Consider the following 56787-nt stretch of genomic DNA (forward strand, 5'->3'; position numbering starts at 1 on the left):
GATCTCCAGCGCCCGCGCCCGGGTGAACCAGCGGAAACCCACACCCTGGACCTGCCCGCGCACCCAGGCAACCAGCCTCGCATCCTCACTCATGGGTGCAACCTAACCGGACGCATGGGGGCAACCCAACCGGCCAATGTCGCTCGCGACCCACCCGCCCCCCGCGCCATGCGGTACCGTCCCGACCCAATGAATCTCATATGAAACTCACTCGATCGAGTGAGCCGGGTTGGCCAGGGGGTGGCATCGGGCCCGTTCCGGCGCCCGGCCGACCGCGAGCACGAGGAAGAGGGCAGGGGATGGGACGCCACCGACGCGCCGGGGCGGGGAGCGACACGCCGCACTCGTATGCGGGTGGGCGCGAGTCCAGGGGGACCGCGCCGTATCTGAACCCCGAGGCCTACTCGGTCGGCCCGCGCGGGCCCGTCTATCTGACCGGTGACGAGCCGATGGACGGCCGGGGCTCCCAGAAGGGGCGCCGCCGGGCCAAGAAGGCCGCGACGCCGGTGCGCACGGGTCTGCTCGGTGTCTCCGCCGCGGTCGCCTTCGGCACCGCCGCGGTGGGCGCGGGCGTGGTGCCCGGACTCCAGAACTACCGCCTCGGCAGCGGCGCGAGCGCCGGTGAGGGCGAGCAGGTGCAGGCAGCCGACCTGCCCGGCAACGCGGCCAGCGAGCAGGGCGGCGCGGCGGGCAGCGCGGACACGCAGGCCGGGGACGGCGCCGCCACGGGCGGCCAGTCCACGCGGCCCGCGGCACCGGCGCCCACCCCGTCCGACTCGGACACCTCCCCCGCGCCCGCCCCGGCCAAGCCCAAGCCTTCGGCGCCGTCGCAGTCGGCCGACAAGCCTGCTCCGGCCAAGCCCAAGCCCTCGGCGCCGTCGGACAGTTCCTCCAAGCCCGCGGCGAAGGACCCCTCGTCCTCCGCCTCCGCGGCCGTCTCGGCCCAGGCCGACGCCGAGGCGCAGGTGCTCGCGCTCGTCAACCAGGAGCGCGCGAAGGTCGGCTGCACCCCGGTGACGGCGAACACCGACCTCACCAAGCTCGCCGAGGCGTTCAGCGGCGACATGGCCGCGCGCGACTTCTTCGACCACACCGACCCTGACGGCGCCACCCCCTGGGACCGCGCCTCCAAGGCGGGCATCACCGGTCTCGGCGGCGAGAACATAGCCCGCGGCCAGACCGACCCGGCCGCCGTCATGGAAGCCTGGATGAACAGCCCCGGCCACCGCGCCAACATCCTCAACTGCGACTTCAAGACCCTCGGCGTGGGCGTCCACTTCGGCGAGGGCGGCCCTTGGTGGACGCAGGACTTCGGCTACTGAGGGAGTCGCGGGTCGGAAACCCGGGCACCGTTCCGCGCGGGGACATGGCCGAGCGGCCCGCGGCGCTGACCGATGCACAGCGCCGCCTGGTCAAGGACGTGCGGGGGACGCGGGCTGCCGACGCAGCCCCCATGCCCTGAACCGGGCGCTCGCGAGGACGCCGACGCCGGTGGACAGTGCGATCAGCGTGATGGAGGCCCCGCCGTCCACGGTGGCGTGGCGACCTGGGGGTGCCGACGACGCCAGGAACACGATGATCCCGGCGAAGGTCGCGGCGGCTACGGCAAGGAAGACCGCCGTTTCGGCCCACCACATCGCCCGCGTCGGTCGAGTTGTCATGGCGTAGTTGTACCCCCACGCCTTCCCGCCGTACCGCAGCGCGAAGCGTTGCCGATCATGGGGGAGTTCGATGCGACGCTCGCTGGTGGCCGCGCCGGCCGTCACCGCCTTCGCCGTCACGGGGTGCGGCGGTTCCGACGATGAGGGGCTGCCCGTGCGGGTGGTCAATCAGTCGGCGTGGGATGCCCGGGTGGTCGATTGTCCGCCCTGTGGAAAGCACGGTGCCATGGTCAAGGGCGGTACGTACGTCGGGTGGAACGAAACACGTCCGTGGCCCGTGACGTACAAGGTCGTCGTCCGAGGGGTGGAGTCGGTCTGCCCCGTCATCGACCCCGAGCCGGGCAAGGCAAAGGGTGAGGTGGGCAGCCGTGCCGTCATCTACCTGGTGGACGAGAAGGGGAAATGCGTCGCGGGCCCCGCGAGCATGGACGACCTCTGATCGCAGCGCTAACCGATACACAGCGCTACCTGGTGGTCAGTGCTCCGCTCGCCTACGCTGGGCCCATGAGTGGGATCACCCGGGAGTCGGCGGAGCCGGACGCGTTCGACGTGTTCGCCAAGGCGTGTCCGTCGCGTGGGACGTTGGAGCATGTGACCGGGCGCTGGGGGTCGCTGGTGCTCGGGGCGCTGTACGAGGGGTCGCTGCGGTTCAACGAGCTGCGGCGGCGCGTCGACGGGGTGAGCGAGAAGATGCTCTCCCAGACGCTGCACGCGCTGGAGCGCGACGGGCTCGTACTGCGGGAGGCGCAGCCGGTGAACCCGCCCCGCGTGGACTACGAACTCACCCCGCTCGGCCGTCAGGTGGCCGAGCGACTGCTCGCGCTCATCCACTGCGTGGAGGGCGCCATGGGTGACGTCCTCGCCGCGCGCGAGCGTTACGACATGGCGCGCGGCGCCCGCTGACACTTCGGGCAGAAGTAGCTGGAGCGGTTCATCCAGGGGCGGCGCAGCATCGGCGTACCGCACCGGCGGCAGGGCAGTCCCTCGCGGCCGTAGGCGTCCAGGGAGCGGTCGAAGTAGCCGGACTCGCCGTTGACGTTGACGTAGAGGCTGTCGAAGCTGGTGCCGCCGACGGCGAGCGCCGCGTTCATCACGTCCCGGACGTGGCCGAGGAGTTCCGTCGTCACGGGGCGGGTGAAGCCGCCCGTGGGGCGCTCGTAGTGCAGGCGGGAGCGCCAGAGCGCCTCGTCGGCGTAGATGTTGCCGACGCCGCTGATCAGCGACTGGTCGAGCAGGGCTCGCTTGATCGTGGTGCGCTTGCGGCGCAGCGCCTGGTGGAACGCCTCGTCGTCGAAGAGCGGGTCCAGCGGGTCGCGGGCGATGTGTCCGATGACGTCGGGCAGACCGTCGGGGGTGTTGTCGTGCAGCGAGAGCCCGCCGAAGGTGCGCTGGTCGACGAAGCGCAGCTCGGTGCCGAGCCCGTCGGCGAAGCGCACGCGGACCCGCAGGTGCTTCTCGTCCGGCGTGGTCCGGGGCTGGACCAGCAACTGTCCGCTCATGCCGAGGTGCGCCAGGACCGACTGCCCGGTGTCCGCGAGCGGCAGCCACAGGTACTTGCCCCGCCTGCTCGGCACCCCGAAGGTGTGCCCCTTGAGCCGGTGCGCGAAGTCGTCGGCGCCCGCGAGATGCCGCCGCACCGCACGCGGATGCAGCACCTCCGCCTCGGCGACGGTCCGCGCGGCCACCCACCGCTCCAGACCCCGCCGGACGACCTCGACCTCGGGCAACTCGGGCATCGACAACCCCCTGTGGGAAAACCTGGTGACCTGTGGGACCTGTGGGACCTGGTGAAAAGGACCGAGCGCCCGCCCCCGTGGTACGGGTGCGGGCGCTCGGGGAAACGCTCGGTCAGGCGGTGGCGGACGACGTGGCGTCGTCCTCCGCCGTCTCGGCGGGCGGCGGGGTGCCGTCCACGGCGGCCGGGGCCGCCTTCGCCGCGGCGGCTGCCTTGGCGCGCTCGTCCGCGGCGGCCTTGATGGCCCGCCAGGCGGACTCGGCGGCCTGCTGCTCCGCCTCCTTCTTGCTGCGGCCGGTGCCGGTGCCGTACGAGACGCCCCCGACGCGGGCAGCAGCAGTGAAGGTCTTCTCGTGGTCGGGGCCGGTCTCCGTGACCAGGTACTCGGGCACGCCGAGTCCTTCGGTCGCGGTCAGCTCCTGGAGACTGGTCTTCCAGTCCAGGCCGGCGCCGAGGTTCGAGGACTTCTCGATGAGCGGGTCGAACAGGCGGTGCACCAGTTCGGAGGCCGCGTCGAGGCCCCGATCGAGATAGACCGCGCCGATCACCGCTTCAAGGGTGTCGGCGAGAATGGATGCCTTGTCCCGGCCGCCCGTTCCCTCTTCACCACGGCCGAGCCGGATGAAGGAGCCCAGGTCGAGACCGCGGCCCACCTCCGCAAGCGCACGCGAGTTGACCACCGCGGCCCGCAGCTTGGCCAGTTGGCCTTCAGGCAGGTCGGGGTGGATGCGGTACAGCGTGTCGGTGACGACGAGTCCGAGCACGGAGTCCCCGAGGAACTCCAGCCGCTCGTTCGTCGGCAGACCGCCGTTCTCGTAGGCGTAGGAGCGGTGGGTCAGCGCACGCACCAGAAGGGCGGACTCGACGTGGTAGCCGAGCCGCCCTTCCAGAAGCGTGTGGGACGAGGCCTTGTTGTCCGCCGAGCCGTTCCCGCGTCGGCGGGACGTACCTGCTTCGGCGTCTTCCACCTTCTTGGCAGTGGACACAGTGCCTCTCACCAGCCGCTCAGACCTCGAGGACCTGGCGCTTGTTGTAGGTGCCGCAAGACGGGCACGCGATGTGCTGCTGCTTGGGCTCGTGGCAGCGCTCGCACGCAACCAGGGTGGGGACCGCAGCCTTCCACTGCGACCGGCGGTGGCGCGTGTTGCTGCGCGACATCTTCCGCTTCGGAACAGCCACGGCTACTTCTCCTGCTTCTCGTCGACGCCCGCTTCGGCGCCGCTCATCTCGTCCTTCTCGCCGTCTTCGAGTGAACCGGCGAGTCCCTGCAAAGCCGCCCAACGGATGTCGACGGCGTCATGGTGGTGGTCCGGGTCGTCCGTGAGGCGCGCTCCGCACTCGGAGCACAGACCCGCACAGTCGTCCTGGCACACCGGCTGCATCGGCAGTGCGAGCACCACCGCGTCCCGCAGCACGGGTTCGAGGTCGATCAGACCGTCCTCGATGTAGAGCCTGTCCTCGTCGTCCTCGGCGTCGTCGCCCGGTTCCGCGATCACGCGGCCACGGTCGTCGGCGTCAGGGTACGAGAACATCTCCTGGAAGTCCGCTTCGAGCTCCAGCCCGACCGGCTCCAGACACCTTACGCACTCCCCCTTGGCCGATGCACGGGCGGTGCCTGTGACAAGCACCCCTTCCATGACCGACTCCAGGCGGAGGTCGAGCTCCAGCGGGGCGCCTTCCGGCACTCCGATGACCCCCTCGATACCGAGGTCCCGGGGGGCGTCGACCTCACGGGTCAGGCGCTGCATCGCACCAGGACGCCGGCCCAGCTCGTGCGTGTCGATCACGAGAGGGTTTCGGTGGTCGAGGCGTGCGTTGGAGGCCATGGCCGCTTTCGGTCTTCGAGCTCGGAGGACGCCGCCCGCAGGTGTTCCGGGCAGCGGTGATCGCGGACATACACGCGACCGAAGAGCCAGGATACTGGACCTTTCGCTCAGGGCCCAATCCGGTCCCCCGGCACCGGTCCGGACCCCGTTACATGCCCCTGCCCTGCTCATACGCCCGCAACTGCTCGGCGCTGATCATGCTGGTGTCGAAGAGGCTGGCCTCGTCGAGCGCGTAGTCCTGCTGCTGCCCCTGGTGCTGCGGGGGCTGCCCCTGGTTCGGGTCGTACGCCCCCTGCTGCGGGTCGTAGCCGTGGAAGGCGCCGTCAGTCTGCGGCGCGTAGCCGCTGGGCGCGTACGGGTCCTGCTGGTAGGCGTACGCCTCCTGCGGGGCGTAGCCGGGCTGCTGCGGGTAGCCGGGGTAGGCGTCGGGCTGCTGCTGGTAGCCGTACGCCTCCTGCGGCTCGTACGCCGTCTCCTGTGCGCCCGGGTCGTACGCCGTCTCCTGGGCGGACGGGTCGTACGCCGGTTCCTGGGCGACGGGGGGCGCCGGGGTGCGCTGGGCCGGGGTGTCGGACAGGGCGGCGAGGTCGGCGAGGTAATCGGCGTCGCTGGAGTGCTGGAAGGTCGTGGTGTCGTCGGCGAGGGCGCCGAGGTCGTCCGTGGCGATCCGGCCGTGCAGCTTCTGGCGACCGCGGTGGACGGCGTCCAGGGTCTTGGCGAGGACCGCCTCGAAGGCGCCGAGCTTGGCGTCGACGTAGGAGTCGGCGGTGTGGCGCAGGGTCTCGGGGTCCTGGCTGCGCTCGGGGGCGTCCTCGTCCTCGTAGCCGTTCTCGTCCAGACCGGGTCCGGTGCCGAGCAGCTTCTCGCGACCGCGGCCGACCGAGCCGAGGGTCTTGGTGAGGACGACCTCGAAGTTCGCGAGCTTGGAGTCCACGTAGTCGTCAGCGTCCGCGCGGACCTGCTCTGCCTCGGCGCGGGCCTCGGACAGGATGCGGTCCGCCTCCGCCTGCGACTGGCGGGCGACCTCGGTGCCCGCGATCAGCGAACCGCGCTCGGCGTGCGCGCTCTCGATGATCCGGTCTGCCTCCAGGCGGGCCTGCTCGACCATCTGCTCACGGTCCCCGATCACCTCCTGCGCGTGCGCGAGGGAGCCGGGCAGCGCCTGGCGGACCTCTTCGAGCAGCGCGAGCAGCTCGGCGCGGTTGACCACGCAGGAGGCCGACATCGGCATGGACCGGGCGCTGGAGACCGTGGAGACGATCTCGTCGAGCTTGTTCTGGATGTCCACCTGTGCTCGCCACTCTCTAAAGCTGTGTTGGAGACGGACGGCACGACTGTACGGCCCTGGGGCTGCCGTCCGACACGGGGTGACGTCTTGTCACCTTCCAAGGGGGCGCGGGCGCGTGCCGGTGGGGCGCGGGCGCGGGCGCACCGGAGCGGTCAGTCTCTTTTCAGGCGGTCGCGGAGCGCGGTGAGCACCGCCGGGGGCACCAGGTGGGAGACGTCGCCGCCCCAGGCGGCGACCTCCTTCACCAGGGAGGAGGAGAGGAAGCTGTAGGTGGGGTTGGTGGGCACGAACAGCGTTTCGACGCCGGTGAGTCCGTTGTTCATCTGGGCCATCTGGAGTTCGTAGTCGAAGTCGCTGACGGCGCGCAGACCCTTGACGATGGCGGGGATGTCACGCTCTTTGCAGAAGTCGACGAGGAGACCGTGGTGGGCCTCGACGCGGACGTTGGCGTACTCGGCGGTGACCTCGCGGATCAGTGCCATCCGCTCGTCGACGTCGAACAGGCCCTGCTTGGACTTGTTGATCATCACCGCGACGTAGACCTCGTCGTAGAGGCGGGACGCCCGGGCGATGATGTCGAGATGTCCGTTGGTGATCGGGTCGAACGACCCGGGACAGACGGCGCGGCGCACTTGAGATCCCTCGCTCTCCAGTCCGGTCATCGTGCGTCTTCGCACGTAGAGGCGGCGCGACCGTACCAAAACGTTCCCTCGCCGTAACGCCGGGACCGGATCGCCTCGAAGCCCTCCGGCCACCCGAATTCGCCGCCTCTGGTGCTGCGCTCCACGGTGACCAGGGCGTCTTCGGTCAGCCAGCCCCCGGACCGGAGTGTGAGGAGGATCTCGCGGAGATCGTCGTCGGAGACCGCGTACGGGGGGTCCAGGAAGACCAGGTCGTACGGTTCGGCGGGGGGCGCGGTGCGGATGACTTGCTCCGCTTTGCCCGTTCTGACCTCGGCGCCGGGGAGACCGATGTTCTTCACGTTCTCCCGCACGGTTTTCGCTGCGCGGGCGTCGGCTTCGACCAGGAGGGTGTGGCTCGCGCCTCGGGAGAGGGCTTCCAGACCTACGGCTCCTGAGCCTGCGTAGAGGTCCAGGACCCGGGTGCCGTCCAGGGGGGTGGTGAGGAGGGACTGCCAGGTGGAGAAGAGGGCTTCGCGTGCGCGGTCCGATGTGGGGCGGGTTCCAGTGCCGGGCGGCACCGAGAGGCGCCGTCCGCCTGCCGTACCGGCGATCACGCGGGTCATGTGAGGGGTCCTTCTTTTTGCGGGTTCGTTTTATTTTCGCAGGTGGTGGGGGGTGGGGCGCTTCGTCGGCGGGTGCGGGTCCGTTGTGATTGCTCGCGCCCACGCGGCGGAGCCGCAAATCGATACAGTCCCGCGCCCCTGGAGATAGGGACACTTCAGCCCTTTTCCAAGTACTGCTCTCTTTCGTCGTCCAGGAGGGCGTCCAGGGCTGTGCGGAGGGCTGGGTAGTGCTCCAGGTCGGGGTCGGACTCGACCACTGCCGTTGCCTCCTCTCGCGCCTCCGTGATGATCTCCTCGTCCTCGATGACCTCCAGGACGCGCAGGCTGGTGCGGGCGCCGGACTGGGCCTGGCCGAGGACGTCGCCCTCGCGGCGTTCTTCCAGGTCGAGGCGGGAGAGTTCGAAGCCGTCGAGGGTGGAGGCGACGGCGGTGAGGCGGCGGCGGGCGGGGCTGGCCTCGGGCATCTCGGAGACCAGGAGGCAGAGCCCGGGCGCGGAGCCCCGGCCCACGCGCCCGCGGAGCTGGTGGAGCTGGGAGACGCCGAAGCGGTCGGCGTCCATGATGACCATGGCGGTGGCGTTGGGGACGTTGACGCCGACCTCGATGACCGTGGTGGCGACCAGGACGTCCGTCTCCCCTGCCGCGAAGCGGCGCATCACCGCGTCCTTGTCGTCGGGGTGCATCCTGCCGTGCAGGACCTCGACGCTCAGTCCCTGGAGGGGACCCTTGGCGAGCTGGTCGGCGATGTCGAGGACGGCGAGCGGGGGGCGTTTGTCGCCCTCGGTCGCCTTCTTCTCGGCGGCGGTGTCCTGCTCGTCCCCGATGCGGGGGCAGACGACGTACGCCTGATGACCGCCCGCCACCTCCTCGCGGACGCGTTCCCAGGCGCGGGCGAGGAAGTGGGGCTTGTCGGCGGCGGGGACGACATGGGTGGCGATCGGAGAGCGGCCGGCCGGGAGCTGGTCCAGGACGGAGGTCTCCAGGTCCCCGAAGACGGTCATCGCGACGGTGCGCGGGATCGGGGTGGCCGTCATGACCAGCAGGTGCGGGGGCTGTTTGCCCTTGCCGCGCAGGGCGTCGCGCTGTTCGACGCCGAACCGGTGCTGCTCGTCCACGACCACCAGACCGAGGTCGTGGAACTGGACCACGTCCTCGATCAGGGCGTGGGTGCCGATGACGATGCCCGCCTCCCCGGTGGCGATGTCGAGCAGCGCCTTGCGGCGGGCGGCGGCGCCCATCGAGCCGGTCAGCAGCACCACCTTGGTGGCGTGCTCGACCCCGCCCAGCATCCCTCCCTCGGCCAGTTCCCCCATCATCTCGGTGACCGACCGGTGGTGCTGCTGCGCGAGCACTTCGGTGGGCGCGAGCATGGCCGCCTGCCCGCCCGCGTCGACGGTGGTGAGCATGGCGCGCAGGGCGACCAGGGTCTTGCCCGATCCGACCTCCCCCTGGAGCAGCCGGTGCATCGGGTGGGCTGTCGCGAGGTCGGTGAAGATCTCGGCGGAGACGCGTTGCTGGCCTTCGGTGAGGGTGAAGGGGAGGCGGTCGTCGAAGGCGGTGAGCAGGCCGTCGGGCTGGGGTTCGCGGGGGACGGCGGGGAGTTGGGTGTCGGCGTGACGGCGGCGGGCGAGGGCGACCTGGAGGACGAAGGCTTCGTCCCATTTCAGGCGGGCGCGGGCGTCGGCGACGTCGGCTTTGGTGGCGGGGCGGTGGATCTTGAGGAGTGCCTCGGGGAGGGTGACGAGACCGCGTCCCTCGCGCAGGGCGGGCGGGAGGGGGTCGAGGGCTTCGGCGGCGCTGGGGAGGACCGTCTGGACCGCCTTGCCGATCTTCCAGGACTCCAGTTTGGCGGTGGCCGGGTAGAGCGGGATCAGGGCGCCGGCCCAGTTCTCCGCCGCGTCCTCGCTGTCGTCGTCCTTGTCCAGCAGTTCGTAGGCGGGGTGGGCGAGTTGGAGGCGGCGGTTGAAGACGGAGACCTTGCCGGAGAACATCGCGCGGGTGCCGGGCAGGAGTTCCTTGTGCGGCTTGTGCACGCCGTTGCCGAAGAAGACCAGTTGGAGGCGTCCCATGCCGTCCGTGATGGTGACTTCGAGGCGCTGGCCCTTGCCGCGCGGGGCGCGGGCGGAGGCGAAGGTGTGCAGCCGGGCGTCCGCGACCTGGGCGACCACCGTGACGTGTTCGTCCATGGGGAGGTCGGCGAGGTGGGTGAGCTGGCCGCGCTCCTCGTATCTGCGCGGGTAGTGGTGCAGCAGATCGCCGACGGAGTGCAGGCCGAGGTGCTCGGCCATCACCTTCGCGGTGGCGGGGCCGAGCACTTTCTTCAGTGGTTCTCGCAGCGCGGGCACGAGATCCATTGCACACCACGCCACCGACAATGCCCCAGCCGCCGCCCCGCCCCGGCTCCGGCCGCGAACGGCACCCGGCCACCCCCGGCCGTATACGGCGGGCGGCGCGCTGGTCAGGGACATCGGGGAAACCCCTGGTCAGGTCATCGGCTCGGGCCTAGGATGGCCCGCCCCAGCCATCCCTTCGCGGTCACCGCCCCACCCGGACCGCCCGACCCCGCGCCGGACACGTTTCCCCCCACCGGCGCCGTGACGATGGACTCCCAGACCTCACAGTCATCCCAGGCTTTCCCGTCGCCCCATACGTTCCAGGTCGACCTGCGTGGTCTGGTGGACCTGCTCTCCCATCACCTCTACTCCAGTCCCAGGGTCTATCTGCGCGAGCTGCTGCAGAACGCCGTGGACGCCGTCACCGCCCGGCGGGAGCGGGACCCCGGTGCCCCGGCGACCGTGCGGTTGTACGCCGACGGCGCGGGCGGTCTGCGGGTCGAGGACAGCGGCGTCGGGCTCACCGAGCCGGACGTGCACAGTCTGCTCGCGACGATCGGGCGCAGTTCCAAGCGTGCCGAGGGGCTGCAGGAGGCGCGGTCCGGGTTCCTCGGGCAGTTCGGCATCGGGCTGCTGGCCTGTTTCGTGGTGGCCGAGCGGGTCCGCGTGGTCAGCCGCAGCGCCCTCGATCCCGAGGCGGCGCCGGTGGAGTGGACGGCGCGCGACGACGGGTCGTACACCGTGCGCACGCTGCCCGCCTCGGCGCGGACCGAGCCGGGCACCACCGTGCACCTGGTGGCGCGGGCGGGCGCGGCGGAGTGGCTGTCGCCGGAGCGGGTGCGGGCGCTGGCCCGGGACTTCGGCTCGCTGCTGCCGTACGACGTGCGGGTCGGCGAGGAGGCGGTGACCGACCTCCCGGCGCCCTGGGACCGCGCCTGGCCGAGTCCGGCCGAGCGGCGGGCGGGGCTGGCCCGGCACTGCCACGAGCTGTTCGGGTTCACCCCGCTGGACTCGATCTCGCTGGACGTGCCGCTGGCCGGGGTGCGCGGGGTGGCGTACGTGCTGCCCTCGGCGGTGAGCCCCGCGCAGCGGGCGACGCACCGGGTGCACCTGAAGGGGATGCTGCTGACCGAGCGGGCCGAACAGCTCCTGCCCGACTGGGCGTTCTTCGTGCGCTGTGTGCTGGACACGGACAGTCTGCGCCCGACGGCCTCGCGCGAGGCGCTGTACGAGGACGAGACCCTCGCGGCGGTGCGGGAGGCGCTGGGCGAGCGCATCCGGGGCTGGCTGACCGGGCTCGCGGCGGGCGATCCGGAGCGGCTGAGCGCGTTCCTCGCGGTGCACCACCTGGGCGTGAAGTCGCTGGCGCGGCACGACGCCGAGATGCTGCGGATCATGCTGCCCTGGCTGCCGTTCGAGACGACGGACGGACGCCTTTCCCTGGAGGAGTTCGCGCAGCGGCACCCGGTGGTGCACTTCACGCGGACGGTGGAGGAGTACCGGCAGGTCGCCGCGATCGCCTCGGCGCAGGGGATCGGGGTGATCAACGGCGGTTACACCTACGACAGCGAGCTGGTGGAGGCGCTGCCGTCGGTGCGGCCAGGGACGGTGGTCGCGGAGCTGGACCCGGACACCGTGACCGCGCATCTGGATGCCGTGGACCCGGCGGAGGAGCTGGCGCTGTCGGGGTTCCTGGCGGCGGCGCGGGCGAAGCTGGACCCGCTGGGCTGTGACGTCGTGCTGCGCGCCTTCCATCCGCTGTCGGTGCCCGCGCTGCATCTGGACGACCGGGCGGCGCGGCACGAGCAGGCGCGCGCGGAGGCGGAGGAGCAGGCGGACGAGCTGTGGGCGGGCATCCTGGGTTCGCTGCGCGGCAGCGCCCCGCGTGCCCGGCTGGTGCTGAACCATCTCAACCCGCTGATCCGGCGCATCGGTTCGCTGGGGGACGCGGAGCTGATCGGCACGGCGACGGAGTCGTTGTACGGGCAGGCGCTGCTGATGGCGCGGCGACCGCTCAGGCCCGCCGACACGGCGCTGCTGAACCGGGCGTTCATCGGGCTGCTGGAGTGGGCGACCCATGGGGAGGACGGCAAGTGACGGACGTGATCGGGGACTTCGACGCGCTGCGCCGGGCCATGGCGGAGAACGCCGAGCGGCCCGAGGGTCCGGCGCGCAACGCGCGTGCGGAGGAACTGCTCACCGAGGCGGAGAAGCTGGGCGTTCCGCTCGCGGTGATCGAGGCGCTGGGCCACCAGTTGAACGTCTACAACTACAGCTCCGAGAAGGACCGCATGTTCGTGCCCTTCGCGCGGCTGCTGCGGATGTGGGACGAACGCCCCGAGGACTTCGACGAGTACGAGGCACACTCGCTGCACTGGGTGTTCAAGTGGATGTCGGCGGGGATGCTGGGCCAGCCGCACATCCCGCTGGCGTCGGTCGAGACGTGGCTGCGCGAGATGGAGGAGCGGTACCGGATCGCCGGTCACTCCGAACGGGCGGTGCGCAGCGCGGAGTTCAGCGTGGCCGCGCATGTCGGTGACCGGGCGCGGGCGGAGCGGGCGTATGCCGCGTGGCTGGCGGCGGACCGGGACTCGATGGCGGACTGCCACGCCTGCGAGCTGCACGGGCAGGGGGTGTGGCAGGCCGAACTCGGGCGGGACGCGGAGGCGTTGGAGCTGTGGCGTCCGGTCCTGGAGGGCGAGTTCAGTTGTGCGCACGAGCCGCACCAGGTGCTGGGCTCCTCGCTGCTCCCGCTGCTGCGGCTGGGGCGAATGGATGAGGCGCGCGCCCATCATCTGCGGGGTTTCCGGCTGGTGCGGCCGATGGAGAGCATGCGGAACGCCTACGCGGACCATGTGGAGTTCTGCGCGCTGACCGGCAACGAGGCGCGCGGTCTGGAGCTGCTCGCGCAGCGCCCCGCGTACTTCACGGACACCGGGCATCCGCGCAGCCGTCTGGACTTCCTGGCGGTGGTGACGCTGCTGATGGACCGGCTGACCGGGCTCGGGCTCGGCGAGCGCCAGGTGCCGGGACCCGCCGGGCGGGGCTGGACCGCGCGGGAGCTGGCGGGGTGGGCGCGGGCGGAGGTGCTGGAGCTGGCGGGGCGCTTCGACGCCCGCAACGGCACCGCGTACGTGGGCGACCAGGCGCGGGCGCGGATGGCGCAGGAGCCGCTGGTGGAGCGGCTGCCGCTGGGCGTGCGGACGGTACGGACCGCCGCGGCGCCGGTGGCCGCGCCGCCCGAGGTGTCCGCCGTACCGGACCGGGCGGGGCTGCCCGCGCTGCTCGCCCAGGCGCGGCGCCTGTCGGACGGGCTGCGCCCGCACGCGACCGAGGCGTGGGCGGCGGTGGCGCGAGCCGCCGAGGGTGTGGAGCTGGACGCCCGCGACCGGGCGGAGATCGCGGACCACGAGGCGATGGACCGGGGTCCGGAGGGCATCGCGCTCTTCGAGCGGGCAGCCGAGCTGTACCTGGAGGCGGGCGACCCCGGGGAGGCGCTGGCCGCCCGGGGGCGCGCCGCGTACATCCGCGCCCTCACCGGCGACGTGGCACCGGCTCTGGCCGCGACCGGGGAGCTGTACGACCGGGCGCTCGCGCTGTACGCCGAGGACGCCACCGGGGTCCGGCAGACGGCGGCGGTGCTGATGAGCCGGGCGCGGGTGCTGATGCGCGCGGTGCACGGCGGCGTCGCCGTCCTCGGGGACGCGCCCGAGGACGAGCGGGCGCCGGAGCCCGATCCGGAAGCGGCGGAAGCGGTCGTACGGCTCGTGCGGGAGATCCTGGCGCTGGTCGACGGGCACACCGGCGACGACGTGCGGATGGCGGCGCGGGCGGCCGAGGTGCACGCGATGCTGGCGGAGCTGGCCGAGCTGAGCGGTGATCTGGAGCAGGCGGTGACGCTGTTCCGGCAGGCGACCGAGGAGTTCGTGACCGCCGGGCTGCCCTGGCTGACGCCGGAGTACGACGTGCGGGTCGCGGCGCTGGCGCACCGGCTCGGGCGGACGGAGGAGACCGAGGAGGCGCTGCGGGACGCCCTCGCGCACGGCGGACCGTACCTCGAACCGGTCGCGCGGGCGCAGCTCCATCTGCAGTTGGCCGAGGTGACCGGTGGCCGGGGCGACGCCGAGGAGGCGACCGCGCAGGCGCTGGACGCGGCGCACTGGGCGGACGAGGCGGGCGAGAGCGGCACGCTCGGCGCCTGGGCCCGGCATCTGCTGGGCGGCGCCCTGCTGCGCCGGGGTCGCTGGGCGGAGGCGGCTGAGGTGCTGGAGTCGGCGCTCGCGGAGCTGTCGGTGGAGCGGCACGGGGACGGCACGGTGGTGCAGACCCGCTGGTGGCTCGGGGACTGTCTGAGCGAGCTGGGCGAGCACCGGGACGCGGCAGAACAGCGGCTGCTCGCCGCCGAGATCGCCCGGCACTGGCCCGAGCAGCAGGACCACGCCACGCTGGCGCACCTGGCGGGCGAGTCCCTGGGGCACGCCGGTCTGCCGGTCGAGGCGGACCGCGCCTACGCGCAAGCCGCCGAGCTGTGGCGGCAGTTGGGCAACGCCCGCTTCCTGGTCCGCTCGCTGCGCGCCCGCGCGTGGCTGGCGGCGGGCCAGGAGGACGGCGCCGAGGACGCGCGGCGGCTGATGGCGGAGGCGGCGCGCGCGTGCGGGGAGGCACGGGAGAACGCGCCCGACCCCGTGGCGCACACCGAACTCACCGCCGAACTCGGCCACACCCACCGCCAGTTCGGTGACCTGCTGTTCCGCCTGGCCACCGAGGCGGCTGAAGAGGAGGCGGTGCAAGGCGCGTTGGCCGGAGCGCTGGAGCAGATGGAGCGGGCGGCGACGGTCTTCGGCACCCTAGGATCCGACGGTCTTCACAGCCGTACGAGCGCCGAACTCGCCGCCGGGCGCCTGGAGTTCGACCTGGGTCACCAGGAGGGCGCGCTGGCCCGCGCCCGCATGGTCCTCGCGCTCTACGCCGACGCCGACGACACGGACGAGGTCGCCCACGCCCGCCGCACGGAGGCCGCGCACCTGCTCGACCACCTGCCCGAGCCGCCCCGGCCGCCCGGGGACGTCTGAGGCGCGCCCGCTCCCCGGAGCAGGGTCCTACTCCACGCCGATCAGCAGCAGCGATCCCTGCCTGCCGCCCCGGTACACCACCGTGTCCACGGCCAGGTAGGACTCGCGGACCCGGGACTCCAGGCGGTCGGCGACCTCCTCGGGGGTCTCGTCGCCCACCACCAGGGTGACCAGCTCGCCGCCCGCCTGGAGCATCCGGTCCAGGACGGTCTCGGCGGTGGCCGTGAGGTCGGGTCCGATGACCGCCACGTCGCCGTCGATCAGCCCGAGCACGTCCCCGGCCTGGCAGATCCCGGCCGTGGTCCAGGACTGGCGCTCGGCGACGACGACCTCGGCGTGCCGGGTGGCGCCCGCCGCCGAGGTCATCTGGACCACGTCCTCGTCGAAGCGGCGCCCGGGTTCGTGCACGGCGAGCGCGGCGATGCCCTGCACCGCCGAGCGGGTCGGGATGAGCGCCACGCGGATCCCCTCGGCGCGCGCCTGCTCGGCGGCAGCGGCGGCGGTGTGGCGCAGTTCGGCGTCGTTGGGCAGCAGCACCACCTCGCGGGCGTGCGCGCGCCGCAGCGCCTGGGCCAGCTCCCCGCTCGCGGGCGGCTCCCCGGGCCGGGCGAGCACGGTGGTCGCCCCCGCCTCGGCGTACAGCCCCGCGAGCCCCTCCCCCGGTACGACGGCCACGACGGCCCGCTGGACGCGCTCGCGCGCGGGCGGCTCACCGCCGGTGTGGACGTCCCCGGCCGCGAAGTGGGTGATCCTGATCCGGTACGGCCGTCCTGCCTCCACCCCCGCCTCCACGGCGGCCCCGGCGTCGTCGACGTGCACATGGACGTTCCACAGCCCGTCGCCGCCGACCACCACCAGCGAGTCCCCGAGGGCGTCCAGGCGCTCGCGCAGCCGCGCCACGGCCGCGTCCCCTGCCTCCAGCAGGTAGATGACCTCGTAGGCGGGCCCGCCGGGCTCCGCGCTCTCGGGGCACGCCTCGACCGGCACGGCGGCGGGCACGACGGCACCCCCCGCGACGGAGCCCCCCTCGGCGGCGCCCCCCTCGGCGGCGACGGCGGTGTCCTCGACCGTCTCCCCCGTGACCGCCTCCACCAGCGCCCCGAGCACCGCGACCAGCCCCCGCCCGCCCGCGTCCACGACTCCCGCCCGGCCCAGCACCGCAAGCTGCCCCGGCGTCTCGGCCAGGGCGGTCCGCGCGCCCTCGTGGGCGGCACGTGCGACGGCGCCGCAGTCCTCACCGGCCGTCTCCGCGGCGCGGGCGGCCGCCGACGCCACCGTCAGCACCGTGCCCTCGACCGGGTGGGCCACCGCCTCGCGCGCGGAGTCGGCGGCGTGCCGCAGGGCCAGCCGCAGCCGGACCCCGTCGACGCGACCGGCGTCACCCTCGCTCCCCGCGAGCACCTGGGACATCCCGCGCAGGAGCTGCGCCAGGATCGTGCCGGAGTTGCCGCGCGCCCCGATGAGCGCGCCGTGGGCCATCGCGCGCACGGCGTCCGCGAGCGAGGGGCGCCCGGTGCCGGTCCCGTACCCGGCGAAGACCGCCTCCACGGCGGCGGCGGCCGACTCCATGGTCAGGTAGAGGTTGGTGCCCGTGTCCCCGTCGGCGACGGGATAGACGTTGATCGCGTCGATCTCCTCGCGCGCGCGTCCGAGCGCCCGCAGCGCCCCACCGCACCAGGTGCGCACCGCGAGAGCATCGAGGAATGTCAGCGGCACCTGCGCCACCTGCGCCTCCCTGACTGGCCGGCCGTGGGTCGCAGCGTAGACCCAGCGCCGGGGTGCCCCGGAGCAGGGCCGGGAGCGGGCCTCCCCCGTGACCGTGGTAGTTTCGTTGTACGGAAGCAGCCGTTGTATGCTGCTCCGGTTGCCCGATCCCGGTCGGGCCATTCCCCTGGCAACGCCACTCAAGATCTCGGACCTCCGGGTCTCGATCCCGGCCTGCCGGGATCAACCGTAAGTGCATCTGAAGTCTTTGGAGTGACCCGTGGCTGCCAACTGCGACGTCTGCGGCAAGGGGCCGGGCTTCGGCAACAACATCTCGCACTCGCACCGCCGTACGCCTCGTCGCTGGAACCCGAACATCCAGCGCGTCCGTACCGTGGTCGGCGGGACGCCGAAGCGCGTGAACGCTTGCACCTCGTGCATCAAGGCCGGCAAGGTCTCGCGCTGACGAATTGCTAAGCGCGCGGCCACTGTCGGTTGCTGCGTCGAGCCGGTCCACCTTCGGGTGGACCGGCTCTTCGCGTTGCCCGTACGGCGTCCGTACGACCCTCAGGCGCCGCTTCAGTCCCCAAAGCGCCAGCCGTGGTCGACCGGTCCGATGCCCGCGCCCAGCGCGAACCCCGCCTCGATCGCCCCGGTGACGTACTCCTTCGCCTCCGTCGCCGCCTCCGGCACCGAGAGCCCCTTGGCCAGCCCGGAGGCGAGCGCGGAGGCGAGCGTGCAGCCGGTGCCGTGGGTGTGCCGGTTGTCGTGACGCGGAGCACGCAGCCAGTACTCCGCGGAACCGTCCGTGAGCAGATCCACGGCGTCCCCGGCGAGATGACCGCCCTTGATCAGCACCCAGCGCGGTCCGAACACCAGGACCGCCTCGGCCGCCCGGCGCAGATCGCCCTCCGACTCGGCCCGAATCCCTGTGAGTTGCGCCACTTCGTCCAGGTTCGGTGTGGCCACGGTGGCCACCGGCAGCAGCCTGGTGCGCACGGAGTCCAGCGCGGACTCGGCCAGCAGCGGATCACCGTGCTTGGAGACGCCCACCGGGTCCACCACGGCGGGCGCGTCCGTGCCGGAGATCAACTCCGCCACCGCCTCGACCAGTTCCGCCGAGGACAGCATCCCGGTCTTCACGGCCTGGACGCCGATGTCGTCGACCACGCTGCGGTACTGCGCCCGTACCGCCTCCACGGGCAGTTCCCAGGCGCCCTGCACGCCGAGCGAGTTCTGTGCCGTCACGGCCGTGATCACGCTCATGCCGTGCACGCCGAGCGCCAGCATCGTCTTCAGGTCGGCCTGGATCCCGGCGCCTCCGCCGGAGTCCGAACCCGCGACGGTCAGGACGCGCGGCGGCACCCGGGACCCGCTCACGACTCCACGTCCCCGAAGTGGTCCCAGCCGCCCTTGTTCGTCCAGGGCGCCCCGTCCACGGTCACCTGGGGCAGCGCCGAGGGGTTGAGGACCTCACCGATGATCTTCCAGCGGGCGGGCAGCTTGGCGTCCGGCGGGAAGGTGGCCACGATCGCGTGGTCCTCTCCCCCGGTCAGCACCCACTGGAGCGGGTCCACGCCGACAGCCTGCCCGATGTCGTTCATCTGGGTGGGGATGTCGATCGCGCCGGAGCGGATGTCGATGCGCACCTTGCTGGCTTCCGCGATGTGCCCGAGGTCCGCGATCAGCCCGTCGCTCACGTCGCACATCGCGGTAGCGCCGAGCGCGGCGGCGGCGGGACCCGCGTGGTACGGCGGCTCGGGGCGGCGGTGCGCCTCCACGAACGCGCGCGGCGAGCGGAAGCCCCGGGAGAGCACCGCGAACCCGGCGGCGGACCAGCCGAGCCAGCCGGTGACGGCGACGAGGTCGCCGGGCTGTGCGCCCCCGCGGGTGACCGGCTCCTGGTTGCGCAGATCGCCGAGCGCGGTGATCGACACCATGATCGTGTCCCCGCGTACGACGTCCCCGCCGACCACGGAGGCACCGGCGACCCGGCACTCGTCGCGCAGTCCGTCCATCAGCTCGCTGGGCCAGGTGACCGGCAGTTCGGCCGGGACGACCAGACCGAGCAGCAGCGCGGTCGGCACCGCTCCCATCGCGGCGATGTCCGCCAGGTTCTGCGCGGCGGCCTTGCGGCCCACGTCGTAGGCGGTGGACCAGTCGCGGCGGAAGTGCCGGCCCTCCAGCAGGATGTCGGTGCTCGCCACCACCCGGCGGTCCGGAGCGGCGACCACCGCGGCGTCGTCACCGGGGCCGACCCGGACCGCCGGGGTGGTGGTGAGACGGGAGGTCAGCTCCCGGATGAGCCCGAACTCGCCGAGCTCACCCACTGTGCCCTTCATGGCGTCAAGCCCCTTCTCTGCCTGTCCGTGCCCGGTCGCGTCTTCAGTGTCCCCGATACCGCCCGAGCGGCCTTCCCGGGGACGCCGGCCGTCAACTTTCGTCCCGCTCGCACCCCGGCACGCGGACCCGGTCGCGGAGGTCTCCCCGCGGGGACCGGCGACGCGATACCGTGGCGTTCCTTTCCCCCACATGATCCTCGTGGCCGCACCCTGGAGGTTCCGTGGTACAGGCGTACATCCTGATCCAGACGGAGGTCGGCAAGGCGTCGACCGTCGCCGAGACGATCGGCAGGATTCCCGGAGTGATCCGGGCCGAGGACGTCACCGGGCCCTACGACGTCATCGTGCGCGCACAAGCCGACACCGTCGACGAGCTGGGTCGGATGGTGGTCGCGAAGGTCCAGCAAGTGGACGGCATCACGCGCACCCTGACCTGCCCGGTCGTCCATCTGTAGCCCCCGTCTACCCTTGGCCGGTGAACTTCTTCCGTCACCGGCTCCTCGGCCTGCTCGCGCCCGCGCTGCTGATCGCGGTCGCGGGCTGCTCCCCGGCGCCGGGCGGCGGTCCGGTCGAGGCTCCCCGCCCCGACGCGCGCACCGCCCCCCTGTGCCGGAAGCTGCACGAGGTGCTGCCCGGGACGGTGGACGGCAAGCGCCGCAGCGACCCCGGTCCCCGGTCCGTGTACACGGCGGGCTGGGGAGGCTCGGCGATCATACTGCGCTGCGGGGTGGTCCGGCCGCCCAAGATGATCGACCCCAAGGTGGCCACGGGGGACGACCCCGACGCGATCCCGGGCGGGGTCGACGGCGTGGACTGGCTCATGGAGAAACAGGGCGACGGCGTCTGGCGGTTCACCAGCGCCAACCGGCGTGCGTACGTGGAGCTGACCCTGCGGGACCTCGCGAGCACGGACGACGCCACCCCGGCGCTCGTCGCCCTGGCCCCGGCCGTGAAGAAGGCGATCCCCGAGGGGATCGCCTCCATGCGGCACTGAGAGCGGACTAGGGCCTGTCGTCAAACTCCCGCCTGCGGAGCGACGCCATGCACGCTCCCCCAAGCTCTGCGAGCAGGGGGTGCCCCCACTCGCCGCACCGGGCGCGAACCCACGTACGTCCAGTACGAGGGTCCACGCCCGGCACGCCGAGAGCACGCACCTGACGCCGCTCCGCCCGCCCTCCGGGCGGACGACGGGATTTTGACGACAGACCCTAGCGCAGCCCGGTCGAGCGGCGCAGTGCCGCCTGGATCAGGCGGTCCACCAGCTCCGGGTAGGAGATGCCGGACGCCTCCCACATCTTGGGGTACATCGAGATCGGCGTGAATCCGGGCAGGGTGTTGATCTCGTTGATGACGAACTCGCCGCCGTCGGTGAGGAAGAAGTCCGCGCGCACGAGCCCCTCGCACGCCGCCGCCTCGAACGCCTCGACCGCGAGCCGCTGGACCTCGGCGGTCTCCTCGCCGGTGAGCGGGGCGGGGACGACACCGGGCGTGGAGTCGATGTACTTGGCGTCGAAGTCGTAGTACGCGTGCGCGCTCGGCGGCGGGATCTCGGCGGGGACGGAGGCGCGCGGACCGTCCTCGAACTCCAGGACACCGCACTCGATCTCGCGACCGCTCAGCGCGGCTTCCACGATGATCTTCGGGTCGTGCCGCTGTGCCTCGGCGATCGCCTCGTCCAGACCGGCGAGACCGTCGACCTTGGTGATGCCGATGGAGGAGCCCGCGCGGGCGGGCTTCACGAACAGCGGCCAGCCGTGCTCACCCGCGAAGTCCACGATCTTCTTGCGGGCGGCGGACTCGTCCCGCTCCCACTCGCGGGGCCGGATCACCACGTACGGACCGACCTTGAGCCCGAAGGAGGTGAACACCCGCTTCATGTACTCCTTGTCCTGGCCGACGGCCGAGGCGAGCACACCGCAGCCGACGTACGGCACACCGGACAGCTCCAGGAGTCCCTGCAGGGTGCCGTCCTCGCCGTAGGGACCGTGCAGCACCGGGAAGACCACGTCGACCTCGCCGAGCGCCTTGGGCACCGCGCCGGGCTCGCTGTAGACGACCTCGCGGCTGGCCGGGTCGACGGGGAGCACCACGCCGCCCTCGCCCGGCTCGGCCACGTCCGCGACCTCGGGGGTGCGGCGCTCGGCGATGGCCATGCGCTCCGGCTCGTCGGCCGTCAGCACCCAGCGGCCGTCCCGGGTGATGCCGATCGGCAGGACGTCGTACTTGGTCCGGTCGACGGCACCGAGGACGGCGCCGGCGGTGACCGTGGAGATCCCGTGTTCGGAGCTGCGGCCGCCGAAGACGACGGCCACACGCGGCTTGCGCGACGGCTTCTGCTCGGGGCTCTGGGGGAGGTTCTCGGTGCTCATATCGCGATGAGCGTACCCGTTAGTACACCGTGGCGACAGCGCTGACCGGGGCGCTTTCGGGTGCCGTGTCGCTCAGTGTCGTTCGGGCTTCGCGCTGCGCGACATCAGCTCCTTGAGGGCGACCACCGGCGGCTTGCCCTCGTGCACGATGTCCACCACCGTCTCGGTGATGGGCATGTCGATCCCGTGCCTGCGGGCCAGATCCAGCACGGACTCGCAGGACTTGACGCCCTCGGCGGTCTGCTTGGTGACCGCGATGGTCTCCTCAAGCGTCATGCCCTTGCCGAGGTTGGTGCCGAAGGTGTGGTTGCGCGAGAGCGGCGAGGAGCAGGTGGCGACCAGGTCCCCGAGTCCGGCGAGACCGGAGAAGGTGAGCGGGTCGGCGCCGAGCGCCATGCCGAGCCGGGTGGTCTCCGCGAGACCGCGCGTGATGAGCGAGCCCTTGGCGTTGTCGCCGAGCCCCATGCCGTCGGCGATGCCGACCGCGAGCCCGATCACGTTCTTGACCGCGCCGCCGAGTTCGCAGCCCGCCACGTCGGTGTTGGTGTACGGCCGGAAGTACGGCGTGTGGCAGGCCGCCTGGAGGCGCCGGGCCACGGACTCGTCGGTGCAGGCGACCACGGCGGCGGCCGGCATCCGCGCGGCCACCTCACGGGCGAGGTTGGGTCCGGTGACCACCGCGACGCGCTCGGCCGGGATCTTGGCGACGTCCTCGACGACCTCGCTCATCCGCATGGCGGAGCCGAGTTCGATCCCCTTCATCAGGGAGACGACGACCGTGTGCGGGGCGAGCAGCGGAGCCCACTCGGCGAGGTTGGCGCGCAGCGTCTGGGAGGGGATCGTCAGGACGGTGAAGTCCGCGTCCCGCAGCGCCTCGGCGGCGTCCGAGGTGGCGCGCAGGTTGTCCGGGAGTTCGACACCGGGGAGGTAGTCGGGGTTGGTGCGCGTGGAGTTGACCACCTCGGCCACCTCCGGGCGGCGCGCCCACAGGGTCACCTCGCAGCCCGCGTCGGCGAGCACCATCGCGAAGGCGGTGCCCCACGATCCGGTGCCCATGACGGCGGCGCGGACGGGTGCGCTCACTTGCCGCTCCCCCCTTCGGTGGCGGCGGTCTCGGCGGGAGCGGGCTCCTTGACGGCGGGCTCCTGCACGGCCGGGCCCTCGACGCCGGACTGGGCGCGGGTCCTGCGGCGCTGCTCGATCCGCTCGCGGCGCGGGTCGTAGGGGATGGCGGGCGCCTTCTCGCCGCGGATCTCCTCGAGCTGGCGGGTGATGGCGGCCATGATGACCTCGGTCGCCTCCTTGAGCACCTCGGCGGTCATCTCGCGGTCGTAGAACCGGGAGAGGTCGACGGGCGGCCCGGCGAGGACGTGGTGGGTCTTGCGCGGGAAGAGATGGGGCTTCTTCGCGTAGGGCGGCAGGAGTTCGTTGACGCCCCACTGCGCGACGGGGATGACCGGGCACTTGGTCTGGAGGGCCACGCGGGCCGCTCCGGTCTTGGCGGTCATGGGCCAGCCGTCGGGGTCGCGGGTGAGGGTGCCCTCGGGGTAGAAGGCGACGCACTCGCCGCGCTCCACGGCGTCGATCGCGGCGCGGAACGCGCTCAGCGCGTCGGTGCTCTCGCGGTAAACCGGGATCTGTCCGGTGCCGCGCATCGCGGCGCCCACGAATCCCTTCTTGAAAAGGCCGCTCTTCGCGAGGAATCGCGGAACCCGGCCGGTGTTGTACTGATAGTGCGCGTACGCGAAGGGGTCGACGTGTGAATTGTGGTTCACCGCGGTGATAAATCCGCCCTCGGCCGGAATGTGCTCCATTCCGCGCCAGTCGCGCTTGATCAGAACCGCCAGCGGCGGTTTGCAGATCACCGCGGCGAAGCGGTACCAGAAGCCGATTCTGCGGCGGGACACGCGGACACCTTCCTCCAGGGCCTCTGAGGGCCGTCATCTCGGCCGGTGGTCGCACAAGTTTCACTTGAGGCCGCCGGTCTGTCGAGAACACCGTACGCCCGCACGTCAGTACGCACCGCCCCCGGACGGGGCTTCACAGCATTCCCCCAAAACCGGCCGGACGGAAGACGCCCGGGTCCGCGGGTGACAATGATCGCGACGAGAGAGGGACGGTACGCCGGTGCAGTGGACCTTGGTGATCCCCCTGAAACCCTTGGCACAGGCCAAGAGCAGGCTCGCGGCAGCCGTCCCGGACGGGGTGCGGGCGGGGCTGGTTCTGGCGTTCGCGCAGGACACGGTGGCGGCGGTACTGGGGTGTACGGGAGTGACGGGTGTGGCGGTCGTCACGGACGACGCGGTGGCCGGGCGGGCACTGGCGGCGCTGGGCGCCCGGATCGTCCCGGACGTGCCGGGCGGGGGTCTGAACGCCGCCCTGGCGCACGGCGCCGCCGAAGTGCGCGCCCTGCGACCCGGTGCCGCCGTCGCCGCCCTCAACGCCGATCTGCCCGCGCTGCGTCCTGCGGAGCTGTCCCGGGTCCTCGATGCGGCTGCCGCTTTTCCGCGGGCGTTCCTCGCGGACGCGGCCGGGATCGGCACCACGCTGCTCACGGCGACCCCGGGGCATCCGCTGGAACCCGGCTTCGGCGGCGCCTCCCGGGACCGGCACCGCGCCTCGGGGGCGGCGGAACTGCTGCTCGCGGACGTGGACTCGGTACGGCAGGACGTGGACACGGGCGCGGATCTGCGGGCGGCGCTGGCGCTCGGGGTGGGTCCGTACACGGCAGCGTCGGCGGCGCTGCGACCCTCGGCGGTGCCCGCGCCCGGCCAGTAGGCTGCCGTCATGCAGGCGACCGCTTACACCTACGACCCCGAAACCCGCAGCGGACAGGTGCTGCTGGACGACGGCACCCCGCTGCCCTTCGACGCGGCGGCGTTCGACGCGGGCGGGCTACGGCTGCTCCGGCCGGGTCAGCGGGTACGGATCGAGACCGAGGGCGCCGGTGGGGCGGAGGGCGCCGAAGGAGCGGGCGGGGAGCGCCGGATCACGCTGGTGACCCTCCAGACGTTCTGAACCGTCCCCCAGCACACCGCTTCCGGTGGACGCACCTTCCTATGGACACACCTTCCTGTGAACACACCGCGGGCCGGACTCCCGGTGGGAGTCCGGCCCGGCGTGTTGAGCGCCCTCGGGTGTTCCGGCCGACCGTCGGGGACCTGACGCCTAGCGGGCGGTGGCCTTCTTGGCGGCGGTCTTGCGCGCCGTCGACTTCTTGGCGGGCGCCTTCTTCGCGGTGACCTTCTTCGCCGGAGCCTTCTTGGCGGTGGTCTTCTTCGCGGCGGCGGTCTTGGCGGTCGCCGCCGACTTCTTGGCGGGCGCCTTCTTCGCCGTGGTCTTCTTCGCGGCGGCCGTCGTCTTGGCCGGGGCCGCCTTCTTGGCGGTGGCCTTCTTCGCGGCGGCGGCCTTGGTGGTCTTCTTGGCCGCGGCCTTCTTCACCGTCGCGGAAGCGCCGCCGGTGAGGCTGCCCTTGGGCGCCTTCTTCACCGAGACCTCGCCACCGCGCGGCAGCTTCTTCGAACCGCTCACCAGATCCTTGAAACCCTGGCCGGCGCGGAAGCGCGGCACCGAGGTCTTCTTCACCCGGACCCGCTCGCCGGTCTGCGGGTTACGGGCGTAGCGGGCGGGGCGGTCCACCTTCTCGAAGGACCCGAAGCCGGTGACCGAGACCCGGTCGCCCGCGACGACGGCGCGGACGACGGCGTCCAGGACCGCGTCGACAGCATCGGCGGCCTGCTGGCGGCCCCCCATCTTGTCGGCAATCGCTTCTACGAGCTGCGCCTTGTTCACGTCTTCCCCTTCGGAGACATCGCCAGAACGAAAGTGTTCAAGCTTTTTCGCACGTTAGGCAGATATATACCGCAAATCAAACACGAAACGGGCTTCTCACCCTTGTGCCGCAACGGAATCGGCGTTTCTTCCGGAGAAGTTCAGTTGTCCTCTTCGGGCACTCGGCCCGCGTCGAGGTCTTCGGTGAACCGCTCCAGCCGCCTTGCCGCACCGGCGAGATCGTGTTTGGCCATGGCCGTGATGACCAGCAGCTTCCGGGTCAGCGCCATCCGTACGCCCTCCGGGACTTGCAGTGCGCGCACTGTTGTGTGCGCTTGTTTGAGTTGGTCCGCGACTGCCGCATAGAGCTGGAGTTGGCCGTCGTGTTCCATGCACAGATTGTGCCATCTGGGGCGAGTTGTCGCCTGCGCAGGGGGCAACTGCCGCCTCCGCGTGCCGCGCGAGAGCCCTTCGAGGAGCCCTTCCGGAGGGCCGTCCTGACCTGCAACTAAGCGTGCGGGAAAGGGAGTTGGGGAAGGAGAGGGACCGGTCCGAAGTCGTCAGGACCCGGACATGGCTGTACCCCCAATCGTGGTGATCGGGGGTACAGAGGGGACGTTGGGGTGGCCGAAACCCGTCTTGCGGACGGCTCCGGATCAGACCCGCAGCGTCCGGGGCTTGAAGGCGGGACGCTCCGCCTCGTAGGCCGCGATGTCGTCCTCGTCGCGCAGGGTGAGGGAGATGTCGTCGAGGCCGTTCAGCAGCCGCCAGCGGGAGTTCTCGTCCAGCTCGAACGAGGCGGTGACGCCCTCGGCGCGCACCTCGCGGGCTTCGAGGTCGACGGTGATCTCCGCCTCGGGGTCGCTCTCGGTCAGCTCCCACAGCGCGCCCACGACCTTCTGGTCGAGCACCACCGTGAGCAGCCCGTTCTTCAGCGAGTTGCCGCGGAAGATGTCGGCGAAGCGGGCGGAGATCACGGTCTTGAAGCCGTAGTTCTGCAGCGCCCAGACCGCGTGCTCGCGGGAGGAACCGGTGCCGAAGTCGGGACCGGCGACCAGGACCGTGGCACCCTGGCGCTCGGGGCGGTTGAGGACGAAGGAGGGGTCCTTGCGCCACGCCTCGAAGAGTCCGTCCTCGAAGCCGTCCCGGGTCACCTTCTTGAGCCAGTGCGCGGGGATGATCTGGTCGGTGTCGACGTTGCTCCGGCGCAGCGGTACGGCCCGGCCGGTGTGGGTGGTGAAGGCTTCCATGGTGATCGGGCTCCGGTTCTTCAGACTCCGGCGCCGGCGGGCGCGGTGGCGGCGGACAGGTCGGCGGGCGAGGCCAGATGGCCGAGGACGGCGGTGGCGGCGGCGACCTGCGGGGAGACCAGGTGCGTACGGCCGCCCTTGCCCTGCCGGCCCTCGAAGTTGCGGTTGGAGGTGGAGGCGGAACGCTCCCCCGGCGCGAGCTGGTCGGGGTTCATGCCGAGACACATCGAGCAGCCCGCGTACCGCCATTCGGCACCGGCCTCCTTGAAGACCACGTCCAGCCCCTCGGAGACGGCCTGGAGACCGACCCGCGCGGAGCCGGGGACGACCAGCATCCGTACGCCGTCGGCGACTTTGCGGCCGTCCAGGATCTCGGCGACCGAGCGCAGGTCCTCGATGCGGCCGTTGGTGCAGGAGCCTACGAAGACGGTGTCCACGGCGATGTCGCGCAGCGGCTGCCCGGCGGTCAACCCCATGTATTCCAGAGCCTTTTCGGCGGCGTACCGCTCCGAAGCGTCTTCGTACGAAGCCGGGTCGGGGACGGACGCCGAAAGCGGCGCGCCCTGGCCGGGGTTGGTGCCCCAGGTGACGAACGGGGAGAGCGCGGAGGCGTCGATGACGACCTCGGCGTCGAAGACCGCGTCGTCGTCGGTGCGCAGGGTCTTCCAGTACTCCACCGCCGCGTCCCAGTCGGCGCCCTCGGGGGCGTGCGGGCGCCCCTTCAGGTAGGCGAACGTGGTCTCGTCGGGGGCGATCATGCCCGCGCGGGCGCCCGCTTCGATGGACATGTTGCAGATGGTCATCCGCGCCTCCATCGAGAGCTTCTCGATGGCCGGTCCCCGGTACTCCAGGACGTAGCCCTGGCCGCCGCCGGTGCCGATGCGGGCGATGATCGCGAGGATCAGGTCCTTGGCGGTGACGCCGCCCGGCAGTTCGCCCTCGACGGTGATGGCCATGGTCTTCGGGCGGGCCATCGGCAGCGTCTGGGTGGCCAGCACGTGCTCGACCTGGGAGGTGCCGATGCCGAACGCCAGCGCGCCGAACGCGCCGTGCGTGGAGGTGTGGGAGTCGCCGCAGACGACGGTGGTGCCGGGCTGGGTCAGTCCGAGCTGCGGTCCCACGACGTGGACGACGCCCTGCTCGACGTCGCCGAGCGGGTGCAGCCGGACGCCGAACTCCGCGCAGTTGCGGCGCAGCGTCTCGAGCTGGGCGCGGGAGACCGGGTCGGCGATGGGCTTGTCGATGTCCAGCGTCGGGGTGTTGTGATCCTCGGTGGCGATGGTGAGGTCGAGCCTGCGCACCCGGCGGCCGTCCTTGCGCAGCCCGTCGAACGCCTGCGGGCTGGTCACCTCGTGCAGCAGGTGCAGATCGATGTAGAGGAGGTCGGGCTCGCCCTCGGCGCGCCGGACGACATGGTCGTCCCAGACCTTCTCCGCGAGTGTCCTACCCATCGCTTTCCCTCCGGTCGGCCACGGTCCCGCCGACACATCTAGAGAACCTGAGGAAGCGACGCCCGCGCCGTGATCTCGGTGCATACGGGCGTCCGGCACCCGGCCCGCCGTGCGCGGACCGCCGTGTGCTTCAAGGGTGGCGCGTTCCGGAGAAAATTGAACTTGCGTTTCACAGAGTGAGACGGGAGTATCGTTTCATGGACAACAGTAGCGGCGTCGGCGTTCTGGACAAGGCGGCCCTTGTCCTGAGCGCCCTGGAGTCCGGTCCGGCCACCCTCGCGGGTCTGGTCGGGGCCACCGGACTGGCACGGCCCACGGCTCACCGGCTGGCCGTGGCTCTGGAACACCACCGGCTGGTGGCGCGGGACATGCAGGGCCGGTTCATCCTCGGTCCGCGCCTTTCGGAACTGGCCGCGGCGGCCGGTGAGGACCGTCTGCTGGCGACGGCGGGCCCGGTGCTCACGCATCTGCGGGATGTGACGGGCGAGAGCGCGCAGCTCTACCGGCGCCAGGGGGACATGCGCATCTGTGTGGCGGCGGCCGAGCGGCTGTCCGGACTGCGGGACACCGTGCCGGTGGGCTCGACGCTCACGATGAAGGCCGGTTCCTCGGCGCAGATCCTGATGGCGTGGGAGGAGCCGGAGCGGCTGCACCGGGGGCTCCAGGGCGCCCGCTTCACGGCGACGGCCCTGTCGGGCGTACGGCGGCGCGGGTGGGCCCAGTCCATCGGCGAGCGGGAGCCGGGCGTCGCCTCGGTCTCGGCGCCGGTGCGGGGTCCCTCCAACCGTGTGGTGGCCGCCGTCTCGGTCTCCGGACCGATCGAGCGCCTGACCCGTCACCCCGGCCGGATGCACGCGCAGGCGGTCATCGACGCGGCCGCCCGCCTCTCGGAGGCGCTGCGGCGCTCGGGCTGACCGCTTCCCTCCGCCTTCTCCACCGGGTCCGGTGCGGGGAGGGTCCGCCTCAACGCCGCGGCAGACCCTCCCCGCACCGGACATCGCTCACGGCGCCGACGACTTCCGCTTCAGACCGAGCCGCTCGGCAGCGCGCTCGCCCCGCCGCCCCACCGGCACGACACCCGTGGCCGCGCCCAGCCCGAAGGCGGGCATGTTCACGTACACGGACTCGTAGGACCCGGCCGGTACGACGTAGGTCTCGTGCCAGATGCCGACCTTGCCCCTCCCCTGCCGCAGCCGCCGGTTGAACTCGCCCCACGCGGGCCGGTGCTCCTTGTCCGGCGCCGACGCGTAGGCGAGCAGCTTCTCCTTGGACTCCCAGTACTGCACGACGTACGCCACCCGCGGAAAGCCCAGCAGTGCCTGGAATCCGAGCAGTCCGTTCTCCTTCTCGCGCGCCAGCTCTTTGATCATCTTCGGCATCGCGCGGGCCACGGGCACCCAACTCCGCAACGCGGCGAAGCTGTTGATCCGCATCCCGATGAGGAAGACGACGATCTCGTCCTCCGCCGCGGCGGTCACACGCCCCTCGACCGTCTCGCTCATGACGTCCCCCACTCCCTGTCGGTCTCTCGCCTGTCCTTCGCCCGTTCTCCCTGCCGTGCACCTGCTTTGGATAGCTGAACTATCCATGCTTGGATAGTGGCACTCTCCAATGGAGGGCGCAAGAGGAAGCGCGAAGGCGGGGCGGATATGCGACTGGCGGAGCTGAGCGAGCGCAGCGGGGTCTCCACGGCCACGATCAAGTACTACCTGCGCGAGGGGCTGCTCCCGGCCGGACGCCGGGTCACGGCGACCCAGGCCGAGTACGACGAGGGGCATCTGCGCCGGTTGCGTCTGGTGCGGGCGCTCATCCAGGTGGGCGGCGTCACGGTGTCCTCGGCCCGTGAGGTGCTCGCCGCGCTCCAGGACGAGGACCTCGACCACAACGAGCGTCTGGGCACCGCCGTCCGGGCGCTCCCCCACGGTCCCGCACCCGCCCCGGACGACCCGGTGGCGGCCGAGTCCGCGCGGCGCGCCGGTGAACTGGTGCGCCGGCTCGGCTGGGGTCATGACGACGACGTCGCCCAGGGACCCGCCTACGGGATGCTGGTCGGCGCGATCGCGGCGCTCACCCGGCTCGGATACCCGTGCGCCGTCGAGGACTTGGAGCCGTACGGGCGGGCGATGGGCGCACTCGCCGGTTCCGATCTGGACCTGCTGGAGCGCTACGGCGGCTCGGCGGACGAGCAGGTGGAGGCGGCGGTGGCGCTCACCGTGCTGTACGAGCCGGTGCTGCTGAGCCTGCGGCGGCTGGCCGAGGCGGAGGAGTCGCGGCGCCGGTTCACGGGGAAGTGACGGCGCCCGAGGGGTCAGCGCACACGCCGAAGGCCCTCCACCGAAGTGGAGGGCCTTCGAACTGCGTACCCCCGACCGGATTCGAACCGGCGCTACCGCCTTGAGAGGGCGGCGTGCTAGGCCGCTACACAACGGGGGCGTGGACACTGCGTTTCCGCAGGTCCGAGCTGGTCTACCTGGACTCGAACCAAGACTAACTGAACCAGAATCAGTCGTGCTGCCAATTACACCATAGACCAATGATGGTTTAGACCAGTCGTACCCCCGACCGGATTCGAACCGGCGCTACCGCCTTGAGAGGGCGGCGTGCTAGGCCGCTACACAACGGGGGCCCTAGCGATTCCGAGTGATCGGAACCAGTACCCCCGACCGGATTCGAACCGGCGCTACTGCCTTGAGAGGGCAGCGTGCTAGGCCGCTACACAACGGGGGCTTGCGGATGTGATCCGCGGGTGCAGATGAGCTCTGCGAGCTGGCCTACCTGGACTCGAACCAAGACTAACTGAACCAGAATCAGTCGTGCTGCCAATTACACCATAGGCCACTGGAACGCAAGCCCCGAGTGGGGATCTTGTTCTAGTTTGTGCGCTTGGGGCCCGGCCTTTCGGCCTGTTCCCCTCGGCGCAGGAAGAACATTACCCGAAGGTGGACGGGGCTCCAAAACGGGTATCCCCAGGGGCCTGCGCGGCTCAGGCGCCGGTCGGGTCGGGGGCGACGAAGAAGTCCGTGAGGAAGCAGGTGATCTCGCCCGCGGCGTCGCGGCCGATCCAGGTCGGGTAGGCGCCGTCGCCCCAGCCGGAGGAGAAGGCGATCAGGTCGTGCCCGGCGTCGGGGGACGTCACCCGGTGCGGTCCCGGAGCCCACTCGCTGTCCTCGAAGGCGTCCCAGAGCGGACCCTCGTCGCCCTCGCAGTCTGGGAAGGCGCCGTCGGCGGACGCGTCGTAGAAGCAGCCGGTGCCCGCGTCGACGCCGTAGCCGTAGAACTCGTCCTCGCCCAGCTCGGCGGGGTCCTGGTCGGGGAGCAGGGCGAGTTCCCAGGTGGCGGTCGGTTCGTCGCGTATGACGAGGCGGGCGGCGGCCACCCGGTGGTGCGGGGTGTCCGAGGGCTCCTCGCCGGGGTGGGTGAGGGTCGCCACGGCGGTCTCGACGCGGTAGCGGCCCGGCGCGACCGCGGCCGTGAACGGCTCGATGCCGCCGGTGCCCAGATAGACGAACGGGTCGCAGGCGATCACGCGCCCGGTGGGCAGCGACAGCTCCCCGCCGTCCACGACGTGGATCACGCCGGTCGGGCCCACGTCCTCGCAGGCGAAGGAGCTTCCGGGGGTGAACAGCCAGGTGTAGTCGCGGGCGGACATCGGCATGACAGCGCCTTTCCACGGGGTCGTTTCCCGCAGCGTAGGGCCCGGCACCGACAGCGAGGGGCGGCGCCCGGTGACCGGGTGCCGCCCCTCGTGGGTGTGGCGTGCGTTACGCGGCGAGGCGCTCCAGCGCCGCGTCGATGCGGGCCAGCGTGGTGTCCTTGCCGAGGACCTCCAGGGACTCGAACAGCGGCAGACCCACGGTGCGTCCGGTGACGGCCACGCGGACCGGGGCCTGGGCCTTGCCGAGCTTGAGGCCGTGGGCCTCACCGGCGGCCAGGACGGCCTCCTTCAGCGACTCCGCCGAGGTCCAGTCCGCGGACTGGAGCTTCTCGCGGGCGGTGCGCAGCAACGCGTCGGAGCCCTCCTTCATCGCCTTGGTCCACGACGCCTCGTCGAAGACCGGCTCGGGCAGGAAGAGGAAGTCGACGTTGTCGGTGATCTCGGAGAGCACCTTCAGGCGCGTCTGCGCGTGCGGGGCGATCGCCTGCCACTTGGCCTCGTCGAAGTCCTCCGGCGCCCAGGGGGCGAACGGCGCCTTCAGCCACGGCGCGCAGCGCTCGGTGAAGTCCTTCACGTCGAGCAGCCGGATGTGGTCGGCGTTGATCGCCTCGCACTTCTTCAGGTCGAAGCGCGCCGGGTTGGGGTTCACGTCCGAGATCTCGAAGGCCGCGACCATCTCCTCGATCGAGAAGATGTCCTGGTCCGCCGAGAACGACCAGCCCAGCAGGGAAAGGTAGTTGAGCAGACCCTCGGGCAGGAAGCCGCGCTCGCGGTAGAGGTTGAGCGACGACTCCGGGTCGCGCTTGGAGAGCTTCTTGTTGCCCTCGCCCATCACGTACGGCAGGTGGCCGAAGGCGGGGATCCGCTGGGCGATCCCCAGCTCCATCAGCGCCTTGTACAGGGCGATCTGGCGCGGGGTGGAGGAGAGCAGGTCCTCGCCGCGCAGGACGTGGGTGATGTCCATCAGCGCGTCGTCGACCGGGTTCACCAGGGTGTACAGCGGGGCGCCGTTGGCGCGCACGATGCCGTAGTCCGGGACGTTCTCCGGGAGATAGGTGATCTCGCCGCGCACCAGGTCGTCGAAGGTGATCGACTCGTCCGGCATCCGGAAGCGGACGATCGGCTCGCGGCCCTGCGCCCGGTACTCCTCGACCTGCTCGGCGCTCAGCTCGCGGCAGTGGCCGTCGTAGCCGGAGGGCTTGCCGGCGGCGCGGGCGGCCTCGCGGCGGGTGTCCAGCTCGTCCTGGGAGCAGTAGCAGCGGTAGGCGTAGCCGCCGTCCAGGAGCTTGCTCGCGACGTCCTGGTAGATGTCCATCCGCTGCGACTGGCGGTACGGCGCGTGCGGGCCGCCGACCTCGGGGCCCTCGTCCCAGTCGAAGCCGAGCCAGCGCATCGCGTCGAGGAGCTGGTTGTAGGACTCCTCGGAGTCGCGGGCCGCGTCGGTGTCCTCGATGCGGAAGACCAGGGTGCCCTCGTGGTGCCGGGCGAACGCCCAGTTGAACAGGGCGGTGCGCACCAGGCCGACGTGGGGGTTGCCGGTGGGCGAGGGACAGAAACGGACGCGTACGGGGGCAGGTGCGCTAGCCACGCTTGACAACCTTGTTGGTGAGAGTGCCGATGCCTTCGATGGTGACGGCGACCTCGTCGCCGACGTTCAGGGGTCCGACGCCCGCGGGGGTGCCGGTGAGGACGACGTCGCCGGGGAGCAGGGTCATCGCCTCGGAGATGTTGACGATCAGGTCCTCGATGGGACGGATCATCTCGCTGGTGCGGCCGAGCTGGCGCTGTTCGCCGTTCACCGTGAGCTGCACGGTGAGGTCGTTCGCGCGGGCGAGATCGAGGTCCGTCTCGATCCACGGACCGAGCGGGCAGGCGGTGTCGAAGCCCTTGGCGCGGGCCCACTGCTTCTCGCGGCGCTGCACGTCGCGGGCGGTGAGGTCGTTGGCGCACGTGTAGCCGAGGATGACGTCCTTGACCCGCTCGCGGGGCACCTCGCGGCACATGCGGCCGATGACGACGGCCAGCTCCGCCTCGTACTGGAGGTCCTCGGTGAAGGAGGGGTACTGGATGTCGTCGCCCGGACCGATCACCGAGGTGGACGGCTTGAGGAAGGCGAAGGGGACGTCGGGCACCTCGTGGCCCAGTTCCTTCGCGTGCTCGGCGTAGTTGCGGCCGAAGGCCACGACCTTGTTGGGGAGCACCGGCGGGAGCAGCCTGACCTTGCTCAGCGGGACCTTGGTCCCGGACAGCTCGTGGTCGGCGAACGGGATGCCCTTGATGATGTCGAGGACCAGCTCGTCCTGCTTGTCGCCCTCGACCGCGCCGAAGGCTACGTTCCCGTCGATGGAGAACCTGGCGATGCGCACGGGATTCCTGCGCCTCTCATTGAGAACCGGCGTACTGTCGTCCCAGGTTAACCGCTCCGGCGGCGCGGTGTTCGCCGTAGCCCGCGGCGGTGGAGTTTATCGGCGCCGAATACCGGGCCGGGCTGAATTGCGAATTCGCCGGACCGGGACGGCTGCGCGCCTCGTGGGGCGCCCCGGGCCCGCGCTCCGGGCGGCTCGGCTCGGCGGGTGCCTGACCCGGCATCCGGGGTGCGGGGAAATTCCGTGGCTTTTCCGGTCGGCGGCGGGGAAAATGCCGCGCGGGACGGCGGTTGCGGGATTAGCGGTTATCGGGCCGGGTCCGCTGTCCGGGGACGGGTCCGGAAATGACTGAGCGCGGCCGGGAAGAACACGGCGGTGCGTGGTCTTCCCGGCCGCGCTCAGTGCGCGTCCGCGGTGCCGGTCAGGCGCCGACGGAGGCGGGCAGCTCCATCAGGATGGTGCGCCGGGGGTTGGCGGTGCTGGCGGGCAGCTCCTCGGTGTGCGCCTGCGGCTCGGGCGCCCACAGCTCGGTGGCGTCCTCCAGGTGTGCCAGCGTCGTACGGCGCGGGTTGGCGGTCTTCTGGAACATCTGAGTCGTCTTCACCGTTGTCTTCCTGTGGCCTCGGGTGGTGGGGGGCGGTCGGTGGGCAGAGCCGCTCATCCTGTAAAGCGTCAGGCTAAACATGCGATTCGCCGCCACCGACGCCAAGCACGCCTCAATCGCATGTGAGTTTGCTCACTCGCTCGCGAACAAAACGGTCAATCCCGACCGTCAATTCGGCATGCCGAAACGGACATTGACGACCTGAAGCCACCATTCCGCTCCTGATCATGGCGACTGGGACACCCGTCGACCCTCGGTGGTTCGCCGGGATGTGCCCGCTTTGCGGGAGATCGACTTGCACGCTTCGTGTCCCGCGCGCCACTCCCTGTCACCTAGGTCACAGCTCGGGGTACGTGCCTTGTTGGAGATCCGGCACTGTGCTGGAATGCCACGGACCGCCGCAGGATCGAGCCGGCGCGGGGGGCGCGAAACTGCGCCGCGCGGCGGTGAGAGCCAAGGGGGAAATCCAGCGCCGGTCACTTCAAGACCAACACGGGGGGCGCATTCAGGGCGCTCTCCGAGACGCCGACACCGTGTCCCGCCGCTCGCGCGGAGGGGCGCCTGGTCCAGAGGTTGCGACGCTAGTGCAGGGACGTTTCAAGAGGGATGGCAGCGCTTCGGCCGAGCCGGAGCCGCACGGCGGGACCGGCCGCGGTGCCTCGCCCCAGCACGCCCAGAACCCGACTCCGGCCCAGTCCGGCGAGAACGGGGAGCGCTCCGGAGGTCCGGGCGCGTCCCCGCTGTCGGGCACGCCCGGTTCCGTGACCCCGACGCCGACGGTGAAGCCGGCCAAGGACGTCGAGGGCCCCGGTTCGCGGCTCGCGATGCGCAACTGGCGCATCTCGACCCGGCTGGTGTCGCTGCTCGCTCTGCCGGTCGTCGCGGCCACCACCCTCGGTGGCCTGCGCATCGGCGACTCGATGGACGACATCAAGCAGCTCGACAACATGAAGCTGCTGACGGAGATGACCCAGCGCGCCACCGAGCTGGCCGCGGCGCTCCAGGACGAACGTGACCAGTCCGCCGGTCCGATGTCGCACGGCGTCAAGGCGTCGGACTTCACCCTCAAGGGCTTCCGCGACAAGTCGGACCGCGCGAAGTCCAACTTCGAGGACACCGCCGAGCAGATCGACGCGGCGAGCAAGGACGGCAACCTCAAGGGCGTCCGCGACACCGTGGTCGCCCTGGTGGGCCAGCTCAACACCCTGAACAAGGTCCGCGGCGAGGCGTACACCACCGAGGGCAACTCCAGCCAGACCATCGAGTCGTACCACCGGCTGATCACCCAGCTCATCGACCTGTCCCAGGACATGGCCGAGGCGACGAGCAACCCGGAGATGATCCAGCGCACCCGCGCCCTGTCCGCGTTCTCCAGCGCCAAGGAGTACGCCTCGGTGCAGCGGGCCGTCATCGCCGCCGCGCTGCCCGCCAACACCAGCAGCAAGGGCAAGCTCTCCACGAACGACCGCCTCTACGGCCAGTCGGCCCTCGACAGCGAGCGCGCCGAGCTGAACATCTTCCGCAAGGTCGACGGCTCGGGCGCGGAGGCGACCCTCCAGCCGATCGAGGGGGACTCCCCGCAGATCCAGGCGGCCGACCAGTACGCCAAGCGCGCCCTGGCCCCCAACGGCTTCGCGGACCTGCCCGCCCGCTCCTACCGCGACTGGCTGGACGACAGCACCAACAAGCTCCAGCAGATGAAGAACATCGAGCACGAGCTGCTCGGTGACATGGAGCAGAAGGCCCGTGAGCTGAAGTCGACCTCGGAGCAGGAGGCGATCCTCTCCGGTGCGCTGATCCTGCTCGTGCTCGGCGTCTCGCTGGTCGGCGCCTTCGTCGTGGCCCGCTCCATGATCCGCTCGCTGCGCCGCCTGCAGGAGACCGCCACCCGCGTCGCCCAGGACCGCCTGCCCGAGCTGGTCAAGCAGCTCTCCGAGTCCGACCCGCAGGACGTCGACACCTCCGTCGAGTCCGTCGGTGTGCACTCCAGCGACGAGATCGGCCAGGTGGCCGCGGCCTTCGACGACGTGCACCGCGAGGCGGTCCGACTGGTCGCCGAGCAGGCCCTGCTGCGGGGCAACGTCAACGCGATGTTCACCAACCTCTCGCGCCGTTCCCAGGGTCTGATCCAGCGTCAGCTCTCGCTCATCTCCGAACTGGAGTCCCGCGAGGCCGACCCGGACCAGCTCTCCTCGCTCTTCAAGCTCGACCACCTCGCGACGCGTATGCGCCGTAACGGTGAGAACCTCCTCGTCCTCGCCGGTGAGGAGCCGGGCCGACGGTGGACCCGCCCGGTCCCGCTGGTCGACGTGCTCCGCGCCGCCGCGTCCGAGGTGGAGCAGTACGAGCGCATCGAGCTGGCCTCGGTGCCGAGCACCCAGGTCGCGGGCCGCGTCGTCAACGACCTCGTGCACCTCCTCGCCGAGCTGCTCGAGAACGCCACCTCGTTCTCCTCCCCTCAGACCAAGGTCAAGGTGACCGGTCACGCGCTGCCCGACGGGCGTGTGCTGATCGAGATCCACGACACCGGTATCGGTCTCTCCCCCGAGGACCTCGCCGCGATCAACGAGCGCCTCGCGGCGCCGCCCACGGTGGACGTCTCGGTGTCCCGCCGCATGGGTCTGTTCGTGGTCGGCCGTCTGTCCCAGCGACACGGCATCCGCATCCAGCTCCGTCCGTCCGACTCCGGTGGTACGACCGCGCTGGTCATGCTGCCCGTCGACGTCGCCCAGGGCGGCAAGAAGCCCGCTCCGGGCAAGGGCGGTGGCCCCGGCGCCGGTGGCGGTCCCGCCGCCGCGCAGGCGGCCGCGGGTGCCGCGGCGGCCCGGCGCAACGCGGGCGGCAACGGCCAGGGCGGCGCCCTCGGCGGCGCTCCCGCCGGTGGCGGACTCCTCGGCGGCGGCTCCGCGCCGCGCGGTCAGGTCGGCGCGGGCCAGGGTCCGCGTGCGGCGCTGCCCGGCGCCGGACAGAGCGGCCGTCCCGGTGGCGGCCGTGGCCAGGGTGCCGGTGCCGCGTTCCAGGGCCGGCAGGCCGCGGGTGCCGGTGCCGGTGGTCACAACGGCCAGAACGGTCAGGCTCCCGGTGGCCCGCAGGGTCTCCAGGCCGCGCAGCCCGGCGGTCAGCAGGACGCCTTCGGCGGCCGCGGTCCGGCCGCGCCGCGGGGCGGTGCCGACCAGGGCCGTCAGCCCCAGTTGCCGCCGCGTGGCGGCCCGCGTGCCGAGCTGCCCGGCGGCAACCCGCAGCAGCGCGGTCCGGAGTGGGGCGACGCCCCGCAGAACCGTGCGGCGATGGACGCCCCGCGCGGCCACGACGAGCAGGCACCGCACACCGCGCGGATGCCGCGTGTGGACGACCGCCAGGGCCCGGGCGCGACCGCCGAGATGCCCCGCATCGACGCGAACGGCCCGTCCGGCACCGGTGAGTTCCCGCGCCAGGACCTCTACGGCACCAACGAGGGCCACCACACCGGCCAGTTCGCCCGGCCCGGCGCGGGCAACCCGCAGCACAACACGGGTCAGTTCGCGCGTCCCGGTGCGGGCGAGCAGCACAACACCGGGCAGTTCCAGCGCCCCGGCATGAACGACCAGCAGAACAACGGCCAGTTCGCGCGTCCCGGTGCGGGCGAGCAGCAGAACTCCGGCCAGTTCCAGCGCCCCGGCGCCCAGCAGGGCAACCGGTTCGCCCAGCAGAACAACGGTCACGACCCGTACGCCCAGGGCGGCTTCGGCGGCCAGGCGAACGGCCAGGACCCGCAGAGCACCGGCCAGTTCGCGGCGCCGCAGGCGTACGACGGCGGTTACGACGCGGGCAACACCGGTCAGCACGCGCTGCCCGGCAGCCACGGCGCCAGCGGCCCGCACACCGGCCAGTTCGAGCGTCCGCAGCAGGGCGGTCCGGCGGACTTCGGCGCGCAGCGCCCGCAGTTCCCGCAGCGCCAGGCGGCTCCCGAGCCCGACCGCAGCCCCGCGCAGCGGCAGGCGCCGAGCGAGGGCTGGGCGGCGCTGCCCCCGGCCGGCGGTCCCGGCGACGGCCGTACCCCGCTGTACGACACGCTGGAGACCAACTGGTTCCACGGCGGCGGCCAGCAGGAGGCCGAGCAGGCTCCCGCTCCGGCGGCCCCGGCCCAGCAGGCGCCCGCCCAGGCGCCCGCTCCGCAGCGTTCCGCGTCTCCTTCGTCTCCCTCGTCCACCACGGGCTCCTGGCGCACCTCGCCGAACGACGAGATCGTCCGGCAGGCCGAGCGCGTACGGAAGCCCGCGGCGGGCGGCATCACCACCTCCGGTCTGCCGCGTCGGGTGCCCAAGGCGAACCTCGTCCCGGGCACCGCACAGCAACAGCAGCAGCAGAACCCGACCGGTCCGCAGGTTTCGCGCTCGCCCGACGAGGTGCGCGGCCGGCTGACCAATCTCCGCCGGGGCATCGCGCAGGGCCGCCAGGCCGGCAACGGCCAGACCGGCAGCTTTCCCAGCCCCACTCACCAGCAGGAGCGTTAGTTGAGTCCGATGAGCCAGGCGGCACAGAACCTGAACTGGTTGATCACCAACTTCGTGGACAACACCCCAGGGGTGTCCCACACGGTGGTGGTCTCCGCCGACGGCCTTCTGCTGGCGATGTCCGAAGGTTTTCCGCGTGACCGCGCCGACCAGTTGGCGGCGGTCGCCTCCGGGCTGACCTCTCTCACGGCCGGGGCGTCCCGGATCTTCGAGGGCGGCAGCGTGTCGCAGACCGTCGTCGAGATGGAACGCGGCTTCCTCTTCCTCATGTCCGTCTCGGACGGGTCGTCCCTCGCCGTCCTGGCCCACCCCGAGTGCGACATCGGTCTCGTCGGCTACGAGATGGCGCTGCTCGTCGACCGTGCGGGTGCGGTACTCACCCCGGATCTGCGCGCCGAACTACAAGGCAGTCTGCTGCACTGACCCACCCCGGCACCACCCACCTCACAAAACAACCGTCCGGCCGCCACAATCCCCCCACCGGCCCCGTCAGACGGCACGACTGACCAACTGCTGTCCCGCCCGGAGGATTCATGACCCCGCCCACCGCCTCTCATGATCCGTACGCGGAGTCGTACGGCGACGAGGGGGACCAGCCGCTGGTACGTCCGTACGCGATGACCGGCGGCCGGACGCGGCCGCGCTATCAGCTCGCCATCGAGGCGCTGATCAGTACGACGGCCGACCCGGCAGCGCTCATGGGACTGCTCCCGGAGCACCAGCGCATCTGCCAACTGTGCGTCGAGGTGAAGTCGGTCGCGGAGGTGTCCGCGCTACTGGCCATGCCGCTCGGTGTGGCAAGGATTCTGGTCGCCGACCTCGCCGAGGCCGGCCTGGTCGCCATCCATCAGCCGGGTGGCGACGAGAACAACGGCGGCGCTCCCGATGTGACGCTGCTCGAAAGGGTGCTCAGTGGACTTCGCAAGCTCTGACGGAGGGCGGGCCACGACCTCCGCGAAGATCGTGGTGGCGGGTGGCTTCGGCGTGGGCAAGACCACGTTCGTGGGCGCCGTCTCGGAGATCAACCCGCTGCGTACCGAGGCCGTCATGACGTCCGCGTCCGCGGGCATCGACGACCTCACCCACACCGGAGACAAGACGACGACGACCGTCGCCATGGACTTCGGCCGCATCACCCTGGACCAGGACCTGATCCTGTACCTCTTCGGTACGCCCGGTCAGGACCGCTTCTGGTTCATGTGGGACGACCTGGTCCGCGGTGCCATCGGCGCGGTGGTCCTGGTGGACACCCGCCGCCTGGCGGACTGCTTCCCGGCCGTGGACTACTTCGAGAACTCGGGTCTGCCGTTCGTCGTCGCGCTCAACGGCTTCGACGGGCAGCAGCCGTACAACCCGGAGGAGGTGCGCGAGGCCCTGCAGATCGGCCCCGACACCCCGATCATCACCACGGACGCCCGGCACCGGTCGGACGCCAAGAGCGCGCTGATCACCCTGGTCGAGCACGCGCTGATGGCGCGCCTGCGGTAGTAGAGGCACTGCGGTACTCAAGTGGGATCTGCCGTACGGCAGTTGTCCTGAACGGACCGGAGCCGGCTGTGGCCTTGGACACGGCCGGCTCCGGTGTTCATAACAGTTCGGCAGAGGAATATCCGGGGATCGCCACACGGCGCGTTCGACCGGTACCGCTGCGCGCACGAACCCCCGGCCTTTTGCCGGGGCTCGCTCGGTATTGACCCGTTTTATCTGGGCCTTACAACCGCGCTCCCCCTGTTTGGAACTGCGCTGGTCCACGTGCTGGAATGCCTGAACTGCCCAGGGGTCAAAGACGTACTGAGTGGTCGAAGACGAACCGGGCTCTGCGAAGACAAACCGGGCTCTGAGAGACTGCGGCACGAGACGGTGCCGACCGCCGAGAGGTTGTTGGTCGAGTGAGGCGAAGCAAGAACGGTCCCGAGCCGTCGGCGCGGGGCAACTTCACCCCGCCGCCGCGCGCTGCGGCCCCCGCACCGGTTGCACCGGGACCGGAGCCCGAGGCCGCGGCGCCCGCGGCTTCCGGGGGCCGGTTCTCGCCGCGCAACTGGCGGGTGCCCACCAGGCTGAACGCGATCCTGCTCATACCCGTGATGGTCGGTCTCATCATGGGTGGCTTCCAGGTGAAGAACTCGATCGACACCTGGCAGGACGCCGAGGACGCCGAGAACACCGCCATCCTGGTGCGGGCGTCGCTGTCGTACGCCGACGCCCTGTACAACGAGCGCGACATCAGCGCCGCCCCCCTGCTGAAGGGCAAGGCCGAGACCGCCCAGGACAAGGCGACGGTCGCGGCGGCGCGCAAGTCCACCGACGAGGCGGCCGACGCCTTCGACAAGGCCGCGCAGAACATGCCGCACAAGCCGGGCCTGGAGCGCCGGCTGAAGCTGTTCCGCGAGACCGAGCCCAAGCTGCAGGCTCTCCGCACGCTCGCCTACACGCCCAAGCTCACGGGGGTGAAGACGGAGGAGGGCTACATCGAGGTGGCCCACCCGCTCATGGAGTTCGCCAACGAGCTGGGTCTGGGCACCGGAAACATCACCTCCTACGGCCGTACCGTCTACGCCATCTCGCTGACCAAGGCGGCGCTCTCCCTTGAGCGCTCCATCGGTATGCACATGCTGGTCAAGCCCGGTCCGGACGCCCCCAACCTGGCCAGCCAGCGCGTGGCGCTCCTGTCCTACGCCTATCTGGAGGGCATCGCGGTCGAGGAGTACCTCGGCGGCGGCACCCAGGAGGACTCGGACCGTCTCGACCAGGAGAAGCGGGACATCCAGACACAGGGCGCCAAGATGGTGGCCGAGGCGAAGGCCCAGGACCCCTCGTACAAGGCGCCTCCGACCGACCCGCAGAACATGGTCTCGGCGCTCGGCCAGCTCAAGACCACCGACCCCGTCGAGCGGCAGGCGCTGGCCCAGCAGGGCATCACCCCCGCCAACTGGTGGGCGGTCAACACGCTGAAGTTCAAGGCGTACCGCTCCATCGAGTCGGACCTGACCGACAAGGCGGTGAACGAGGCGTCGGGCATCGCCGACGACGCCAAGACCTCCGCGATCATCACCGGTGCGGCCGTCGTGCTCGTGCTGCTGCTCGCCTTCCTCCTCGCCGGTGCGGTGGCCCGCCAGATGAGCCGCTCGATGCGCCAGTTGCGCAACGCGGCCTTCGGCATCGCCGAGCAGCGGCTGCCGATGCTGGTCGACCAGCTCTCCCGCACCGACCCCGGCCGGGTCGACACCCGGGTCGCCCCGATCCCGATCCACACCAAGGACGAGATCGGCGAGGTCGCCCGCGCCTTCGACCAGGTCCACCGCGAGGCGGTCCGGCTCGCCTCCGAGCAGGCGCTGCTGCGGGGCAACATCAACGCGATCTTCACCAACCTGTCGCGCCGCAACCAGTCGCTGATCGAGGGCCAGTTGACCCTGATCACCGACCTGGAGAACAACGAGGCGGACCCGGACCAGCTCGAGAACCTCTTCAAGCTGGACCACCTCGCGACCCGTATGCGCCGCAACGGCGAGAACCTCCTGGTCCTCGCGGGCGAGGAGCCCGGCCGCCGCTGGGACCAGCCGGTGCCGCTGGTCGACGTGCTGCGCGCCGCCTCCTCCGAGGTGGAGCAGTACGAGCGCATCGAGCTGTCCGGTGTCCCGGACGCCGAGATCCACGGTCGCGCGGTCACCGACCTCGTGCACCTGCTGGCCGAGCTGCTGGAGAACGCGACGACGTTCTCCTCCCCGCAGACCAAGGTCAAGGTCACCGCGACCCGTCTCCCCGACGGCCGCGTGATGATCGAGATCCACGACAAGGGCATCGGTCTGACGGCCGAGGACTTCGCGGACATCAACCACAAGCTGGCCAACCCGCCGACCGTGGACGCCGCGATCTCCCAGCGCATGGGACTCTTCGTGGTCGGCCGGCTGTCCGACCGGCACGGCATCCGCGTCCAGCTCCGCCCCTCGGGCGAGCAGGCCGGCACCACCTCGCTGGTCATGCTCCCGGACGCGATCACCCACGGTGGTGGCGGCGAAACCCCGCTGGAGCGCGAGGAGTTCACGGTCTCGCAGATCATCCCGGAGCAGCAGTTCCGGGGCGAGAACTTCGGTCAGCCGCAGCAACAGCAGCCGCAGCAGCAGCCGATGCGCACCGCCGCCGAACTCGGCTTCGACGACAGCCGCTACGAGGTCCCGGACGACATCCGGGGTCTGGACCCGGTCGGCCGCTCGCTGATGCGCGAGGAGCGCCGGGCCGCGCTGGAGACCCACGGCCACCAGCCGCAGGAGGAGACCGGGCAGCAGCCCGCGTTCCCCGACGCCTTCGAGCAGCCGCGACAGGGCTTCGAGGACACCTCCGGCTTCCCGGTCCAGCAGCACCCGCAGGGCGCCGCCCCCGAGGCGCAGCAGCCGTACCAGGAGCTGCCGCAGGCGCCGTACGACGAGCAGCAGTACTACGCGCAGGACGCCGGGCTGCCGCAGAACGACGGCTTCGGCCAGAACGACGGCTTCGCCCAGAACGGCGGCTACCCCGACGCGTACCAGGAGCAGGGCCACAACGGCCATGCGCCGGCGCACGCCCCGGCGGCGGACGCGTTCGGTCCGTACGACGGCGGCAACCGCCAGGACGACTGGTCCGGCCAGAACGGTTTCCAGAACGACTATCCGGCCCAGTACGCTGCGGAAACGGAGTCTTCGCAGGCCGGTGACGTGAGTGAGCGGAACCGCGTAGGCTTCGAGCGTCCCGGACCGGCCTCCTCCCCCGCCGCCCACGACATGACGAACGCCGGGCTTCCCCGCCGCGGTGGCGTCACGAGCGGTGCGAACGGCGTGAACGGCACGGCCCAGGGGCAGCAGGCGGCGCCGGCTCCCGCGGCGGGCCCGCTCGCCGCGAACAACGGTGACAGCGGCTGGCGTTCGGCGAACGACGACCGCTGGCAGCAGGCGTCGCAGTTGCGCAAACCCAAGGCGGGCGGAGTCACCTCCTCCGGTCTGCCGCGGCGGGTACCCAAGGCCAACCTGGTCGAGGGCACCGCCGAGAGCACCCCTCAGGGGGGCCCACAGGTCTCCCGCGCCCCGGAAGACGTCCGGGGCAGGCTGAGCAACCTGCGTCGAGGCGTCGAACGCGGACGCAACGCAGGCAGTGAAACGAACGGCCAGGCCACCAACAATCAGCACGGTGGTCCTGACAGCACCTACAACCAGGAGCGTTAGTGTGAGCCCGATGAGCCAGGCGGCACAGAACCTGAACTGGTTGATCACCAACTTCGTGGACAACACCCCGGGGGTGTCCCACACGGTGGTGGTCTCCGCCGACGGACTCCTTCTGGCGATGTCCGAAGGCTTTCCGCGCGACCGCGCCGACCAGCTCGCGGCCGTCGCCTCCGGCCTGACGTCTCTGACGGCAGGCGCCTCCCGGATCTTCGAGGGAGGCAGTGTGAACCAGACCGTTGTGGAGATGGAGCGAGGATTCCTCTTCATCATGTCCGTATCCGACGGTTCCTCGCTCGCCGTACTGGCCCACCCGGAAGCGGACATCGGCCTCATCGGGTACGAGATGGCCCTTCTGGTGGACCGCGCGGGCACGGTCCTCACCCCGGATCTGCGTGCGGAACTCCAGGGCAGCCTTCTCAACTAGCAAGTGGACGGTGCGCGTTCGCGTCCCGGGGCCGTAAGGTTTCGGGACGCGGCCCCACGCACATGGGTGCCCGGCACAGTCGGAGGAGGAGAGAAAGTGGCAACACCCCCAGGCGGTTCGCATACGGGTAACTGGTCGTACGGTCCCGCACAGGGACAGGACGGCGGTTCCGCGAACCCGTACGTTCCCTCCACCCCCGACCACCGGCAGCCCTACGCACCGCAGGGTCCCGGTCCGTCTCCCTACGAGCAGCCCCGGGCCCCGCGTATACAGCCGGTCCCGCCGCGCCGCTCCGAGCCCGCGGCGGCCCCGGCCGCGAACAACCCCCTGGTGCGTCCGTACGCCATGACCGGTGGCCGGACGCGCCCGCGCTACCAGCTCGCCATCGAGGCACTGGTGCACACCACCGCCGCTCCGCATCAGATGCAGGGTCAGCTTCCCGAGCATCAGCGGATCTGCAACCTGTGCCGGGAGATCAAGTCGGTGGCCGAGATCTCGGCGCTGCTGACGATCCCCCTCGGCGTGGCCAGGATTCTCGTCGCCGACTTGGCGGAGGCGGGCCTGGTCGCCATCCATCAGCCCGGCGGCGACGAGAACGCCGGTGGCCAGCCAGCCGTGACTTTGCTCGAAAGGGTGCTCAGTGGACTTCGCAAGCTCTAGCGGAGGGCCTTCCCGCTCCACCACGTCCGCGAAGATCGTGGTGGCGGGCGGCTTCGGCGTGGGCAAAACCACGTTCGTCGGCGCCGTCTCGGAGATCAACCCGCTGCGCACCGAGGCCGTCATGACGTCCGCTTCGGCCGGCATCGACGACCTCACCCACACCGGAGACAAGAAGACCACCACGGTCGCCATGGACTTCGGCCGCATCACCCTGGACCAGGACCTGATCCTGTACCTCTTCGGTACGCCCGGTCAGGACCGCTTCTGGTTCATGTGGGACGACCTGGTCCGCGGTGCCATCGGCGCCATCGTCCTGGTCGACACCCGCCGTCTCGCCGACTGCTTCCCCGCGGTCGACTACTTCGAGAACTCGGGTCTGCCGTTCGTCATCGCCCTCAACGGCTTCGACGGCAGCCAGCCCTACAACCCGGACGAGGTGCGCGAGGCCCTGCAGATCGGCCCCGACACCCCGATCATCACTACGGACGCCCGCCACCGCGCGGACGCCAAGAGCGCGCTGATCACCCTCGTGGAGCACGCGCTGATGGCCCGCCTGCGGTAGCGGGCGCACCCGGACCACGTCCGAAGACCCCGTCCCGCCGCCGCGCGGGACGGGGTCTTCGTCGTACCCGGGTCTTCGTCGTACCCGGTCCTCGTCATGCCCGGTCCTCGTCGTGCCCGGTCCTCGTCGTGCCCCCTGCCCGCTCCGGCACGACGAGGGCCCCGCCTCTCCCCGGAGGGAGGAGACGGGGCCCTGTCGTCGTGCTCGGGGCTCAGTGCCAACTGTGCGGGGCGCGGAAGCCGGGCTCGCGCTCCAGGCGGCGCCAGGCGGCGCGGGGGCGTCCGGCGGAGGGGCGGGTGGTCTGGCGGGCCGCTGCGCGGGCGAGGAGGACGGCCGTGATGGCGGCGATGTCCTCGGGCTCGGCGTGGCCCTTCTCGACACGGATGTCGGGAGTGTTCATGGCTTCGGTCTCCGAGGGCTCGATCACTGCGGCGGGTTGCCGTGCTTGCGGGAGGGCAGGTCGGCGTGCTTCGACTGGAGCATCGCCAGCGACTTGACCAGGACCTCGCGGGTCTCGGCGGGGTCGATCACGTCGTCCACCAGACCGCGCTCCGCCGCGTAGTACGGGTGCATGAGCTCGGCCTTGTATTCCTTGACCATCTTCTGGCGCATCGCCTCGGGGTCCTCGGCCTCGGCGATCTGGCGGCGGAAGATGACGTTGGCGGCGCCCTCGGCGCCCATCACGGCGATCTCGTTCGTGGGCCACGCGTAGGTGAGGTCCGCACCGATGGACTGGCTGTCCATGACGATGTAGGCGCCGCCGTACGCCTTGCGCAGGATGAGCGAAATCCGCGGCACGGTCGCGTTGCAGTAGGCGTAGAGGAGCTTCGCGCCGTGCCGGATGATTCCGCCGTGCTCCTGGTCGACACCGGGCAGGAAGCCCGGCACGTCCAGGAGCGTGATGATCGGGATATTGAAAGCGTCACACATCTGGACAAAGCGCGCAGCTTTTTCACTCGCCTCGATGTCCAGGACGCCCGCGAGGACCTGCGGCTGGTTGGCGATGATGCCGACGACCTGGCCGTCGAGGCGGGCCATGGCGCAGATGATGTTCCGCGCCCAGCGCTCGTGGACCTCCAGGTACTCGCCGTCGTCCACCAGCTCCTCGATGACCTTGGTCATGTCGTAGGGCCGGTTGCCGTCGGCGGGGACCAGGTCGAGCAGGACGTCGCCGCGCCGGTCGGCGGGGTCGGAGGACTCCACCCGGGGCGGGTTCTCGCGGTTGTTCTGCGGGAGCAGCGACAGGAGGTAGCGCACCTCCGCGATGCAGGTCTCCTCGTCGTCGTACGCGAAGTGGCAGACGCCCGAGGTCTCGGCGTGCACGTCGGCGCCGCCCAGGCCGTTCTGGGAGATCTCCTCGCCGGTGACCGCCTTGACGACGTCCGGTCCGGTGATGAACATCTGCGAGGTCTCGCGGACCATGAAGACGAAGTCGGTGAGGGCGGGGCTGTAGGCCGCACCGCCCGCGCACGGGCCGAGCATCACGGAGATCTGCGGGATGACGCCGGACGCCTTGGTGTTGCGCTGGAAGATGCCGCCGTAGCCGGCGAGCGCGGAGACGCCCTCCTGGATACGGGCACCGGCGCCGTCGTTGAGGGAGACCAGCGGCGCACCGGCCGCGATGGCCATGTCCATGATCTTGTGGATCTTCGTGGCGTGGGCCTCGCCCAGCGCGCCGCCGAAGATGCGGAAGTCGTGCGCGTAGACGAAGACCGTGCGGCCCTCGACCGTGCCCCAGCCGGTGACGACGCCGTCGCTGTACGGCTTCTTGGCCTCCAGGCCGAAGCCGGTCGCGCGGTGCCGGCGCAACTGCTCGACCTCCTGGAAGGAACCCGGGTCCAGGAGCAGCTCGATGCGCTCCCGTGCCGTCAGCTTGCCCTTGGCGTGCTGCGCCTCGGTCGCCTTCTCGCTGGGGCCCGCCAGGGCCTGCGCACGGATCTCGTGCAGCTCGGCGACCCGACCACGCGCGTCCGTCGGCTCACCCGTCGTCTCTTCCAAAACGGTCATGTAGCGACCTTACGAAGGACATCAAGGAAAGCGAGCCGTCCACTCCGTACAGTCTCCGACGCGTTTTCCTGGTACCACCGGACAGAACCACGCCCAGGTGTAGCTGTTCTTACTGCCCGGAGGGCGTCGGCGTTGTAGGGGTGCCACAAAGAGCGGTACCGGAACGCGACGCGGATCAGGCGCCGCGACACGCCAACCGTGGGGTGAAACGGGACCTCCGGACGGCCGACCGCGCCTACCGTACCCCGAACGGCGGCGAGGGCCGTCCCGGCGTGTTCCGCCCCGGTACGACCCCGCCCGCGACCCGCTCAGCAGCCGCCGCAGTTGTAGTACAGGACGTCCCAGTGGTTGCCCTCGTCGGCGTAGATGTTGCCCGAGCCGGACTGGTACTGCGGCGCGCCGTCGCCCCGCAGCCCGATGTAGGCGAAGGTGTTCTTGATGTACGAGGTCACGCAGGTGTTCTTGCCGTAGTCCAGCTTGTAGCCGTTCCAGTGCGAGTAGGTCCCCGAGGCGTGGCCGGTCTCGGTGCCGCCGGTGATGTTCAGCGCGCAGCCGGTGGCCCGCTTGAGGGTCTGGGCGCCCTGGGCGGTGGGGAGGTTGAGCTGGTCGAAGGACGTACAGGTGGAGTTGTTGCGGTCCGAGCAGCCTCCGGAGGAGGACCAGGTGACGCCGACGTCGCGGAACATCTGGGTGGCGGTCGCGTGACTGATCTTCGTGACGGCGAAGGCGTGGGAGGCGGTGCCGACGACGGCGACACCCGGCGCGACGACGAGCGCGAGCGCGGTCAGGACGGAGCGGATCTTCACGTGGGGAACCCTTCCTGCGGTGGGCCGAGCTTCCTGTGGGGCGGCTGTGCAGGTGGTGCACCGCAGATGGTGCCCGAGTTCTACGCGCGTCCGCCAGAGGGCGTACGTGGTGACTGTGTGTTGGCGTGAAAACACGCACCGGATGATGTTGAAAACCAAACAGAATGGCGTTACGGTCGTAACAGCAGGGTTCGTTGAACCTTAAACAAACTTCCGAGGAGCACACGATGGGCATCTTCAGCCGCAAGGACAGCACCCCCGAGACGACCACCGCCGCCCCGGCCGGCGCCGCGCTGGCGGGTCTGACCGGTGACTACACGATCGACCCCGCGCACACCTCGATCGGCTTCACCGCGCGGCACGCGATGGTCACCAACGTCAAGGGCAGCTTCACCGAGTTCACCGGCACGCTGCACCTGGACGGCGAGAACCCCGCGAACTCCACCGCGAGCCTCGACGTGAAGATGGACAGCATCGACACCGGCAACGCGGACCGGGACACCCACCTGAAGTCCGCCGACTTCTTCAAGACGGACGAGTTCCCGACGATGACCTTCCGCTCCACCAAGGCGGAGTCCCTGGGCGGCGACGACTACCGCATCACCGGTGACCTCTCGATCCTCGGCACGACCAAGCCGATCACGATCGACCTGGAGTTCAACGGCTCCGCCAAGGACCCGTTCGGCAACGACCGCGTGGGCTTCGAGGGCAAGGCCGAGCTGCTCCGCTCGGAGTGGGGTCTGACCTGGAACGCGGCTCTGGAGACGGGTGGCGTGCTGATCTCCGACAAGATCAAGCTCAGCTTCGACGTGTCGGCCATCAAGAACGCGTGAGCCTTTGGCGGTCCGGCCGCGGCAGCGACGAGCGCCCCGTTCCCGAGGAGGGAACGGGGCGCTCGTGCACGCGCGGGACGGCTCAGAAGCCTCCGCCGAAGTCCCCGCCGCCCCCGAAGTCGCCGCCGCCCCCGTCGCCGAAACCGCCGCTGAAGTCGCCGGGGTCGAAGTTGCTGCCCGAGACGTCGCCGCCCTCGAAGCCGCCGAACCCGCCACCGAAGCCATCGCCGTACCCACCGCCGTAGTCGGACGCGTAGGCGGGAGTGGACATCATGCCGCCGAGCATCGTGCCCACCAGCAGACCGGGCAGCAGACCGCCGCCGAAGTAGCCGCCCGCCCAGGGACCGTACGCCGGGCCCGCGTCCCAGTAGGGGCGGCGGCCGTACTCGGTCTCGACCTCGCGCACCGCCGGGTCGTGGCCGTCGGCAAGACGGGTGGCGTCGGCCGCGCAGACCGGGACCTCGCGCGGGCTGCCGCCGGGCGGCGTCCACAGGGCGTCGGTCACCGACGGACCGTGGCGCGGGTCGAAGAAGCAGGGCGCGCGCCGCTCGGGCAGCGGGCGCCCCTCACGGCGGGCGGCGAGCACGGCGAGCGAGAAGCGGCCGTCCTCCAGGGTCTCGGTGACCGCGCGCACGTCCTCGGGTCTGCGGGCCCGGTCCATGAGCTGCTTGGCGTTGTCGTAGGCGTTGAGGGCGCGCTCGTAGTCGGCGCGCATCGCGTCGTCGGCGCCGGGCTCGCCGGGCGAGAAGTCGAGGCGGTCCAGCTCCTCGCCGAAGGCGGTGATGTCCTCGTCGACCACCACGCGCAGCCGGTCCAGGGCGGCACGCTGCTCCTCGTCGCGGCGGCGGCGGTTGCGGCGGACCAGGGTGTAGGCGCCCGCGCCCGCCGCCACCAGGACACCGGCGGCCACGATCAGCCCGGTGCCGGACACTCCCCCACCGGAGGAGTCCCAGTGGGACGGCGCGTGTCCCTGGACGGTGTCGAGAGCGCGGTCGGTGAAGTCGGTGAGCTGCGCCTTGGCGTCCTCGCCCTGGACGCTCGACACCAGGTTCTTGCGGGCCGTGTCCGATATGACCACGGAGTCGGCCTTGGCGTCGAAGCGGTCGCCCAGCCTTATGCCGTACAGACCGGTGATGCCGGTGGCGTTGCGCAGGTCGTAGAAGAGCTTGTCGGTCGGATACCCGGCGGGCAGGACCACGATGAACACCGGTTTCCCCGCGTCCTTGATCCGCTTGGACAGCGCGTCGGCGTCCGCGCGGGAGAGCTGCCCGGAGGCGGCCGGGTCGACGTAGACCGGGTTCTCGCGCAGCGCCCGGCCGATGGTGGAGACGCTCGTGTCCGCGCTCGCGGCGGGGGCGAACACGGTCGTGAAAGCCAGGGCCAGCGCGGCGAGGAGCAGCGCGGGGAGGCTTCGGGTCGGCAGGACGGCCTTCATCCTTCGACGCTACCCGAAGCCTCCCCTTTTCGGTCAGGTGTGCGGATCACTGGTTCGGGTGAATCAAGCCGCCCGGTAGGCCGCCGCCAGCTTGCGCAGCGCCAGTGCGTAGTTCCCGGTCAGCAGCGCGTGGTCGGCCTCGGCGAAGGGCTTCGCCACCGCCGCCGTGATCCGCTGCCCCACCTTGTCCTGGACGATCAGCCGGGCCTTGGTGACCAGCGCCCGTCCGGTCGCGCTGTCGTGCGCCCGCCCGGCCCGCTGCGCCGCCGTGCCGAGCGCCGTCAGCTCCGCCGCGCCGCCCTTGGGCACGGTGGCGCGGGTGGTCAGACCCCAGCCGTAGGGGTACTGCGGGTCGTACGACGCGTCACCGACGTTGATCGGCAACTGCGCCTCGGACTTCGGCCAGGTGACCGGGAGCTGTCCGGTGAACGCCCGCTTGCCGTAGAGCACGTCGGCCACGCCGTCGCCCTCGGTGCCGGGCAGCCAGGAGGCGACCAGGGCACCGATCTTGTTCAGTTGGTCCCCGACGAGCTGAGGGCGTCCGGAGACGATCAGCACCGCGCACTTCATGGCCGCGCACACCTTGTCGACGGCGGCCCGGTCGGCGGCGGACAACTGGAGGCTGTGTCCGTTGCCCACGTCGCCCACGCCCTCGGCGTAGGGGGTCTCCCCGACGACGACCACGCCCACGTCGTAGCCCTTGGTCGGCGCGGAGGCGTCCTTGGAGTAGGTGACGTCGCCGCCCGCCTTCCGCATCCCCTCGAGGATGGTGGTGCCGGGGACGATGTCGCCGGAGGAGCCCTGCCAGGTGACGGTCCAGCCGCCGGTCTGGTTGCCGATGTCGTCGGCGTTGGACCCGGCGACGTACACCTTCTGGCTCTTCTTCAGCGGCAGCAGTCCGCCGCTGTTCTTCAGCAGCACCTGGGACTCGGCAGCGGCCTGGCGGGCGACGGCGCGGTGGGCCGGGGAGCCGATCGAGGACGCGCCCGAGGTGTTCGCGTAGGGGTGCTCGAAGAGACCGAGGCGGAACTTCTGGGTGAGGATGCGGGAGACCGCGTCGTCGATACGCCGCTCGGTGACCCGTCCCGCCTTCACCTCGGCGGTGAGGGCGGCGGTGAAGTCCTTGTAGGTGTAGGGGACCATCATCATGTCGACGCCCGCGTTCACCGAGGTGCGCACGTGCGCGGCGTAGTCGCCGGGGAGCTGGTCGATGGCGTTCCAGTCGCTGATCACGAAGCCGTCGAAGCCCATGCGGCCCTTGAGCACACCGTTGATCATGTCCGCGCGGGCGTGCATCTTGACCGGACCGCGTCCGTCGCCGATGACGTCGAGCGAGGAGTACGACGGCATGACCGTGCCGATCCCCCGGTCCACGGCGTCCTGGTACGGCGCGAGGTGGACGGCTTCCAACTGCTGCTGGGTGACCTTGGTGACGCCCTGGTCGATCGTGTAGGTGCCGGTGGTGGAGGAGCCGTAGGCGGTGCCGCCGTCGCCGACGAAGTGCTTGGCGGTGGCGAGGACCTTGTCGGGGCGGGCGAGGTCACGCCCGTCGGCGCGGCCCTGGAGTCCCTGGATCACCGTCTCCAGGGACTCGACCAGCGCCGGGTCCTCGCCGAAGGACTCGTAACCGCGCCCCCAGCGTTCGTCGCGGGTCACGCACAGGCAGGGCGCGAAGTCCCAGGGGATGCCGGTGGCGCGGACCTCGGCGGCGGTCACCGCCCCGGTCTGCTGGGCGAGCCCGGGGTCACGCGTGGCACCGATGCCGATGTTGTGCGGCATGATCGTGGCGCCGACGAGGTTGTTGTGGCCGTGCACAGCGTCCACGCCGTAGATCAGCGGGATCTGGAACCGCGTCGCCTGGGCGCGCAGTTGGAAGCCGTCGATCATCTTCGCCCACGCCGCCGGGGTGTTGGGGGTGGGCGTGGAGCCGCCGCCGGAGAGCAGCGAGCCGAGGTCGTAGGACGCGATGTCGCCCGGGTCGCTGACGGCGCCGCGCTCGGCCTGGGTCATCTGGCCGGTCTTCTCCGCGAGCGACATGCGTCCGAGCAGGTCGGCCACCCGCTTGCGCACGGGCAACTTGGCGTCCAGGTACGGCAGTCCGTGGGCGTCGATGACGACCTCGGGGTTCTCGGCGGGCGCCTTGGCGCCGGTCACCGTGAGCTTGAGCGGGATCGTCTCGGCGGGCTCGGCGGCGCGGTCCTTCAGGGTGGTCACCTTGACGGTCCGCGCGGTGCCGGAGGGGGTGCCCGCCGGGAAGGTGAGGGTGCCGTCGACCGGTTTGTAGTCCGTGCCGGGGTGGGCGGTGCCGCCGGAGGTGGTGTAGGCGACGGTCACCGGGTCGGTGAGGGGCTTGTCGCCGGTGGTGGAGACGGTGACGCGGACGGAGGCGGTGCCGCCCTCACGGACCGGGTGGACGGCCGCGTCGGTGGTGACGGAGGCGTGCAGCGCGGGGTCGGCGGCGCCGTAGAGTTCGACGCCGTCCATGGCGAAGCGGCCCTTGACGCCGGTGGGCAGGGTGACGGCGTAGCCCCACATCTCGGTGAGACCGAGGACGTGGTCGATGCCGCCGACGGGCTGGTAGTCGGTGCGATAGGTGAACGCGCTGAACGGCAGCTCGATCTGCTTCCAGCCGGTGAAGTCGTCGGTGAAGGAGGTCGTCCACAGCTCGGACGCCTCACCGTTCGCGCCGCCGTCCTTGATCTCGAAGGCGATCTTCTTGCCGTTGCCCTGGCCGTCCCACCAGAGGCGGATGCCCCGGTGCGCGGACCAGTCGTGGGCGGGTCCGGCGGCGGCGTAGTCGTGGGTGAAGCCGCCGTAGCCGCTGATGTCGTAGCCGCCGGAGAGGACCTTGGCGCCCTCGGGGGCGTCGGCGCGCGTGGCCAGTTCGAGGGCGGGCGGGTCGTCGCTGTCGCCGCCCCAGGTGAAGATGCCCTCGGCGGGCTGGGCGGCGAAGGGGACCTCGCCCTCGAAGCGGTCGACGGACACGGGTGGCGGGTCGGCGGCACCGGAGGCGGTGGCGGAGGCGGTGGCGGCGGCGGTCAGCGGAAGAGTCGCGGTCAGCAAAGCGGCGGAGACGAGCAGGGCGGTTCTGCGCATGGACCTTCCCTTGGCTCACGGTTCACTCATGACTTAACTCACGGCGTGAGTCAACTGGCGCCCCCGGCAGGCGTCAAGGCTTCACGCCGGAAGTGGTACACCGTCGACTCATGTGTGGAGCAGGGGTGTTGTGCGTTCGTCTTCTGAATGCGCGACCCCTTGACGGACGGTGGAAGCCGTCATTTACTCACGCCTCGCACGCCGCTGTTCCCCACCTCCCCCCACCTCTTCGAAGGGCGGCGCACCATGAGACCACCCCTGCGCCCGGTCCGGCTGCTGCTGGCCGCGCTGCTGACCGCCGGGCTCGGCACCCTCGCCGTCCCCGCCGCGCACGCGGCGGGCGAGCCGGTGACGGCCTGGCTCACCACCACCGACGACTCCGGCGGGCGCCATGTCACCCGCGGGCTCCAGCAACAGGCGCCGTTCGCCTTCTCCTCGGGCACCGGCGGCTCGGGCGAGAACATCACCGTCGACGAGGGCACCCGCTACCAGACCTTCACCGGCGGCGGCGCGTCCTTCACCGACACCGCCGCCTGGCTGATGAACAGCAGCGGCGCGCTCTCCCAGTCCACCCGCGACGCCACCCTGCGCAAGCTGTTCTCCCCCACGGACGGCATCGGTCTGTCGTTCCTGCGCAACCCGATGGGCGCCTCCGACCTGGCCCGCTCCGGCTACACCTACGACGACGTCCCGGCCGGGCAGACCGACCCCTCGCTCGCCAAGTTCTCGATCGCGCACGACCTCGCGGACGTCGCCCCGCTCACCCGGCAGGCGCTCCAGTTGAACCCGTCCCTCACCGTCATGGCCTCCCCATGGACGGCGCCTGCCTGGATGAAGGACAGCGGCTCGCTCAACGGCGGCTGGCTGAAGGCGGAGGACTACGGCGCCTACGCGTCGTACTTCGTGAAGTACCTCCAGGCGTACCGCGATCAGGGCGTGAACGTCTCCTACGTCACCGCCCAGAACGAGCCGACCTGCTGCTCGGGCTACCCCTCGATGAGCTGGAACGCCAGCGGGCTCGCCTACTTCACCAAGAGCGAGCTGCTGCCCAAGCTCCAGCAGGCGGGTCTGTCCACCAAGGTCCTGGCGCACGACTGGAACTGGGACTCCTACGACTCCTACGCCGCCCAGACCGTGGACGACGCGGCGGTGCGCAGCCACCCCAACTTCGGCGGGATCGCCTGGCACGGCTACGGCGGTGACGTGGGCAAGCAGACGACCGTGCACAACCAGTACCCGAACCTGGACGCCTTCGCCACCGAGCACTCCGGCGGCACCTGGATCGCCGACCAGCAGCGCGAGGACATGTCCAACATCATCGACTACACCCGCAACTGGGCGAAGTCGGTGACCAAGTGGTCCCTCGCGGTGGACCAGAACATGGGCCCGCACAACGGCGGTTGCGGCACCTGCACCGGTCTGATCACCGTGCACAACGGCGACAGCCGCAGCGGGAGCGTGGACTACACCGTCGAGTACTACGACATGGGTCACCTCACCAAGTTCGTCCGCCCCGGCGCCCAGCGCATCGCCTCGACCGCCTCCACCGCCGTGCCCAACGTCGCCTGGCGCAACCCCGACGGCAGCAAGGCGCTGATCGCCTACAACGGCGGCTCCTCGGCCAAGTCGGTCACCATCAACTGGGGTGGGCAGCACGCCACTTACTCCCTCCCCGCCCGCACCTCCGCCACCTTCACCTGGTCCGGCACCCCGTCCGGCGACGGCGCCCGCACCGGCGCCTTCACCGGTCTGGCGGGCAAGTGCCTTGACGTGGCGGGCGGTTCGTCCGCCAACGGCAGCGCCGTCCAGCTCTACGACTGCAACGGCAGCACCGCCCAGCAGTGGACGGTCAGCGCCGACGGCTCGGTCCGCGCCCTCGGCAAGTGCCTGGACGTCACCTCCGCCTCCACCGCGAACGGCGCCAAGGTCCAGCTCTACGACTGCAACGGCACCGGCGCCCAGCAGTGGTCCTACAACGCCTCCACCGGCGACGTCGTCAACACGGCGGCGGACAAGTGCCTGGACGTCACGGACAACTCCTCGGCGAACGGGGCCAGGGCCCAGATCTGGTCCTGCACCGGAGCCGCCAACCAGAAATGGACGCTGCGCTAGCGCGCACGACTGGTCCGCACGGGCGCGCGACGGGTTTCCCGGCAGGACGGCGGTGGTACGCGGCCCGTATCACCCCTCCTGACCGGGAGCCCGAGATGACCACACCGCAGGATCTGCTGTTCGTCGTGCTCGACGTCCGCGCCGACCGGCCCGTCGAGCGCGGGGACCTGTCGCTGGCGCTGGCGGGGGCCGAGCTGCTGGATCTTCTCGGGGCCGGGGTGGCCGAGCTGCGGGAGGACCTGATCGTGCCGACCTCCGGGCACCTGACCGGGGACCGGCTCCTGGACGAGGCGGCAGCGGCGCTGGTGCGCGAGGAGCCGTACGAGCCGGTGCGGGACTGGCTGTGGCGGCGCGGGGACGGGCTCGCCGCGACCTACACGGACGCGCTGGAGCCGGGCGGCTCCGGACTGCGGCACCTGTTCCGGCGCCCCGAACCGGCGGACTCCGCCGAGCGGCGGCAGGCGGCCGAGCGCTGGGCCGTACGGGAGCCCGTG

53 protein-coding genes and 5 tRNA genes (2 of these 58 cut by a window edge) are annotated in these 56787 nt (G+C 71.2%); 23 read left to right on the plus strand and 35 right to left on the minus strand.

The genetic code is table 11. The annotated features are described in order from the left end of the window. On the minus strand, window positions 1-93 hold the start of the coding sequence (locus IF655_RS15345) for an acylphosphatase (RefSeq protein WP_199585326.1). 189 nt of this gene lie to the left of the window's left edge; only the first 93 of its 282 coding nucleotides appear in the window; it begins with the start codon at window positions 91-93; its stop codon lies off the left edge, out of view. 206 nt (window positions 94-299) lie between these two features. On the opposite strand from IF655_RS15345, the gene IF655_RS15350 reads away from it, so the two are divergent. Continuing rightward, complete coding sequence (locus IF655_RS15350) at window positions 300-1322, plus strand: CAP domain-containing protein (protein WP_199585328.1); 1023 nt, start codon at window positions 300-302, stop codon at window positions 1320-1322. A gap of 90 nt (window positions 1323-1412) precedes the next feature. On the opposite strand, the gene IF655_RS15355 is transcribed toward IF655_RS15350, so the two are convergent. Further along, a complete protein-coding gene (locus tag IF655_RS15355; protein ID WP_199585330.1) occupies window positions 1413-1661 on the minus strand; it encodes a hypothetical protein in 249 nt (82 codons plus the stop codon). Between the two features lie 70 nt (window positions 1662-1731). Between IF655_RS15355 and IF655_RS15360 the strand changes: the two genes are divergently transcribed. Both IF655_RS15360 and IF655_RS15365 read left to right on the plus strand, forming a co-directional pair. After that, on the plus strand, window positions 1732-2100 hold the full coding sequence (locus tag IF655_RS15360; protein WP_199585331.1) for a hypothetical protein: 369 nt from the start codon (window positions 1732-1734) through the stop codon (window positions 2098-2100). 65 nt (window positions 2101-2165) lie between these two features. Next, window positions 2166-2564 carry a helix-turn-helix domain-containing protein gene (locus IF655_RS15365; protein WP_199585333.1) on the plus strand — a complete coding sequence of 133 codons (399 nt, stop codon included), beginning with the start codon at window positions 2166-2168 and terminating at the stop codon, window positions 2562-2564. Here the strand turns inward: IF655_RS15365 and mutM are convergent. The 8 genes from mutM to recG form a co-directional block, all read right to left on the minus strand. Further along, window positions 2537-3397, minus strand: coding sequence for a bifunctional DNA-formamidopyrimidine glycosylase/DNA-(apurinic or apyrimidinic site) lyase (gene mutM, locus IF655_RS15370; RefSeq protein ID WP_199585335.1), 861 nt, complete (start codon window positions 3395-3397; stop codon window positions 2537-2539). The two genes, IF655_RS15365 and mutM, sit on opposite strands and share 28 nt — an antisense overlap. 112 nt (window positions 3398-3509) lie before the next feature. Continuing rightward, entirely contained in the window at window positions 3510-4394 is an 885-nt protein-coding gene (rnc, locus tag IF655_RS15375) for a ribonuclease III (protein WP_307814933.1), read from the minus strand. Window positions 4395-4401: 7 nt separating this feature from the next. After that, window positions 4402-4575, minus strand: a complete 174-nt coding sequence (rpmF, locus tag IF655_RS15380; RefSeq protein WP_003951102.1) for a 50S ribosomal protein L32 — start codon at window positions 4573-4575, stop codon at window positions 4402-4404. 2 nt (window positions 4576-4577) lie between these two features. Further along, on the minus strand, window positions 4578-5222 hold the full coding sequence (locus IF655_RS15385; protein ID WP_199585339.1) for a DUF177 domain-containing protein: 645 nt from the start codon (window positions 5220-5222) through the stop codon (window positions 4578-4580). Window positions 5223-5370: 148 nt separating this feature from the next. Further along, window positions 5371-6510, minus strand: a complete 1140-nt coding sequence (locus IF655_RS15390; RefSeq protein WP_199585341.1) for an ATP synthase F0 subunit B — start codon at window positions 6508-6510, stop codon at window positions 5371-5373. A gap of 152 nt (window positions 6511-6662) precedes the next feature. After that, window positions 6663-7142 carry a pantetheine-phosphate adenylyltransferase gene (gene coaD / locus IF655_RS15395; protein WP_307814938.1) on the minus strand — a complete coding sequence of 160 codons (480 nt, stop codon included), beginning with the start codon at window positions 7140-7142 and terminating at the stop codon, window positions 6663-6665. A gap of 26 nt (window positions 7143-7168) precedes the next feature. Beyond that, complete coding sequence (gene rsmD / locus IF655_RS15400) at window positions 7169-7756, minus strand: 16S rRNA (guanine(966)-N(2))-methyltransferase RsmD (RefSeq protein WP_199585345.1); 588 nt, start codon at window positions 7754-7756, stop codon at window positions 7169-7171. A gap of 155 nt (window positions 7757-7911) precedes the next feature. Next, entirely contained in the window at window positions 7912-10110 is a 2199-nt protein-coding gene (gene recG / locus IF655_RS15405) for an ATP-dependent DNA helicase RecG (protein WP_199585347.1), read from the minus strand. A gap of 246 nt (window positions 10111-10356) precedes the next feature. Here recG and IF655_RS15410 point away from each other — a divergent pair, with 246 nt between their 5' ends. Both IF655_RS15410 and IF655_RS15415 read left to right on the plus strand, forming a co-directional pair. Beyond that, complete coding sequence (locus tag IF655_RS15410) at window positions 10357-12186, plus strand: HSP90 family protein (RefSeq protein WP_199585478.1); 1830 nt, start codon at window positions 10357-10359, stop codon at window positions 12184-12186. 38 nt (window positions 12187-12224) lie between these two features. Beyond that, window positions 12225-15161, plus strand: coding sequence for a tetratricopeptide repeat protein (locus IF655_RS15415; protein ID WP_199585479.1), 2937 nt, complete (start codon window positions 12225-12227; stop codon window positions 15159-15161). A 27-nt stretch (window positions 15162-15188) separates the two neighbouring features. Here the strand turns inward: IF655_RS15415 and IF655_RS15420 are convergent, their stop codons facing one another. Next, entirely contained in the window at window positions 15189-16886 is a 1698-nt protein-coding gene (locus tag IF655_RS15420) for a DAK2 domain-containing protein (protein ID WP_199585349.1), read from the minus strand. A gap of 259 nt (window positions 16887-17145) precedes the next feature. Here IF655_RS15420 and rpmB point away from each other — a divergent pair, with 259 nt between their 5' ends. Beyond that, window positions 17146-17331, plus strand: a complete 186-nt coding sequence (rpmB, locus tag IF655_RS15425) for a 50S ribosomal protein L28 (protein WP_004924906.1) — start codon at window positions 17146-17148, stop codon at window positions 17329-17331. A gap of 113 nt (window positions 17332-17444) precedes the next feature. Here rpmB and thiD read toward each other — a convergent pair whose 3' ends face one another. Continuing rightward, window positions 17445-18245: a bifunctional hydroxymethylpyrimidine kinase/phosphomethylpyrimidine kinase gene (gene thiD / locus IF655_RS15430; protein ID WP_199585351.1), complete on the minus strand. Its 801-nt coding sequence runs from the start codon at window positions 18243-18245 to the stop codon at window positions 17445-17447. Continuing rightward, window positions 18242-19207 (minus strand): thiamine-phosphate kinase, encoded by a 966-nt coding sequence (locus IF655_RS15435; RefSeq protein WP_199585353.1) that lies wholly within the window; start codon window positions 19205-19207, stop codon window positions 18242-18244. Before IF655_RS15435 ends, thiD begins: the two co-directional genes overlap by 4 nt. 221 nt (window positions 19208-19428) lie before the next feature. On the opposite strand from IF655_RS15435, the gene IF655_RS15440 reads away from it, so the two are divergent. Further along, entirely contained in the window at window positions 19429-19662 is a 234-nt protein-coding gene (locus IF655_RS15440) for an Lrp/AsnC family transcriptional regulator (RefSeq protein WP_199585355.1), read from the plus strand. A gap of 20 nt (window positions 19663-19682) precedes the next feature. After that, a complete protein-coding gene (locus tag IF655_RS15445) occupies window positions 19683-20201 on the plus strand; it encodes a DUF3515 family protein (RefSeq protein WP_199585357.1) in 519 nt (172 codons plus the stop codon). Window positions 20202-20415: 214 nt separating this feature from the next. On the opposite strand, the gene IF655_RS15450 is transcribed toward IF655_RS15445, so the two are convergent. The 3 genes from IF655_RS15450 to IF655_RS15460 all read right to left on the minus strand — a co-directional run bounded on the left by IF655_RS15450 (window position 20416) and on the right by IF655_RS15460 (window position 23483). Continuing rightward, on the minus strand, window positions 20416-21576 hold the full coding sequence (locus tag IF655_RS15450; protein WP_199585359.1) for a D-alanine--D-alanine ligase family protein: 1161 nt from the start codon (window positions 21574-21576) through the stop codon (window positions 20416-20418). A gap of 72 nt (window positions 21577-21648) precedes the next feature. Further along, window positions 21649-22659, minus strand: a complete 1011-nt coding sequence (locus tag IF655_RS15455; RefSeq protein WP_199585361.1) for an NAD(P)H-dependent glycerol-3-phosphate dehydrogenase — start codon at window positions 22657-22659, stop codon at window positions 21649-21651. After that, on the minus strand, window positions 22656-23483 hold the full coding sequence (locus tag IF655_RS15460) for a 1-acyl-sn-glycerol-3-phosphate acyltransferase (RefSeq protein ID WP_199585363.1): 828 nt from the start codon (window positions 23481-23483) through the stop codon (window positions 22656-22658). Before IF655_RS15460 ends, IF655_RS15455 begins: the two co-directional genes overlap by 4 nt. A gap of 220 nt (window positions 23484-23703) precedes the next feature. Between IF655_RS15460 and cofC the strand changes: the two genes are divergently transcribed. Both cofC and IF655_RS15470 read left to right on the plus strand, forming a co-directional pair. After that, on the plus strand, window positions 23704-24354 hold the full coding sequence (gene cofC, locus IF655_RS15465) for a 2-phospho-L-lactate guanylyltransferase (RefSeq protein WP_199585365.1): 651 nt from the start codon (window positions 23704-23706) through the stop codon (window positions 24352-24354). A gap of 9 nt (window positions 24355-24363) precedes the next feature. Then, complete coding sequence (locus tag IF655_RS15470) at window positions 24364-24594, plus strand: hypothetical protein (protein WP_199585367.1); 231 nt, start codon at window positions 24364-24366, stop codon at window positions 24592-24594. A gap of 150 nt (window positions 24595-24744) precedes the next feature. On the opposite strand, the gene IF655_RS15475 is transcribed toward IF655_RS15470, so the two are convergent. The 4 genes from IF655_RS15475 to leuC form a co-directional block, all read right to left on the minus strand. Continuing rightward, window positions 24745-25368, minus strand: a complete 624-nt coding sequence (locus tag IF655_RS15475) for an HU family DNA-binding protein (protein ID WP_199585369.1) — start codon at window positions 25366-25368, stop codon at window positions 24745-24747. 140 nt (window positions 25369-25508) lie between these two features. Next, on the minus strand, window positions 25509-25739 hold the full coding sequence (locus IF655_RS15480; protein ID WP_199585371.1) for a hypothetical protein: 231 nt from the start codon (window positions 25737-25739) through the stop codon (window positions 25509-25511). Window positions 25740-26003: 264 nt separating this feature from the next. Next, window positions 26004-26597 (minus strand): 3-isopropylmalate dehydratase small subunit, encoded by a 594-nt coding sequence (gene leuD, locus IF655_RS15485; protein ID WP_199585372.1) that lies wholly within the window; start codon window positions 26595-26597, stop codon window positions 26004-26006. Between the two features lie 20 nt (window positions 26598-26617). Next, window positions 26618-28048, minus strand: coding sequence for a 3-isopropylmalate dehydratase large subunit (leuC, locus tag IF655_RS15490; protein WP_199585373.1), 1431 nt, complete (start codon window positions 28046-28048; stop codon window positions 26618-26620). 197 nt (window positions 28049-28245) lie between these two features. Between leuC and ndgR the strand changes: the two genes are divergently transcribed. After that, on the plus strand, window positions 28246-28962 hold the full coding sequence (ndgR, locus tag IF655_RS15495) for an IclR family transcriptional regulator NdgR (protein WP_018544714.1): 717 nt from the start codon (window positions 28246-28248) through the stop codon (window positions 28960-28962). An 87-nt stretch (window positions 28963-29049) separates the two neighbouring features. On the opposite strand, the gene IF655_RS15500 is transcribed toward ndgR, so the two are convergent. Beyond that, entirely contained in the window at window positions 29050-29550 is a 501-nt protein-coding gene (locus IF655_RS15500; protein ID WP_199585374.1) for a DUF4188 domain-containing protein, read from the minus strand. Between the two features lie 147 nt (window positions 29551-29697). On the opposite strand from IF655_RS15500, the gene IF655_RS15505 reads away from it, so the two are divergent. Continuing rightward, window positions 29698-30342, plus strand: coding sequence for a MerR family transcriptional regulator (locus tag IF655_RS15505; protein WP_199585375.1), 645 nt, complete (start codon window positions 29698-29700; stop codon window positions 30340-30342). Between the two features lie 66 nt (window positions 30343-30408). Here IF655_RS15505 and IF655_RS15510 read toward each other — a convergent pair. The 9 genes from IF655_RS15510 to IF655_RS15550 form a co-directional block, all read right to left on the minus strand. After that, window positions 30409-30481, minus strand: a tRNA-Glu gene (locus IF655_RS15510). Between the two features lie 28 nt (window positions 30482-30509). Then, a tRNA-Gln gene (locus tag IF655_RS15515) sits at window positions 30510-30581 on the minus strand. Between the two features lie 20 nt (window positions 30582-30601). Then, window positions 30602-30674 (minus strand) — tRNA-Glu (locus IF655_RS15520). Between the two features lie 28 nt (window positions 30675-30702). Further along, window positions 30703-30775, minus strand: a tRNA-Glu gene (locus IF655_RS15525). A gap of 39 nt (window positions 30776-30814) precedes the next feature. Beyond that, window positions 30815-30886 (minus strand) — tRNA-Gln (locus tag IF655_RS15530). A gap of 145 nt (window positions 30887-31031) precedes the next feature. Further along, window positions 31032-31703, minus strand: coding sequence for a DUF4241 domain-containing protein (locus IF655_RS15535; RefSeq protein WP_199585376.1), 672 nt, complete (start codon window positions 31701-31703; stop codon window positions 31032-31034). A 106-nt stretch (window positions 31704-31809) separates the two neighbouring features. Next, entirely contained in the window at window positions 31810-33291 is a 1482-nt protein-coding gene (gene gltX / locus IF655_RS15540; protein WP_199585377.1) for a glutamate--tRNA ligase, read from the minus strand. Beyond that, window positions 33284-34069, minus strand: a complete 786-nt coding sequence (locus IF655_RS15545; protein WP_199585378.1) for a fumarylacetoacetate hydrolase family protein — start codon at window positions 34067-34069, stop codon at window positions 33284-33286. Before IF655_RS15545 ends, gltX begins: the two co-directional genes overlap by 8 nt. A 421-nt stretch (window positions 34070-34490) precedes the next feature. Then, window positions 34491-34673, minus strand: coding sequence for a hypothetical protein (locus tag IF655_RS15550; RefSeq protein WP_199585379.1), 183 nt, complete (start codon window positions 34671-34673; stop codon window positions 34491-34493). Between the two features lie 584 nt (window positions 34674-35257). Here IF655_RS15550 and IF655_RS15555 point away from each other — a divergent pair. From IF655_RS15555 to IF655_RS15590, 8 genes are all read left to right on the plus strand, one after another. Next, the gene (locus IF655_RS15555) at window positions 35258-39166 is read left to right on the plus strand and encodes a nitrate- and nitrite sensing domain-containing protein (RefSeq protein ID WP_199585380.1); all 3909 of its coding nucleotides are present in this window, start codon (window positions 35258-35260) and stop codon (window positions 39164-39166) included. 9 nt (window positions 39167-39175) lie between these two features. Next, on the plus strand, window positions 39176-39589 hold the full coding sequence (locus IF655_RS15560) for a roadblock/LC7 domain-containing protein (protein ID WP_018544706.1): 414 nt from the start codon (window positions 39176-39178) through the stop codon (window positions 39587-39589). 110 nt (window positions 39590-39699) lie between these two features. Continuing rightward, a complete protein-coding gene (locus IF655_RS15565) occupies window positions 39700-40098 on the plus strand; it encodes a DUF742 domain-containing protein (protein ID WP_018544705.1) in 399 nt (132 codons plus the stop codon). Next, entirely contained in the window at window positions 40079-40654 is a 576-nt protein-coding gene (locus IF655_RS15570) for an ATP/GTP-binding protein (RefSeq protein ID WP_199585381.1), read from the plus strand. Before IF655_RS15565 ends, IF655_RS15570 begins: the two co-directional genes overlap by 20 nt. A 401-nt stretch (window positions 40655-41055) precedes the next feature. Then, the gene (locus tag IF655_RS15575) at window positions 41056-44358 is read left to right on the plus strand and encodes a nitrate- and nitrite sensing domain-containing protein (protein WP_199585382.1); all 3303 of its coding nucleotides are present in this window, start codon (window positions 41056-41058) and stop codon (window positions 44356-44358) included. Window positions 44359-44368: 10 nt separating this feature from the next. Then, a complete protein-coding gene (locus IF655_RS15580) occupies window positions 44369-44782 on the plus strand; it encodes a roadblock/LC7 domain-containing protein (RefSeq protein WP_005479603.1) in 414 nt (137 codons plus the stop codon). A gap of 96 nt (window positions 44783-44878) precedes the next feature. Further along, entirely contained in the window at window positions 44879-45442 is a 564-nt protein-coding gene (locus tag IF655_RS15585) for a DUF742 domain-containing protein (protein ID WP_199585383.1), read from the plus strand. Further along, the gene (locus tag IF655_RS15590) at window positions 45423-46004 is read left to right on the plus strand and encodes an ATP/GTP-binding protein (protein WP_199585384.1); all 582 of its coding nucleotides are present in this window, start codon (window positions 45423-45425) and stop codon (window positions 46002-46004) included. Before IF655_RS15585 ends, IF655_RS15590 begins: the two co-directional genes overlap by 20 nt. A gap of 211 nt (window positions 46005-46215) precedes the next feature. Here the strand turns inward: IF655_RS15590 and IF655_RS15595 are convergent, their stop codons facing one another. From IF655_RS15595 to IF655_RS15605, 3 genes are all read right to left on the minus strand, one after another. After that, the gene (locus IF655_RS15595) at window positions 46216-46404 is read right to left on the minus strand and encodes an acyl-CoA carboxylase subunit epsilon (protein WP_199585385.1); all 189 of its coding nucleotides are present in this window, start codon (window positions 46402-46404) and stop codon (window positions 46216-46218) included. 23 nt (window positions 46405-46427) lie between these two features. Continuing rightward, window positions 46428-48011: an acyl-CoA carboxylase subunit beta gene (locus IF655_RS15600; protein ID WP_199585386.1), complete on the minus strand. Its 1584-nt coding sequence runs from the start codon at window positions 48009-48011 to the stop codon at window positions 46428-46430. A gap of 308 nt (window positions 48012-48319) precedes the next feature. Beyond that, the gene (locus IF655_RS15605; RefSeq protein WP_199585387.1) at window positions 48320-48817 is read right to left on the minus strand and encodes a hypothetical protein; all 498 of its coding nucleotides are present in this window, start codon (window positions 48815-48817) and stop codon (window positions 48320-48322) included. A gap of 227 nt (window positions 48818-49044) precedes the next feature. Between IF655_RS15605 and IF655_RS15610 the strand changes: the two genes are divergently transcribed. Then, a complete protein-coding gene (locus IF655_RS15610) occupies window positions 49045-49650 on the plus strand; it encodes a YceI family protein (protein ID WP_199585388.1) in 606 nt (201 codons plus the stop codon). An 82-nt stretch (window positions 49651-49732) separates the two neighbouring features. On the opposite strand, the gene IF655_RS15615 is transcribed toward IF655_RS15610, so the two are convergent. Then, window positions 49733-51085: a hypothetical protein gene (locus tag IF655_RS15615; protein WP_199585389.1), complete on the minus strand. Its 1353-nt coding sequence runs from the start codon at window positions 51083-51085 to the stop codon at window positions 49733-49735. Between the two features lie 63 nt (window positions 51086-51148). Continuing rightward, a complete protein-coding gene (locus IF655_RS15620) occupies window positions 51149-54181 on the minus strand; it encodes a glycoside hydrolase family 3 N-terminal domain-containing protein (RefSeq protein WP_199585390.1) in 3033 nt (1010 codons plus the stop codon). 246 nt (window positions 54182-54427) lie between these two features. Here IF655_RS15620 and IF655_RS15625 point away from each other — a divergent pair, with 246 nt between their 5' ends. Together IF655_RS15625 and IF655_RS15630 are read left to right on the plus strand one after the other, a co-directional pair. Then, window positions 54428-56293 carry a ricin-type beta-trefoil lectin domain protein gene (locus IF655_RS15625; RefSeq protein WP_199585391.1) on the plus strand — a complete coding sequence of 622 codons (1866 nt, stop codon included), beginning with the start codon at window positions 54428-54430 and terminating at the stop codon, window positions 56291-56293. 95 nt (window positions 56294-56388) lie between these two features. Next, a protein-coding gene (locus tag IF655_RS15630; RefSeq protein WP_199585392.1) for a GPP34 family phosphoprotein crosses the window boundary here: on the plus strand, window positions 56389-56787 show its 5' portion. The gene runs 192 nt beyond the window's last position; only the first 399 of its 591 coding nucleotides appear in the window; its start codon is at window positions 56389-56391; its stop codon lies off the right edge, out of view.

It is taken from the genome of Streptomyces sp. DSM 110735 (assembly GCF_016482685.1).
Taxonomy (GTDB): domain Bacteria; phylum Actinomycetota; class Actinomycetes; order Streptomycetales; family Streptomycetaceae; genus Streptomyces.

Coding starts and splice junctions, on each gene's coding strand:
- IF655_RS15595 (WP_199585385.1), bottom strand. CDS start 46,404: ATGAACACTCCCGACATCCGTGTCGAGAAGGGCCACGCCGAGCCCGAG.
- IF655_RS15360 (WP_199585331.1), top strand. CDS start 1,732: ATGCGACGCTCGCTGGTGGCCGCGCCGGCCGTCACCGCCTTCGCCGTC.
- leuC (WP_199585373.1), bottom strand. CDS start 28,048: ATGGGTAGGACACTCGCGGAGAAGGTCTGGGACGACCATGTCGTCCGG.
- IF655_RS15355 (WP_199585330.1), bottom strand. CDS start 1,661: ATGACAACTCGACCGACGCGGGCGATGTGGTGGGCCGAAACGGCGGTC.
- mutM (WP_199585335.1), bottom strand. CDS start 3,397: ATGCCCGAGTTGCCCGAGGTCGAGGTCGTCCGGCGGGGTCTGGAGCGG.
- IF655_RS15480 (WP_199585371.1), bottom strand. CDS start 25,739: ATGGAACACGACGGCCAACTCCAGCTCTATGCGGCAGTCGCGGACCAA.
- IF655_RS15580 (WP_005479603.1), top strand. CDS start 44,369: ATGAGCCAGGCGGCACAGAACCTGAACTGGTTGATCACCAACTTCGTG.
- IF655_RS15365 (WP_199585333.1), top strand. CDS start 2,166: ATGAGTGGGATCACCCGGGAGTCGGCGGAGCCGGACGCGTTCGACGTG.
- IF655_RS15535 (WP_199585376.1), bottom strand. CDS start 31,703: ATGCCGATGTCCGCCCGCGACTACACCTGGCTGTTCACCCCCGGAAGC.
- IF655_RS15350 (WP_199585328.1), top strand. CDS start 300: ATGGGACGCCACCGACGCGCCGGGGCGGGGAGCGACACGCCGCACTCG.
- IF655_RS15610 (WP_199585388.1), top strand. CDS start 49,045: ATGGGCATCTTCAGCCGCAAGGACAGCACCCCCGAGACGACCACCGCC.
- IF655_RS15410 (WP_199585478.1), top strand. CDS start 10,357: ATGGACTCCCAGACCTCACAGTCATCCCAGGCTTTCCCGTCGCCCCAT.
- leuD (WP_199585372.1), bottom strand. CDS start 26,597: ATGGAAGCCTTCACCACCCACACCGGCCGGGCCGTACCGCTGCGCCGG.
- IF655_RS15625 (WP_199585391.1), top strand. CDS start 54,428: ATGAGACCACCCCTGCGCCCGGTCCGGCTGCTGCTGGCCGCGCTGCTG.
- IF655_RS15415 (WP_199585479.1), top strand. CDS start 12,225: ATGGCGGAGAACGCCGAGCGGCCCGAGGGTCCGGCGCGCAACGCGCGT.
- IF655_RS15450 (WP_199585359.1), bottom strand. CDS start 21,576: ATGAGCACCGAGAACCTCCCCCAGAGCCCCGAGCAGAAGCCGTCGCGC.
- rsmD (WP_199585345.1), bottom strand. CDS start 7,756: ATGACCCGCGTGATCGCCGGTACGGCAGGCGGACGGCGCCTCTCGGTG.
- IF655_RS15600 (WP_199585386.1), bottom strand. CDS start 48,011: ATGACCGTTTTGGAAGAGACGACGGGTGAGCCGACGGACGCGCGTGGT.
- ndgR (WP_018544714.1), top strand. CDS start 28,246: ATGGACAACAGTAGCGGCGTCGGCGTTCTGGACAAGGCGGCCCTTGTC.
- IF655_RS15435 (WP_199585353.1), bottom strand. CDS start 19,207: ATGAAGGGCACAGTGGGTGAGCTCGGCGAGTTCGGGCTCATCCGGGAG.
- IF655_RS15615 (WP_199585389.1), bottom strand. CDS start 51,085: ATGAAGGCCGTCCTGCCGACCCGAAGCCTCCCCGCGCTGCTCCTCGCC.
- IF655_RS15620 (WP_199585390.1), bottom strand. CDS start 54,181: ATGCGCAGAACCGCCCTGCTCGTCTCCGCCGCTTTGCTGACCGCGACT.
- IF655_RS15560 (WP_018544706.1), top strand. CDS start 39,176: ATGAGCCAGGCGGCACAGAACCTGAACTGGTTGATCACCAACTTCGTG.
- IF655_RS15565 (WP_018544705.1), top strand. CDS start 39,700: ATGACCCCGCCCACCGCCTCTCATGATCCGTACGCGGAGTCGTACGGC.
- recG (WP_199585347.1), bottom strand. CDS start 10,110: ATGGATCTCGTGCCCGCGCTGCGAGAACCACTGAAGAAAGTGCTCGGC.
- IF655_RS15505 (WP_199585375.1), top strand. CDS start 29,698: ATGCGACTGGCGGAGCTGAGCGAGCGCAGCGGGGTCTCCACGGCCACG.
- IF655_RS15385 (WP_199585339.1), bottom strand. CDS start 5,222: ATGGCCTCCAACGCACGCCTCGACCACCGAAACCCTCTCGTGATCGAC.
- IF655_RS15500 (WP_199585374.1), bottom strand. CDS start 29,550: ATGAGCGAGACGGTCGAGGGGCGTGTGACCGCCGCGGCGGAGGACGAG.
- IF655_RS15470 (WP_199585367.1), top strand. CDS start 24,364: ATGCAGGCGACCGCTTACACCTACGACCCCGAAACCCGCAGCGGACAG.